The following is a 57,285-nucleotide window of genomic DNA, read 5'->3' as shown; positions in this document are numbered from 1 at the left end:
TGGTGGGTGGTGAAACCGCCGAAATGCCGGGCATGTATGCAGACGGGCATTATGATCTGGCCGGGTTCTCGGTTGGGGCGGCTGAACGGAACGCCCTGCTGCCCGGCGCCATTGCCGAAGGGGATGCGCTGATCGCCCTGCCATCCTCCGGCGTGCATTCCAACGGTTTTTCTCTGGTGCGGCGCATTGTGGCCGATGCCCATCTGGCATGGACAGACCCCGCCGCCTTTGCACCGGGCCATAATTTGGGTGAAGCCCTGCTGGTGCCCACACGCCTTTATGTACAGCCGGTTCTGGCCCTGCATCGTGCGGGCCTGCTGCATGCAGCCGCCCACATTACTGGTGGCGGGCTGCCCGGCAACCTGCCCCGCATCCTGCCAGACGGGCTTGATGCCGTGATTGATGCCACATGGCCGGTTCCGCCCGTGTTCAACTGGCTGGCCCGCACCGGCAATGTTGCTAATGATGAAATGTTGCGCGTCTTCAACTGCGGCGTTGGCATGGTGCTGGTAACCCCCAAACCTGATGAGGTTCTGGCCAGCCTGAAAGACATGGGTGAAACCGCAACGCTGATCGGCCATATTGCCAAAGCAGCAGAGAGCACAGCCAAAGCTGGCCTGCGCATGAAGGCCTGTCCGGATTTTCACGCAGCATGAGTGTTGAAAAAACACCGGTCGCCCTGCTTTTAAGCGGCCGGGGCAGCAATGCCACCGCCCTGATCCACGCCTGTGAAGCACCAGATTTTCCAGCCCGCATCTGTCTTGTTCTCAGCAACAACCCGCAGGCTCCGGGGCTGGACATGGCGCGTAAGGCTGGCCTTCCTGCCAAAGCCATAGATCACCGTCCCTTCGGGAAAGACCGCGCAGCCCATGAGCAGGCCATTCATGCCTGCCTTGAAGAATCTGGCGCGCAAGCCGTGTGCCTTGCCGGTTACATGCGCCTGCTAACACCGTTTCTGACCACCGCATGGGCAGGCAGGATGCTGAACATTCACCCTAGCCTGCTCCCCTCCTTCCCCGGCCTGCACACGCATGAACGGGCTTTGGAAGCCGGAGTGCGCATTCATGGGTGCACCGTGCATCTGGTAACGGAAGGCATGGATGAAGGGCCCATTCTGGGGCAGGCCGCCGTTCCTGTGCTCCCCGGCGATACGCCGGATGATCTGGCGGCTCGTGTTCTGCACGAAGAACACCGGCTTTATCCGCTTGCCCTGCGCCGCTTTCTGGACAAAGGCGCGCCTTCCTGCCAAGCCCAGAGCGTGCTGCTGGTGGCCTGAGCCTCAGCGCGCTTCCTTTTACGTTTTTGCCAGACCCGATAGCCAGACCTGATAGTGAGTTGATGACAGCAGAATCCCGCCCCCGCAAACCCAGACAGCGCGGCGCTTCCCGCCCGGGAAACGCCCCTCAGCCTGCTGATCCGACGCGGGATGTGGCCTTTGATATCCTGTGCGGCGTGGTGGAACACCGCCGCATGCTGGAAAACAGCCTCTCACGCTCAGCCGCGGAGCATGATGCGCCACCACGTGACCGGGCTGCGGCACATCGTCTGGCTGCCGCCACGCTGCGCCATATGGGCACATTGCGTATGGTACTGGAGCCATTTCTGCGTAAGGAACCGCCGGAACCTGTCCGCGTGGCGCTGATGATGGGCTGCGCCCAACTGCTGTTTCTTGAAACACCGCCCCATGCCGCAGTAGGCACCACCGTCTCTCTGTTGCGCCGCCGCAAGCTGGCTCCCTTTGCAGGCTTGGCTAACGCCGTATTGCGCAAGGTGGCTGATCAGGGCCCGGCCCTGCTTGAGGGGCTTGATCAGGCACGGCTGGATATTCCCGCATGGCTGTGGAGTTCATGGAGCACCCTTGGCAAAGGTGTGCCGCGCGCCATTGCCCGTGGCATCAGTCAGGAAGCGCCGCTGGATATCACGCTACGCCCCGGCGCACCTGTGCCTGAAGGCGGAGAAGTTCTGCCCAACGGATCTGTGCGGTTCCCCGCCGGAACGCGCGTGACGGAACTGCCGGGGTATGAGGAAGGGGCATTCTGGGTGCAGGATGCCGCTGCAACGCTCCCTGCCCGCCTACTGAACGCCCAGCCGGGTGAAAGCGTGGCCGATCTATGCGCCGCACCGGGCGGCAAAACCGCCCAGCTTGCTGCAACAGGCGCCAGCGTGACTGCGGTTGAACAGAACGCCAACCGCATGACCCGCCTGCGTGAAAATCTGACGCGCCTGTCCTACCCCGTAGAGATTGTGCAGGCCGATGCCGCCACATGGAAACCGGACGCCCTGTTTGACGCCATTCTGCTGGATGCCCCCTGCTCCGCCACAGGCACGGCACGCCGCCACCCGGATGTGCTGTGGGTCAAACGCCCGCGCGACCTTACTGCCCTAACGGCCGGGCAGGATCGTCTTCTGGCGGCAGCAAAAGCCATGCTCAAACCGGGTGGTCGGCTGATCTATGCCGTATGCTCGCTGCAGGAGGAAGAAGGGCCCGCTCGCGCCCGTGCGGCAGCGGCCATGGGGCTGGAACCTTCACCCTTCACGCCAGAAGAACTGCCTTTTCTGACCGAAGCGCTGACACCGGAAGGCTGGCTGCGCACGCATCCCGGCCTGTGGGCTGACAAAGGCGGAATGGATGGCTTTTTTGCGGCCCGGTTTACGTTGCCCAAAGCGTGATACCATCACAACGCAGAAAAGACGTGAAAACCCCACTCAACGGAGTTGCGCGGCACGGCGGGATTGCGGATAACCAGTCTTATGACTTCCTTACCGCGCCCGCTCATTGCCCCCAGTATCCTTGCCGCTGACTTCGCCCGCCTGGGTGAAGAAGTTGACGCCGTTATCAAAGCCGGAGCGGACTGGATCCATCTGGATGTGATGGACGGGCATTTTGTGCCCAACATTTCCTTCGGCCCGCAAATTGTCAAAGCGCTGCGCCCCCGCACCGCTTTGCCCTTTGACGTGCACCTGATGATTGAACCGGCGGACCCGTATCTGGAAGCCTTTGCCAAGGCCGGGGCCGATCATATTCTCATCCATATTGAAGCCGGGCCGCACGCACACCGCTCCCTCCAGCAGATCCGTGCGTTGGGTGCCAAGCCGGGCATTGTACTCTGCCCTGCCACGCCGCCGGAAGCGATAAGCGAAATTCTGGATATGGTGGACGTTATTCTGGTCATGACCGTAAACCCCGGCTTTGGTGGCCAGAAATTCCTGTCCAGCCAGTTACCCAAAATCCGTCGCCTCCGCCAGATGATTGCGGAAAGTGGGCGGGATATCCGGCTGGCAGTGGATGGCGGGATCGATTCTCACACAGCGCCTCAGGCCATTGCGGCAGGGGCAGATGTGCTGATTGCAGGCAGCGCCATTTACGCCCAACCGGATTACAGCGCCGCCATTGCCGCATTACGGCCAGAAATTACCGTATCCTGAACCTTCTTTTTCGTCTTGTGGGGCGTTTAGTCTGAACCCCCGCAGTCAGATCACCTCTAGCCCCGGAGCACCCACCATCTGATGCCCCTGCGCCGCTGGACCCGAACCGCCCGCCTTGCCTACGCCATGCGTAATCCCTTGGGCGGCTTTGGCCGTGTGCCGGAAGGCCCGGCCCAGACCTTGCGGGACCCATGGCCCGGTGATGCAATTGTGGGCGAAAAACTGGTGCGTAACCAGACGCTTTTTCAAGGCGAGCTCCGCAACCTGCAACATCGGCAGTGGGATAATCCTGCATGGCCGGATGCCTACCGCAGATGGTTGCAAAGCTTTGTCTGGCTGCGGGATCTGCGAGAACTGGGGGCAGAATCCGCCCGCATCAAAGCACGCAGTCTGGTGGCAACATGGATTGCCATGCCTGCGGCTGACCGCCCCATTTCCGACCCATCCATTACCGGCGCACGTCTGGCCGCGTGGCTGTCCTATTACGAGTTTTTTGCCGCCGCCGCTGATGACGGATTTCGGAAATCCCTGATGGCAGCTCTCATGATGGAAGCCCGCTCCATCATGGCTCTCATGCCCGAAGAGGTACAAGGCTGGCAGGCGCTGACCGCCCTGAAAGGCCTGCTTGCGGTTGCTGTCGCCATTCCAGATCAGCCGGAATTTCTCTCCCGCTATCTCCGGTTGATTGATAACGCTATCAGCGAGCAGTTTCTGCCGGATGGTGGCCCTGTAACCCGCTGCCCGGAAGACCAGTTTCAGGCTGTGCGTGAACTGGCTGAAATGCTCAGCATCCTTCAACTGGCACGCCTGCCCCTCCCGACAACCCTGATGGAAGCGGCAAACCGCGCTGCGCCCGCCCTGCGCGCGATGCGCCATGGGGATGGCGGGCTGATGCTGTTTAACGGCAGTGCGGAACAAAACCCCCTGCTGGTAGAGCATGTGCTCAACCGGGCCTCCCGCAGCCGCGTTCTGGCCGCAAGCCTGCCGGAGACTGGCTTCCTGCGGTTGGCCAGTGGGCGTGCTCTGCTGCTTGTGGATGCAGGCGCCCCTGCCGCGCCGGGGCATGACAAAACCGCCCACGCGGGCATGTTGTCGTTTGAATTCTCGTCTGGCAGGCAACGCCTGATTGTTAATTGTGGTGCCAGCACCCAACGCGGATGGGCTCAGGCGTTGCGGCAGGCGGCTGCGCATTCCGTGCTGGAATTTGCAGATATCTCCCCCATGGTGGTTGACACCACGGGGGCCGTTATCAAACAGCCAAAAATCACCCGCACCCATGTGACGCAGGATGGCGCGCACTGGCTGCAAATGACGCATGATGGCTATCAGCCACAAGGCGGTGGCCTCTATTCCCGCCAGCTTTATCTGGGCAAGGATGGCCAGACCCTCCGAGGTGAGGAAACGCTGCACGGCGGCACACGGGCGGATTTCTGTGTCAGGTTCCATCTGCACCCCGAAGTTATGGTTGAGCAGGTAGAAAATGGTTTTCTGCTTTATACGCATGAAGAAAGCTGGCTCTTCCAGTCAGATGCTCACGCAAGCGTAGAAGAGAGCGTGTATCTGGGTGGCCCGGAACGGGTGGCAACGCTCCAGATTGTTCTGTTCCCCACGCTGCCCCCTGAGCCAGAAGACCCACCGGCCCCAGAGGAGCACACAACACCTTCCCCAGAAAACGGCGAGGATACCGAAGCAGATCTGTCAACAGCTTCCGCCGTCTCTGATGAAGCGCCCCTCTTTCAGGAAACAGAGCAGCCACACAACAGCGCGCTCCCGTCCGTGCCTGATGCACCGGCTACCCAGCCGGAAGAAATATCCCATCCACCGGAAACCGCGACACAGTTAGAGGAAACAGACTCGCTCGCTCCCGAACAGGAAGCCTCTTCTGCTGACGCTTCTCAGCCGCCGGATGAAGAGGATGAATACGCTCCCATCATGCGTGATCCGCCACCGGCAGACAGTGTGCCGTCTCTGCTGGCCGGGGTTGCCCACCTGCATTACACCCCTCAGCGGACCACAGTCACCATGGCGGAAAGCCTGTTTGCGGAGCAGAACCGCACTCCCGCAGCAGAAGCGGCAGCAGCCCGGCAGGCCAGAAAAGCCGAAGCCGCACGGGCCTCCGGCGCGGAACCCGTTTCCGCTCCCTCTGCCCTTACGCAACAGCCTGCCCTGCAACCACCGCTGTGCCCCCCCATCCGCTGGGCGCTGTCTCTGGTGAGTGAATAAGTCGCCTCCATCGTGAAAATTCTGGAAATCACGAACGTCGATTTTTCGCTCACCCACTTCCTGCTGCCGCTGATGCGCACGTTACGGGAAGATGGACACGAGGTTGTAGGAGTCTGTGCGGAAGGGCCGCTTCTGGCCCAACCGCGCGCAGAAGGGTTTCGGGTGGAAGCCCTTCCTTTTGCGCGGTCTTTTTCTCCCGTTGCTCAGGCACGGGCTTTCTGGGCGCTTCTCCAGCTTATACACCGTGAAAAACCTGATCTGGTGCATGCCCACATGCCCATTAGCGGGGTTCTGGCACGGCTGGCAGCCAAGCTGTGCCGGGTGCCGCGCATTGCCTATACGTGCCACGGGTTTCTGTTCAATCAGCCCGGCTCACACGCACGCCGTATTCTGGCATTGGTACTGGAAAAACTCTGCGGGCATGTAACGGATATTTTCCTGACCGTTTCTCAGGAAGAAGCAGAAGATGCGCGTCGGCTCCGTATTCATCCGCATCCTGTTGCCGTTGGCAATGGGCGGGACAGCACCCGCTTCCGGCCAGATGAGGCTGCACGCAGCCGCATTCGGCAGGAAATCGGCGCCTCCGAGCATACTCCCGTTATTATTGTTGTCTCACGGCTGGTACGCCACAAAGGATATCCGGAACTGCTGGACGCCATGCGCTCCGTCCCGCAGGCCGAACTCTGGGTGGTGGGAGACCGCCTGCCATCAGACCATGGCAGCGTGCTGGATACGTGTTTTGAGCAGGCCCGGACTACCCTTGGCTCCCGTCTGAAATGCCTTGGCTACCGTGAAGATATTCCTGCCCTACTGGCCGCTGCGGATATTTTCACGTTACCGAGCCACTTTGAGGGACTGCCGATGTCGATTATCGAAGCCATGCTCACAGGCTTGCCGGTAGTCAGCACGGATATCCGCGGTCCGCGCGAACAGGTGATCCCCAACGTAACAGGTCTTCTTGTGCCGCCTGCTAACCCAGCCTTGCTGGCTGGGGCGCTCCGCACCCTCAGCCAGAATGCCGCACTTCGGGCACAAATGGGCAGTGCGGCGCGCACCCGTGCCCTCGCGCTGTTTGATGAACACACCGTCCTGGCCAAAACTGTGCGCCTTCTGACAGAAGCCCCACCCGTCCGCTGAGCCCTGAGAACTGCTGCACCTCGCCCTACTTTTCCCTCATAATCTGCTTGTTTCGCTGGCAGTGTCATAAAAATGTCGTACCCAAAGCGTAATATGTCTCACGCCTGACGTGAGAGCACGGTTACACTCACGGCCATGAAAAAACTTATCCCAAGCCTGATAAGTGCGGCCCTGCTGGCGCTGACCAGCGGCTGCGCCACCTCTCCTCCTTCCACCGCATGGCAGGGGCCTCCGGCTGTTATTCTGGTCTCGCTGGATGGGTTCCGCACCGAGTATCTGTCACGCGGGCTAACCCCGCATATTCAGGCTCTGGCGCAGAATGGCGTGAGCACAGAAGCCATGCATCCGTCTTTTCCATCCATCACGTTCCCTAATCATTATACGCTCGTTACAGGGCTGCGGCCGGATCACCACGGAATTGTGGGTAACACCTTTTATGACCCCGACCATCCTGGCCAGAAATTTACCATGCGCAGCACCGACTCCTTCTGGTGGAGTGAGGCTGACCCAATCTGGGTAACGGCCAAAAAGCATGGCCTGAATGTCGGCACCCTGTTCTGGCCCGGCTCGGAAAGCGCCGTCCATGATACCCGGCCGGACGAATGGCTGCCGTTTGACTATAAAATGTCAGACACAGACCGCGTGGATAAGCTGCTGGCCTGGTATGATGCCCCGGCGGAAAAGCGCCCCCGCTTTTCGACCTTGTATTTTAATGTGGTTGATACGGCTGGCCACCATTTCGGGCCGGACTCTCCTGAGGTCAACGCCGCCCTTCAGGATGTGGATGCAGGCATTGGCCGTCTGGTTGAAGGGCTACACAAACGCCATATTCCAGCCGACATTATTGTTGTGGCAGACCATGGCATGGCCAGCGTGGGCAAGGACCAGTTTATTGAAATGGACAAGGTGGCTCCCGCCTCAACCTATCGCTGGGTGACGGGCGGTGCCTATGCAGGGGTTGATGCAGTTCCCGGCAAGCAGGCAAAGCTGGAAAAAGCCCTTCTGCGCCCGCATGACCATATGGAATGCTGGAAGAAAGAGGCCATTCCTGCCCGTTTCCATTACGGCACCAATCCCCGTGTTCCGGCCTATATCTGCCTTGCGCAGCAAGGGTGGGTTATCCTGAATACCGCGCCTGATCCGTCAAAAGGCGTCATTCATGGTGAACACGGGTATGATCCTACCCTGCCTGATATGAACGCCCTTTTTGTTGCCAACGGGCCGGACTTCAAGCCGCATGAGGTTCTGCCCGCCTTTGACAACGTGAATGTCTATTTCCTTGTCATGGCGCTGCTCCATATTCCCGCGCACCCGGGTGATGGTAGCCTCACGCCGTTTGAACCGGCCCTTGCTGCCCCATTAGGAACACCAAGAAGCGGCTCATCCACTCCCTAAATTTGCACAAAAAAGCCCGGACACCGTATGGTGGCCGGGCGTTGAAGGGCTGCCGGAAAGATCAGCCGAAAAGAGTTTTCTGGCTATTACTAATGTGCCGCCGGAGCAGAATGCGTTGCGTCCGTTAAGGTCTTGGCAGACTTGAGCAAACGGACGGTCAAACGGGAAGGAGACGCGGCAAAACGGGCACCGCTACGGGTATAATCCAGCCGGATGCGCACGCCGTTATCATTTTCCATCAAAACGCCGCTCACACCACGGCCCACCGTGGCCTCACCGGAAAGCGCCCAGAAGGTGCCCTGAAAATCTTCAATCCGCTGAAGGTTGTACACCTTGCCGACACTGTCACCCGAGGAATACCCAACGGCTGCGGCGGATGCTCCCTTGACGGAGAAAGGGTAGGTGCGGCCACCGTAGGTCAGCACCCCGTTGCCCCACGTATAACCAAGGCCCAGATCAGCGGAGCGGGTGTGGAAAGAAACCTCGCCGGTTACAGGTCCCAGCGGAGACTGGGCACACGCGGTAAGGGACCACGAGCCGCACAGGGCCAAGGCAGCAACAACGCGAACAGATGCAGAGCGCATCAAGAGGCTCCTTACTTCAAACAGACGGGCCGCAAAAATTCCGGGGGTCCAGAGGCAGCATCTGTCCGTTGTGCCATGTTTTCCAGAAAGAAGAAACATGGCGACCTCAACAAATGGCCACAGTTTTTTAAAAACTGATGCAGGAAACCGTTACGTGTTCCACACGGGTTCTTTGATCTTGGCGACAAATGCTGCATGGGTCGCCAGCTCCTCTGCCGTGGGTGTAACACGCACCACACGACGCTGAGCCGGCCCCTGATAGATAATGGTAGGGGCCTGCTCCCCATCCTCCACCAGCCCCAAACCATGCTGGCGGCCTCCCATCAGTTCCAGATAGACTTCGGCCAGAAGCTTGCAGTCCAACAGCGCGTTATGGGTAGTTCGGGCTGACAGATCCCCACCAAAGCGACGGCACAACGCATCCAGACTATTGGGCATGCCAGGAAAACGTTCCCGCGCCATGTCCAGCGTATCCACCATCCGCGCCATGTCCAGCGGCTTGTAGCCTGCGCGCTTCAGTTCCGCATTCAGAAAGCCAAAGTCAAAACGTGCGTTGTGGGCAATCAGCGGATCATCACCAATAAAGGCCAGAAACTCATCCGCAATTTCGGCAAATTTGGGCTGGCCCTCCAGATCCGCCGCCGTGAACCCATGCACGCGAGAGGCTTCTTCCGGCACGTCACGCTCGGGGTCTATCAGCACGCGAAAATTTTTGCCGGTAGGCAGGTCTCCCACCAGTTCTACAGCTGCAATTTCAATCACCCTGTCCCCGGTGGCCGGATCAAGGCCTGTAGTTTCCGTATCAAACAGGATGGAACGTTTCATTGCTTCAAAGCCCTGAGTAAGGAGCGTACCTGCCGCCGGGTTTCCGGCAGCGCCACGCCTGTTTCTATCACTGTGTCAGCCAGCCGCCGTTTTCTGGCGTCCGGCATCTGGCGTGCAATCAGCTTTCGGGCTTCGGCCATAGGCACCCCACGCCGCCGCGCCACACGCGCCGCCTGCACCCGGGCAGGAGCAGAGACCACCAGAACATGATCACACATTTTCTGGCCGCCTGTCTCAAACAGCAGGGGCACATCCAGCACCACCCATGGCGTGCCTATACGCCGGTTATGCGCCAGAAAGCTGTTACGCGCTGCCCATACCATGGGGTGAATCACGCGCTCAAGCTGCTTCAGCAATCCCGGATTGCGCGTCACCGCACGCCGCAGCACGGCGCGATCCAACCGCCCGTTCTGCACCGCAGATGGCACCAGACGGGCTATGGCAGGCAACGCCGGGCCATGATCGGCCTGCAAGTGGCGCACTGTCGCATCCGAATCAAAAACAGGCAGACCCGCTTTTTTCAGCATGGCGGCCACGGTGCTTTTGCCCATGCCCATACCACCTGTAAGCCCCAGAATATGCATGCCCCGATGCGTACGCACGTTATGCCTCGCCCCTTTTAGAAGCTGGCGCGCACGTAGGCTTCCAGATCAGCGTCCACATCCGGATCATGCCCGAACCATTCCCGAAAGCCCAGCCGCGCCTGATGCAACAGCATACCCAACCCTCCCAGTGTTTTGAGGCGGTGTTGTTCCGCCTCCGCCAGCAAAGGTGTCAGGCGCGGCACATAAACAATGTCCGCCACCACCAGATGCCGAGCAGCATGATGCAGGTTTGGCCGGAACATCGGGTCTGGCCCTCCTTCCATGCCCAGAGACGTTGTGTTGATGAGCAGGGTATACGCGCCAAGCTGCTCCTCCCATACGGACCACGGCACCACACCCAGCCCCGGCAGAGCCTCGGCCAGTTTTTCCGCGCGCTCCGCCGTGCGGTTGGTCACAGCCACCTCCATGCCATGATCCTGCAAGGCTGCGGCGACCGAGCGGGCCGCACCACCCGCCCCGAGCAGAAGGGCACGCCCTTTGGGGGCCAGTCCTTCCGCTTCCATGCTGGCTACAAAACCATCCCCATCCGTGGAGACCCCACGAATACGCCCGTCGGCCTGAAACAGCAGCGTATTCACGGCCCCCGCACGTCGGGCCGAATGGTCCAGATCATCGGCTATGGCGTAGGCGGCTTCCTTGTGAGGAAGGGTTACATTGGCCCCGCGAAACCCTGCCGCCTGTAAGCCCCGCACCGCCTGCACAAAATGGGCAGGCTCCACGGGCAGAGGCACATAGGCTCCATCAATCCGGTAACGGGAGAGCCAGTAATTATGCAACGTTGGTGAACGGGAGTGAGAAACAGGCCAGCCAAGCACACCTGCCAGCCGGGCCTTGCCCGTTACAATCTGGCGGGGCAACGGTAGCATTTTCGGGTGTGAGTTCATGCTATCACCCCTTTAGCATCGGTCTGCTCATCCGTTGTGGTCCCGTATATCTGGCAGAAACCGGCCCATGCTTCAGGCAAAAGCCGTGCGAGCCGGGTCGCCCATTCTTCCTGCCCCGCCACATGAGCGATCAGATCCTGCCGGATCTCAATTTCCACATGGGGAAGGCACCGTTTTTCTCCATGCGTGGGAATAGTGTAATCAGACGTATCGGTCAGCGCATAAGGCTCATTATCGCCTACGGTCAGGCCTTCCTTCCGTAGAAGATCCATCAGAAGAACGGCCAGCCGTTTATCATGATTATGAAGCAACCCGACCTGCCACGGACGCTTCAAGCCGCCCATTTCCGGTGTAAAGCTATGCAGCGCTACCACCACGGTCGGTCGCCCTGCCTTCAGGCGGGCATCCAGTTCCTGTGCGATACGGGCATGATACGGGTGCAGAATGGTATTTTCCCGATACGCTCTTTGCTCCGCTGTCAGATCCTGATTGGCCGGAACAGATGTGCCATCGCTGATTTTGACGATAGAGGTTGGGTGGCCGGGTGCGCGATTACAATCAATCACCAACCGCGAATAAACCTGCTCTATCAGCACGGCCTGAAGCTTTTGCGCCAAGGCGCGCCCCACACCATCAATCCCGATATCCCACCCGATATGGCGGGCACGCTCTGCAGCGCTCACGCCCAGATCACCCAGATAAGACGGCACGGCACGCCCGGCATGATCGCTGACCAACACAAACGGGCCTCCGCCATCCGTTCCGTAAACGGCCACGCATGGCGGTTCCTTCGCGTTTGTGCCCGTTACTACCTCGCCCGTCATGCCGTCTCTCAACCCTACTTTATTCCTATAATTCTCTCACCTTGCTGGAGCCCAAGCCCTCGCCCCATCAAGAAAGGTCTTCTCCGCGAAACAAAGGGCTGAAACGGTTAGCTGTGAACACCCTTCCGCCATAACTACCCCTTTGCGGCCTGCGTCTTGCCTGCGGTTTAGCCGCCAGCCTGCTCCGGCTAACGGCTTAAGTGTACGTCTCAGCTTGTCACTTTGGGAGAAGAGACAAACACACCCACTTCATCGGCGCTTTCACGCACCAGACCGGCATCATCACGGGTCAGGCCTTCGGCGTCCAGGCCGGAGTCGTCAAGCGTATAGACCCAATAAACGGGGTCCGTGCCGTTGAGCGATTCTTCCCCGCCCTGCGCATAGGTGCGAGATGCCACATACTCCGCGCCCCGCATTTTTTCTTCCAGCCGCTTTACGGCTTCAATAGCGCTGGGGGAGCGAATCACTTCAAGCAGGATGTTGGTGCCCGGATCAATCACACCAAAGGTTTCAAGGTTTTTTGTGGCAGTCATTATAAGATACTCCTGAAATTCAAGTCCTTGTTCCTGCGCAGAATACGGCCTCTCCTGCCGGGCAGAAACCATTCCGCGCAACAGGGCAGCCCCGCCCCCACAACAGGCTTGGAATGCATCATGCCCTGCGTCTAGCGTTTGCGCCACAGGGCACGCATCAGTAGGGTGCGTGCTTTCGTATCAGGTTTAAGGACACGGGTTGGGGCATGACATGTCTCTGAGCAGCGCAAGCAAGACAGAAACCGCATCACAGAAAGATGCCAACATGCAATGGGGCGGCCGCTTTGCCGGTGGCCCTTCAGAGATCATGCAGGCCATCAACGCCTCCATCAGCTTTGATAAAGCCCTGTGGAAACAGGATATTGCGGGATCACTCGCCCATGCAGCCATGCTGGCGCATGTGGGCATCATCTCCAAGGATGATGAAACCGCCATCCGCAATGGGCTGACCGCCATCGGGCAGGATATTGAAGCGGGCCGGTTTGAATTTTCAGAAGCGCTGGAAGATATTCACATGAATATCGAAGCGCGCCTGTCCGACCGGATTGGCGAGGCTGGCAAACGCCTGCATACCGCCCGCTCCCGTAACGATCAGGTGGCGACAGATTTCCGCCTGTGGGTGCGTGACGCCATTGACGGGGTGGACCAGCAGGTGGCCTCCCTGATGCGGGCCCTTGCCCGCCGTGCAGAAGAACACGCCGCAGACCCCATGCCCGGCTTCACGCATCTGCAAACCGCGCAGCCTGTCACGTTTGGCCATCACCTTATGGCGTATGTGGAAATGCTGGCGCGTGACCGGGGCCGTCTGGCTGACACCCGCAAACGCCTAAACGAATGCCCACTGGGGTCCGCCGCGCTGGCGGGAACGTCCTTCCCCATTGACCGCAGCATGACCGCTGGCCTGCTGGGCTTTGACCGCCCGACCGCCAATTCGCTCGATTCCGTGTCTGATCGAGATTTTGCGCTGGAATATCTGTCTGCGCTGTCCATCATGGCCATGCATCTCTCCCGGCTGGCGGAAGAGATTGTTATCTGGTGTTCTTCCCCCTTCTCCTTCATCCGCCTATCCGATGCGTTCACCACCGGCTCCTCCATCATGCCGCAGAAGCGCAACCCGGATGCTGCCGAACTGGTACGCGCCAAAACGGGCCGCATTACCGGCAGCCTTGTCAGCCTGCTGACGGTGATGAAAGGCCTGCCGCTGGCCTACGCGAAGGACATGCAGGAAGACAAAGAACCCGTTTTTGCTGCGACCGATGCCGCCACCCTGTCTCTTGCCGCCTGTGACGGCATGATCAGGGACATGACGGCCAACACAAAGCAGATGCGGGCTCTGGCAGGCTCGGGTTACTCCACGGCAACAGACATTGCGGACTGGCTGGTACGGGTGCTCAAGGTGCCTTTCCGCACCGCACACCATGTAACAGGTCGGCTGGTCGCCAAGGCTGAAGAAAAGGGCGTTGATCTGGCGGATCTTTCTCTGGCTGAAATGCAGGCGGAAGAACCGGGCATTACGGATGACATCTATTCCGTTCTGACTGTTGAAGCCTCCATTGCCTCCCGCACCAGCGAGGGCGGCACCGCCTCCACCAATGTTCTGCGGGAAGCCCGGAAATGGCAGGAAGCCCTTGCGGCGGATGCACCTTCCACCTCCGCAAATAGCGCGGCCAAATAGCCCGGAAAGGACGCCACAGGCATGACACGTTTCACCTTGGGCTTTCTGGCGCTTGTTCTCCTTGCTCTGCCTTTGAGCGGATGCGGCAAGAAGGGCTCGCCCCATGCGCCCGGCCCATCGGACAGGATTACCTACCCGCGGACTTATCCGCCGAACGATTAAGCCTGAAAAAACACTGCCTGCCATTGCCTTCACCCCACTGCACCATGGGCAAAGGCAGGTGAGTCTGGCATGATCCGGGGTGATACTTCCGGCATACATATCAAAAACGGTATGTGTGGCGGGAATATCGCTGTGCTGTTCCGTTCTCCCACGCTGCGGCATTCTGACAGAAGCCGCAGTTTCTTATTCGACTTCAAGGCTTCCCTCATCCAATGGCCGACGTTCTTCCCTATACTGATGCAGACCCTTCCGTTGCAGAGCTTCTGGCCACGCATCCGCACCTGAAAATGGATGTTCATAGCGGCCTGATGCTGGAAGGCGTGCCCCTGAACGCCATAGCCGATGCCGTGGGCACGCCCTGTTGGGTGATTGGCGGGAACACGCTCCGCAGCCGTATGCACCGTATGCAGTCTGCCATGCAGCAGGCCGGGCTGGATGTCGCCATCCATTACGCCGTCAAAGCCAATGATCATCTGGCCATTCTGTCTCTTCTCCGCGCCGAGGGGTTTGGTGCGGATATTGTCAGCGGCGGAGAACTGGCCCGTGCCATAAAGGCTGGCATGCCAGCCGAACGGATTGTGTTCTCTGGCGTGGGAAAAACAGACGCAGAACTGGAACAGGCCATTGGGCTGGGCGTCGGCCAGATCAATGTGGAAAGTGCGGAAGAACTGGATGTTATTTCCGCCATTGCCCAAAAGCTGGGCCGCACTGCCACCATAACCCTGCGCGTCAACCCAGACGTGGATGCCAAAACCCATGCCAAGATCACCACGGGGCTGGCGGCGAACAAATTTGGCATTCCGTTTCATGATGCGGCCTCTCTCTACGCGCACGCAGCCAGCCTGCCCGGCATCCGGGCCGTGGGGTTTTCCACCCATATTGGCAGTCAGATTCTCTCCACAGCCCCTTATCGCGCCGCCTATGCACGCATAGCGGAGTTGGTGCAGACCGTCCGCGCTGCGGGCCAGACGGTGGAAGTCATTGATTGCGGCGGCGGCCTTGGCATTTCCTACCGCAATGAGCCTGAGGGCCAGCCGGAAGCATTGGCCGGAGCCATAAAGGCGGAGCTTGGGCATCTGAACGTGCGTCTGGCCATTGAGCCGGGCCGCTGGCCCATCGGCCCGGCGGGTGTGCTGTTGGGAAGCGTCATCCTGCACAAGGCACGCGGAAACGAAGCGCCATTTCTGGTGTTGGATACCGCCATGAATGATCTGTTGCGCCCCAGCATGTATGATGCATGGCATGGCATTGTGCCGCTCAGCGCGCATGAGGCCGCTTTGCCCGCGGCCCACGCGCATGTTGTTGGCCCGGTGTGTGAAAGTGGTGATACCTTTGCACGGGATCGTCTATTGCCCCCCATGCAGCGCGGTTCCCGCATAGCTATTCTGGACACGGGCGCTTATGGTGCTGTTATGAGTTCCACCTACAACAGCCGCCCACTGGCGGCGGAAGTGCTGGTGGACAATGCGACATGGCAGGTTATCCGCAGCAGGCAGACCGTTGAAGAACTATGGCAGGATGAAATTGTGCCCTCCCATCTCGCCGGGACCGTATGAAGACAGGTGATCTGAAACACGATCTGGCCTCCACCACGGCGCAGGACGGCGCGCTGGCCGCGCGGCTTGCCTCTGCCCGCAAACACGCGGCCCTTGTGCTGCGGGTGGAACGTCTATGGCCTGCTCTTCAGCCCACAGCCGGGCTTTTGGGCCTTTATTGTCTGGCGGGGCTGCTTCGCCTGCCCCAACACCTACCCGATGGCCTGCGGCTGGTGGCGGTGGCTGGCTGGCTCAGCCTCTGCGGCTGGCGGCTACAGCGTGACCTGTCAGCCCTGCGCCCCCCTTCCCGTTACGCCATAGACCGGCGTATTGAACGCGCCTCCGGCTTACATAACCAGCCTCTCGCCACCCTGACAGATAAACCTGCCGGGGCTGTGGATGCTGGCACGCTCTCCCTATGGGAGGCGCATCAGCAGCGGATTCTGGCCTCTCTTGGCAGCCTGCGTGCGGGGTGGCCTAATCTTATTCCGGCAACACCTGTCCGCCGTATCGCCACTGGTGCCCTTGTACTGGCGCTGGTTTCCGCAGGCATTGTGGCGGGCCCTACGGCACCGGGCCGTGTGCTGGCTGCCTTCATCCCCGGCCGGGATGATCCGAACGTACCCATGCCCCATGTGGAAGCATGGATTACCCCGCCCTCTTACGCGCCGGATGCCCCTATTTTTCTGGGCAATGGACGCACTGCTCCCTCGGTACCGGAAGGCGCACGGCTGACAGCCATAGTCACAGGCCTTTCCACCCATCCGGTTGTGCGCAGCGCACATGGTATGGTGTTGAAAGAGGAGCAACACCAGAAACTGGATGCCAGAAGCTGGAAGCTGGAAGTCACGCTGGACCATACCGGCGTAATCCGTCTGGCTGGGCGTGGCCGTACACTCGCGCAATGGCCCGTTACGGTGCTGCCGGATGCAGCCCCCACGGCCAAATGGGGCCCCAACCCCGGTGCTGGCAAAGGGGACTGGCGTACACGTCTGCCGTATGAGGCGGCGCATGCTTACGGTCTTTCATCCCTTACCGTGCAGTTGCATCTGGTGCATCCGGGACGCGGTCCATCCCGCACCCTCACCGTTCCCCTTCCGCTTTCCGGCCACCCAAAATCTGTCAAAGGCGTTGTCTCTCCTGATCTGTCGGAAGACCCATGGGCGGGAGAAGACGTTACGGGCCGGGTGGTTGCCCAGTCCATCAGCGGACATGAAGGGAAAAGCCAGAGCGTCACATTCCGGCTTGGGGCGCGCGTCTTCCATTCGCCGGTGGCGCGCGCGGTGCTGGATCTGCGCAAACGCTATGCGCTGGAGCGTGAAAGCCGCAGCGGTACGGCAACGGACCTCGCCGCCCTAGGTGAAACACCCGGCCCGATCAATGATCATACGGGCATGTTCCTGAACCTCACCAGCATTGTCGCCATGCTGGACAATGCTGATATCAGCGATGAAACTGCCCGGACCGGGGCCGTTGGCCTGATGTGGGACCTGGCGCTGGATATTGAGGATCGGCGCAACGGGGATGATGCGTCCGCACAGGCCTCGATTGATGCTCGCGCCGCACAAGCTGCCGTGGCACAGCAACTCCGCCATATGCGCGAAGACGGCAAACAGGATCAGCAGGCGCGTGAGGAACTGGAAGACCGACTGAAAGCCCTGAAGAACGCCATTGCCCGCAAGATGCAGGCCCTAGCCGCGCAGGCTCTGCGGGACCACACCGCCATTCCTGATCTGCCCGGCCTCTCCCGCGCGGGGGACAAGGCGTTTTCCAAGCTGATGAAGCAGTTGCAGAATGATGCCGCCAATGGCCGTTCTGGCGATGCGCTGGAGCGCCTGCAACAGATGGAAGACGCCACGGAGCGGATGCGCAACGCCACCCCGCAGGACATGGCCGCCCTTGCCCGCCAGATGGTGGCGCAGCAGAAGGCGCGCGAACAGGCCGCCGCGCTCAGAGACCTCACCAGCAAGCAAACCTCCCTGCTGGATCACGCGCAATCCCGACTGGATGAGGTGCTGCGCGCGCAGGCCCGGCAGCAGAACGCGCTGGAAGATGATGGCGGTGATGGGGATCAGGATTACGGCAGCATGTCTACCTCCGAGCTTCTCCGTAAGCTCGGCCTGCCTGTCCCTCCCGGCACGGACCAGCAGGACGGGCCTCCGGGTGGTGCCCCCCCTCACCCCGGCCAGCCTTCGCCGACACAACAGGAACCTTCCGCGCAGACGATGATCGACCCGGCAAAAGCGGAAGAGCAGGCTGCCGCCCGCCGGACGGACCGCGCCACCCAGCACGCGCTGGAACGGGCGCTGGATGAACTAAAAGATGAATTCAAGGAACTGACAGGCAAAACGCCACCCGCTTTTGATGATGCCCGAAAAAGCATGAAGGACGCCCGCACGGCATTGAGCGATGGAGAAGATTCAGCAGCCGCCACGGCGCAGGAAAAAGCGCTGGAGGCTCTGCGCAAAGGCCGCCAGCAGATGCAGGACGCCATGAAAGGCGATGGCAAAAGCAGAGCCCCCAGCTTTATTCCCGCTTTTGGCGGCAATGGAGAGGGGAGCGGCCAGCAGGGCCAAGGTAGCACCAGCAGCGGGGACGATGGCTCAACCCCATCCGACGATGCGGACGAAAATGACGAACAGGACCAGCAGAAAGGCAAGCGTGACCCACTGGGGCGGCGCTTGGGAGAAGGGGGAGATCAGGCCCCGGATGATGGCACGCACGTGCCTGACAACGTCGCCCGCCAGCGTGCGCGTGACATTGAGCAGGAACTCCGCCGCCGTGATTCAGACCGCACGCGCCCGCAACAGGAACTGGACTATCTGGATCGGCTGTTGAAACCTTTCTGATCGCACGCCGCCGCTTGCGCCTTGGTGATGAAATACCTTAAGGTTCCGTCATCTTTTTCATAAGTGTGAGTAGCATTCTACATGGCCCGTTTTCTTGTGACCGGTGGCGCCGGATATGTTGGCAGCCACGTTGTTCTTGCCTTGCTGGATGACGGGCATGACGTGGTGGTGTTTGACAGCCTGCGCACCGGCCACCGGGCTGCTGTGCCCGAACAGGCCAGTTTTGTTCATGGAGATCTGGCGGATCTGGAGTGCCTGAACAAGGTTCTGGCAGACGGCCCTTGGGATGGTGTGCTGCATTTTGCCGCCCTTTCTCTGGTGGGCGAAAGCATGCAGGACCCCATGCTGTATATGTCCGCCAATGCGGGCATCGGGTTCGGATTGATTGACGCCTGCGTGCGTCACGGCATCAAACGGTTTGTATTCTCATCCACCGCCGCCCTGTTCGGTTCCGCGGGAGATGCGCCCATCAGTGAAGATACACCCGTTGACCCCGGCTCCCCTTATGGTGAGAGCAAATACATGGTTGAACGCGCTTTGTACTGGGCCGACCGTATCCATGGGTTGAAGAGCGCGTGCCTGCGTTACTTCAACGCTGCTGGGGCAGACCCGGCAGGCCGTGCGGGCGAAGATCACCGGCCCGAAACACATCTGATTCCCTTGGTCATTGACGCGGCTCTCCAGCGCCGCCCGGCCCTGACCCTGTTTGGGCAGGATTACCCCACACCAGACGGCACCTGTATTCGTGACTACGTGCATGTGACCGATCTTGCACGCGCTCATCTGGCCGTTCTGCCGCTGCTGAACGAGAAAAGTGTGACCTTCAACGTGGGAACCGGACGCGGCAACTCCAACCGTGAAATTATTGAAAGTGTGGCGCGTGTCACCGGCCTGGAAGTGCCTTGGAAGGCGGGCGATCGTCGTCCGGGTGATCCGCCCTGTCTGGTTGCCAGCCCTGCCCGCCTGATTGAAGCAACTGGCTGGGCTCCGGAATTTACGGATATTGATCGGATTGTGGAAACTGCCTATGCGTGGCGTAAAGTTCACCCGCAGGGCTATGGCGCATAAAATCCGCCATTTGTTTTCCCTTTTGCCACGCGGCAGGCGACACCATTTTTCTGCCTGCCGTTTAGAAAAAACTTTCTTCCCTCGTCAGCTTTTCATTCGCACCAACGCTTTTGGGCTTCACGGCAAACACGTTCCCAAGGGCATTCCACTGGCGGGCGTGCTCTTTCTGGGACTGGCGTTTCCCTCGGCACATGCAGAGGGGCCAGCCTATCGCACTCATTTGCCCGGCGTGGGGACAGAAGACCCTCGCCAGCGGGTGGATACGGGCCAGATGCCATGGTCCGCCATTGGCCGGGTGCAGACCGAACTGGGGAGCCGCTGCACGGGCTTTCTGATCAGCCCCGTTCTGGTAGAAACAGCCGCCCATTGTCTGTGGTTTTCCCCTACGAAGCGGTTTATCCGCCCCTCAAGCGTGCATTTTCTTCTCGCTTACAGTGGAGACCATTACACCGCCCACGCCCGCGTGGTGCGCGTGATGATTCCCCCCGGTTATACTACTGCTGAGGAAGCCCGCACCGCTGGGCAGGATCATGCCACACTGGTGCTTGATCATCCCATCGCCAGACCCGAGAACGTCTTTCATGTAACGGCAGGACCGGCGGACATAACGCCCGGCACCCCCGTCCTGTTGGGCGGCTATGAACAGAACCAGCCCAACATCATCACTGCTGATCTGAATTGCCACATTACCGGCCTTTCGCAGGATCTGAGCGGCCATACACTGTTCACACATGATTGCGCGGGCACACACGGCAGCAGCGGTGCGCCGGTGCTTACAAAAACGCAGGATGACTGGCAGGTGCTGGGTGTGCAGGTGCAGGCCAGCACCCAACAGGCCGGAGGCCGCGCCGTTCCATTGCTGAACAGTCCACTCGCACAGCAATGAGCAGGATCAAGGACACAATGTCCTTGGTGTAAGACCATTGTGTTCTCTTTTGCATGAAGAAGGCATTTTGTCTCATGTTCGCCATGCGTCTGCACAAGCCCCGCACCCCTTTGCTGTGGGAAGAACTGCCAGACCTTACCCCCGGCCCCGGTGAGATCAGGGTCAAGGTGCTGGCCTGTGGTGTCTGCCGCACAGATCTGCACGTTGTGGACGGAGACCTGACCCACCCTACCCTCCCCATAACGCCAGGACATGAAATTATCGGGCGTGTGGACGCGCTAGGAATAGGCGTTTCCTCTCTGGCTATAGGGCAACGGGTGGGTATTCCGTGGCTGGGCCACACCTGCGGCCACTGCCCCTATTGTGACAGTCACCATGAAAACCTGTGCGATCATCCAGTCTTTACCGGTTACACGCGTGATGGCGGTTACGCCACGCAAGCCGTGGCCGATGCCCGTTTTGCCTTTCCGTTAGGAGAAGAGGGATCAGACGTGGAACTGGCTCCCCTTCTCTGTGCCGGATTGATCGGCTGGCGCTCTCTGGCCAAAACGGGCAATGCACAGAAAGTCGGTCTGTATGGCTTTGGGGCTGCGGCTCATATTATTGCGCAGGTTCTGGTCTGGCAGAAAAAGAAGGTTTTCGCCTTCACACGCCCCGGCGATACCAAAACGCAGGATTTTGCCCGCGCACTCGGCGCAAGCTGGGCTGGAGGGTCTGATGAGCGTCCGCCAGAACAACTGGATGCCACCATTATTTTCGCACCCGTTGGCAGTCTGGTGCCAGCCGCTCTGAAAACCCTCCGCAAAGGCGGCAAGGTTGTGTGTGCGGGCATTCATATGAGCGAGATTCCGGCATTTTCTTATGATAGCCTGTGGGAAGAACGGGAGATTGTTTCCGTGGCCAACCTCACCCGGCAGGATGGGCTGGAATTCCTCTCACTCGCCCCCAAAATCGGGATTCACACAACCACCACGCTCTATGCTCTGAAAGACGCCAACACGGCACTGGATGATCTACGCCACGGGCGGTTTGATGGCGCAGCCGTACTGGTGCCCTAACACGGCTCACGGCTCACGGCTCACGGCTCACGGCTCACGGCTCACGGCTCACGGCTCACGGCTCACGGCTCACGCATGTCAGGAAGCAGCGGGAACACAAGCCTCCAATGGTGTCATTGCAGCAGCTTTCAGCACGGTGGCCAGCAGGCCGGGAAAGCGGGCTTCAAGTTCTGCATCACGCAGGCTGTTCATGTGGGTGGTGCCCACAACCTCCGTCCGCACAATTCCTGCCTTCCGCAGTACCATGAAGTGATGAGAGGTGGAGGATTTAGGCCGTCCCGCCTGTAGCGGCGCACAAGGCTGGGGTTGAGCCTGCGCCAGCCTCCGCACCACGGAAAGACGATACGGATCTGCCAGCGCGTGCAGGATTGCCGTCAGTTCAAACGCATCAGCCGGAGGGTGCTCATACTGCTTCATATCCTCTCCTTACTGTCAGCCCCTTGCGGACTTCAATAGTTCGATTATAGTCGAACTATACACTTACCAGACTGACTCCAACAAAAGGTGCTTTTCATGGCTGGTCTTTTCGACTCCTATACCCTCAAGGACATCACCCTGCGCAACCGCATCATGGTAGCCCCCATGTGCCAGTATATGGCGCAGAACGGGGTACCGAATGATTGGCATAGCGTGCATTATGCCTCTCTGGCGCGTGGTGGTTCCGGCCTTGTGGTGGTGGAAGCCACTGCGGTTTCTCCAGAAGGGCGCATCACGCCGGGCTGCCTTGGCTTGTGGAATGATGAACAGGCTGCCGCCTTTGCTCCCATTGTGGAAAGCATCCGCAAGGCAGGCGCCGTGCCCGGAATCCAGATTGCGCACGCAGGCCGCAAGGCCAGCGCCAATGTGCCGTGGGAAGGTGATGACCATCTTCCGGAAAATGATCCCCGCAGTTGGCAGCCTATTGCCCCCTCATCCGTTGCTTTCGGGGCAAACCTGCCGCGCGAGCCCCACGAGATGACGCTGGATGATATTGCACGCGTGAAAGCCGATTTTGTCAAAGCCGCAGAACGCGCACGGGATGCCGGTTTCCAGTGGCTCATGCTGCATTTTGCCCATGGCTATCTGGCGCAAAGTTTCTTCTCCGCTCACTCCAACCAGCGGACGGACCAGTATGGTGGCTCTGCTGACAATCGGGCACGCTTCCTTATTGAAACACTGGAAGCTGTCAGAAAAGTCTGGCCGGACAATCTGCCGCTTTCCGCCCGCTTTGGCGTGATTGAATTTGATGGCCGGGATGAAGAAACATTCCGGGATTCCATCAGCCTTCTTCAGAAACTGCGTGCAGCAGGGCTGGATTTTCTGGATGTCAGTATCGGCTTTTCCACACCGGAAGCCAAAATTCCGTGGGGTCCGGCGTTCATGGGGCCATGGGCCCGGCGCGTGGGTGAGGAAACCGGCCTTCCTGTTTCCACCTCCTGGTACATCAGTGAGGGCAGACAGGCCGATGCGCTAATCCGCACCGGCGGCCTTGAGATGGTTTCCATCGGGCGGCCCCTGCTGGCCAACCCGCACTGGCCTTATGCCGCAGCGCGCGCCGTGCACAACAAGGAAGCCCCAGCTCTCTTACCAAAATCTTACGGCTGGTGGCTTGCCCGTTACCAGTAAGGCGGGTTGTCCTTCCGCCTGACTGAAAGAACGGTAACAGCACGTTAAAAACTGGCGGGGACTATAAATTTCTCACCAGTTTTTATGGTTTCCTCCTACTCCTTGGGCATACCAACACACTGTTCCGGCCCCGGGAATGCTCGGCTGCGCACCGCTTTTGCATAGGCCGCAGCAGCCTTGTCCACTTCTGCACCCAGATTGCCAAATCGCTTCACAAAGCGGGGGGTGAAATCAGAAAACAGGCCGAGCATATCCTCGCCAACCAGCACCTGCCCGCCACACGCAGGGGATGCCCCAATGCCAATGGTCAGGGCGGGCACGCTCTCCGTGATGGCCCGCGCCAAGGGTTCCATGGTGCTTTCAATCACCATGGCAAACGCTCCCGCGTCTGCCACAGCCTGCGCATCCTTCATGATCTGCTCGGCTTCATTCCCCCGCCCTACGGTACGAAAGCCGCCATGAGTATGCACGGCCTGCGGCTTGAGTCCGATATGACCGATAACCGGAATGCCGCGTTGGGTCAGAAAATGGATGGTTTCGGCCATCTCCACGCCGCCTTCCAGCTTGACGCATCCGGCTCCTGTGCGCGCCATAATCTCGGCGGAGGTCTGGAATGCCTGCTGCGGGCTCTGCTGATAGCTGCCAAAAGGCAGATCTATGGCCACGCAGGCGTGCTGGCTGCCCCTTACCACGGCCTGGCCGTGGGCAATCATCATGTCTGTCGTCACGCCCAAGGTTGACTCCATGCCGTACACCACCATTCCAAGCGAATCTCCCACCAGCAAGAGATCACAATGCGGGTCCAGCAGTTTGGCCATGGGGGTAGTGTAGGCGGTCAGAGCCACCACAGGGGTGTCCAACGCGGCCAAAGAGCGCGGAGTATGCCGCTTGGTCGCACTATGTTTGCTCAAAAAAGTCTCTCCCGCTCAAAAAATCAGCATCGCCGCACCATCACCGACAAGCCGATACCGTGTCCAGCCGCTCAAGAGAAAGTTTTTTGGAGAAAGAGGAAAGAGAATGAAAACAGGCCATTGACAACGCTCCCCCCTGCCTTTAGTTCACTCCTCAACAAGCCGGAAGGGTGCCCGAGTGGCTAAAGGGGGCGGACTGTAAATCCGCTGGCGTACGCCTACGTTGGTTCGAATCCAACTCCTTCCACCATTTTCCTAAAATTCAATAAAATCACTCAGTTAGAAATAACTGTCGGGTCTTCACGTCTTCCGTGTCGAGCTTAGTCTGTCTGCTGTTCTTGCAGAGCAGAGAAGAGACGCTGGACGGGCGTTCCCCTGTAAAAGGCGTACGGGGGTGGAACTGCGGCGAATACGGACCTACACTTCACCTCCAGATAAGCGCCATTTGAAGCAGGACCGTGTTGTGATTTCTAACCAGATAAATCCGATCCAGAAAGCAAAAGGATGAGGTGGTTCAGATCACGTGCCCTTTGCCGCCTTCTGGGGCACAAATGGTCCCCATGGCAGCGCCAGCGGTCCTGGGATGGAAGCCATGAGTTTCTTTTTCGGCACTGTACGCGGGAGGGCTGTCTGGCCACTGAGAAAAAAGCCGCTGAGTGACGCACTGGCGTGAAGGAAATAGAACAGATACCCAACCAGACGCCCTTTTCCTTTCTGCCCTGCGATGTGCCCGTGATCAGACGCCTCCGCCTTTTGCCCAGAACTGCTGCCTCTGCCGCTCTCCTGCTTCTGCTTGCCGGATGCGCGTCTCCCGTTTCCGTCCGTGAAGTCTCCCTTCAACATGCCTATACGGACCGCGCCCGCAGCGCCCTCAGCGGCAGGCAATTGAGCAATACCACTCACACCATCCTACAACGCCAGAACCTGCTGAAACTGTGGGAATCTCACCCCACGCGGACAATCGACACCCTGCGCGTCATGACGCAGCGGCATTTTTATGCCCACAAGCTGGAAGATCAATTGTTCGCGTTGGCCGAACTCAGTTACCAGCGCGCCCGTAAAACCCAGGACCGTGCACAGTTCATGGCTGCGGCTCTTTATGCCTATGCGTACCTGAACCCCACAGCACCAGAGGCAGACCGCCCCAGCGGGTATGACCCGCATCTGCGGCAGGCGTGCGATATCTACATGTTTGGCCTGACGGAAGCTCTGGGCACCCCCATTACCCTCTCGGCCCAGCAATGGAGCCTTCCGTCTGGCACGCTCGATGTGGAGGCCTCCACAACACCGTTCCAGTGGCACGGACACGAGCTGACGGATTTGCGCCCGCTGGCGCGGCTTTCCATCAGTGGGGTGCAAAACATCTATCGCCATATGGGGTTGGGGGAACCCGTTGCTGGCCTTCCCCTTCTGACGAAACAAGAAAGCCAGTCTTTCCAGATTACGGATAAGCTGCGCGTTCCCCTCAATCTACAGCTTGTAATGAACAACCCGCGCCAGCAGGTGCTGGCCGATCACCAAACAGCGGTGTTGCACCTCACCGCTATTGATGATCCGCACTCCTCATCTTCCCTGCCAGACGATGCACCTTTACAGTATGACCAGACCGCCGCACGTGCCGTCAGCCTGAACGAGGCCATGGACTGGTCTACCGAATACAAGGGGTTTCTGGACGGAAGGCTGTTTGACCAAGGGAGCATTCCGCAGCTCATCGCCATTGAACCCCACCAGCATGGGCACCGTCCAGTTATTCTGGTGCATGGCACAGCCTCCAGCGCCGCCCGCTGGGCCGATATGATCAATGATCTGCTGGAAGACCCGGAAATTCGTCAGAATTACGAATTCTGGCTGTTTTCCTACGCCACAGGCAACCCCATTCCCTATTCCGCCCTGCAACTCCGCAAGGCACTTGAACAGGCCGTTCACCAGTTGGGCGGCGTGCAGGCTGATCCTGCCTTGGGAGAAATGACTCTGATTGGCCACAGCCAGGGCGGCCTGCTGATCAAGCTGCTGGCCATTGATGCGGGAGACAAATTATGGAACGGCATGATCTCGCGCCCTCTGAACAGCCTTAACCTGAACACCCCCAGCAAAACCCTGTTGCAGGAAGCACTCTTTCCGGCCCCTCCTCCTGAAGTCAAAAGCGTTGTGTTTATCTCCACCCCTCAACATGGCAGTTATATTGCAGGGTTTTCACTGGCACATCTGGTAGGGCGCATGGTCACCTTCCCGCTTACAGTGACGGAAGTAACCAAAGCTGTCATGTCGAGCGATCCAAACATCCGCCGCCTGAACATGCGCCCATGGCGGGTGGGAAGTGTGTATGGCATGTCCCCCCGCAGTTCCTTCATCCGCTCGCTAGCCACCATTCCGGTCGCCAACCAGATCTCGGCGCACTCCATTATTCCGGTGCTGGGAGATGGTCCGCTTGAAAAACAGAATGATGGCGTGGTGTCTTACAAAAGTGCGCATATGGAAAATGTTGATTCAGAACTGGTGGTCCGCCGGTCTGGCCATTCCACGCAATCCAACCCCATCACCATTGCGGAAGTGCGCCGTATTCTGCTTGAGCAATTGCACACCGGCCCCCACCCGCCCCCACCCGCAGAATTCCTGACTAGAAGGGATATCATGACGCTCGGCGGTCAGTATGTGCCTACAACCCGCACCGCACCACCCATAAATGACAACCAGCCTGCTGCACCCGTTTTTCCCGCCCCCACTGGTATGGCTACGGGACCAAACCCGTGACGCTATCCCGCCAGACATGGAGAGGTAGGCTTGTCACTGCCTGTATGCTGGTTGGTGCCGCGTTTGGGGCTGCTGCTTTTTACTATTCCACCCTGGAGCCCGACAGACTGCGCGTAACACTGGCGCTCCTGTTTCCTGCTCTGGTGGCTGGCACCTTTCCTGTTCCTTCACGCAGGCTCAAAACGGCAGCCCGCCTCCTCCTGTTTGGGGCGTTTTCTGTCTGGTATGTAACAGACCCACCGCGAAACAACCGGGACTGGGCCGGAGAATACGCCATTCCTGCCGATGTCTCCATGCAGGGGCGCATTGCCCACGTCCATCATGTGCGTAACTTTATTTACCGCACTCCCGAAGACTATACGCCACGCTATTATGATGCCGATTATGATCTGGACAAGCTGACCTCGCTTGACCTCATTACCTCTTACTGGGCGGGAGACAGCATTGCCCATGTGTTTCTCAGCTTCGGGTTCAATGATGGCAAGCATCTGGCCATTTCCATTGAAACCCGAAGGCAGAAGAAGTTTCCCTATTCCACCATCGCAGGTTTCTTCCATCACTACGAGCTGTTCTACGTAACAGCCGATGAACGGGATCTTATTGGAGTGCGAACAGATATCCGCAAAGAACGTGTCTATCTCTACAGAGTCTCTCTTTCTCCTCAGGCCAGAGAGCGGTTGTTTGTCAGTTATTTGACGGAGATAGACCAACTGGCGCACCAGCCCGCATGGTACAACACCCTGACGGACAACTGCACCACCGGCATTCTGGCACGCGCTCAGGCCAAGCTGCGTTACCGGCTGGACTGGCGCGTGCTGATGAGCGGTTATACAGCATCGCTCGCCTATGATCTGGGCCTCTTGCAGACAGATGGAATGGATTTTCCTACCCTACGGCAGCATAGCCGTATCTCTCGCCCGGCCAACGCCACGACAGAAGAAACTTATTCTGAAGATATCAGGAAAAACCTGACGACAGACACACGCTGATACCTTTTCTTTTCCTCTTCATAACAAACAGTTGAGGTTTTTTTCTGTATTTGTCTTATTTTAATTGAGGATTATACGCCTATCTGTGCTTATACTGTTTCTTTCGCCCTGTGAGGCGGGCTCAATAACAAAAAACATCAAGATATGAGTCATGACAGAAAGCAGCACGACCCTGGGTAGCTTTGCCGACACGGAAGCCTCTCCTCATGCCGAATCCAGTGCTATGGCCGTAAAACCTATGACCACACGGGAACGCATGAAAGCCGCGGCACAGGTTGCCAGCGGCAACATGCTGGAGATGTACGACTTCATGGTGTTTGGCTATTACGCCGCCGCCATTGGCCGTACGTTTTTCCCCTCCTCAGATCCCTATGCGGAACTCATGATGTCCTTCGCCACCTTTGGGGCGGGGTTTCTCATGCGGCCGCTGGGCGCTTTGCTGCTTGGCGCCTATGTGGACCGGATCGGGCGGCGCAAGGGTCTTATTCTTACGCTTACCCTCATGTCCATCGGCACGCTTACCCTCACCCTTACACCAGGCTACGCGGCCATTGGCGTTCTGGCCCCTCTTCTAGTGCTATGCGGGCGGTTGTTACAGGGTTTTTCCGCCGGGGTGGAACTGGGGTCTACGTCCGTTTATCTGGCGGAAATTGCCCAGCCCCATAACCGCGGCTTTATTGTTGCGTTTCAGTCCGCCTCCCAGCAGGTCGCGGTTATGGCCGCCGCCGCCATTGGCGTGGCCCTGGCCACCCTTATCGCCCCGCCGGATATGGCCGCATGGGGCTGGCGTGTGCCGCTTCTGATCGGGTGCCTGATTGTACCTGTTCTGTTTTTCCTGCGCCGTAACCTGCAGGAAACGGAAGCCTTCGCCACCACGCACAAACCGCCCCATTTTTCAGAAATTGTGCAGACCATTGCACGTGAATGGCGCGTTGTGTCCACCGGGCTGTTGATGGTGCTCATGACCACCACGTCCTTTTACGTCATTACTGCCTACACGCCCTCTTTTGGCAGTGCTGTTCTGCATCTTTCCACAACAGACAGTCTTGTTGTCACGCTTTGCGTTGGCATGACCAACTTTCTGCTTCTGCCCGTGTTTGGCGCTTTATCAGACCGCATTGGCCGCAAAAAACTGCTGATTACCTCCACCGTTCTGGCTATTCTGACAGCCTATCCGGCCATGAGCTGGCTGGTAGCGGCGCCTTCCTTCCTGCGCCTGCTGACCGTGGAGCTATGGCTGGCCATCATCTACAGCATCTATAATGGGGCCGCCGTTGTGTATCTGACGGAAATTGTGCCGCCGCGCATCCGTACAACCGGCTTTTCCATGGCGTATAGTCTGGCAACCTGCGTGGGTGGCTTTACGCCTACGGTGTGCACATGGCTCATTCATGCCACAGGCAACCGGGCTATTCCGGGCGCATGGTTGGCGTTGGCCGCCCTGTGCGGACTTGCCGCCAGCCTGATGGCTCGTCCCTATGAGAACAAGCCTCTCACATGACCTCCACCCGTTACGCCTTCACTCTTCTCCTGACAGATACCGCCATGCGCACTCGTATTACTACTCTCGGCCTAGGCATGCTCGGCCTCGTTACGCATCCTTCCTACGCTTCCGCCGCGTCAACTGACCCGGAGGTGCAGGAGCTAACGCGCCTCGTCAAAATGCAGTCCCAGCAGATCCATGAACTCCAGTCCCGCTTGGCCAAGGTGGAGAAAAATGCCGTTCATGTCACAGCCGCCACTCATGGCATGGCGGCAACACACACCACCGCACAGACCGCACAAAAGCCCTTTATCCGCAGCCCCGCCCTCTATCCACCACCATCGGTTGCGCGCGCCACGCCTGTGTTGAAATCCGGCCCGGAGGAAGCCGTCACCTTCGCGGGAGACGAACCCGCCCCAGGAAGCCCGATATACCTCACCCGCCATGCTGCCTATCCGCTTTCCCCGGCGGCTCCGGGGTCATTTGGCGCAATTTCCAACATGCCGTCCGGCTCCGCGCCAGTCATGGGTGTGGCGTCTCAGATTCCAACCTCCAACCGTAGCACCACCATTGGGGGCCTCGTTCTGAAATGGGGTAAGGGCCTGCCGGAAATCACTACGCCAGACAACGCATATTCCTTCCGCATGCGTGGCCGTATTCTGGCGGATTATGGTGGGGCTTTTGGCTCCCGCTTCCCGGCGCAGAATGTCTCCCGCACCACATTGCGCGCTGCGCGCCTTGGGGTGGAAGGCAATGCCCATCAACTCTCCTGGGTTCTGGAAGGCGATTACTCCAACAACGAACTTTCCGTTATGAGCGCCTTCATGACATGGAGCGACAAAATGGCGAAGCACCTTGTTGAATACACGCTGGGCAACAAGTTTAACGAACGCTCCTTTGATGGCTCAACCGGATCGGATCAGACTGTCTTTCTTGACCGCGATATTGTTGCCAATGCGCTCCTTCCCGTTAAGGGCTGGTACGGTCTTGGCGGCGCATTCAAGATTTTTGGGGACAACTGGCATGTGGCCACCCAGATCAGCGGAAATGACGTCAACACCGCCAACGTAACCAACAATGTGCGGGATGACCTCACTTACATGCTGCGCACCCACTATATTCCGTGGCGCAGCAAAAAGGCTCTTATCCATCTGGGCGCGTGGGGCTTTTATGAAGATGTCAAACCCGCTGCGTCCTTTTCACAACGTGTGCGGCTGCTGGCCCGCACGGATGATGCTTTTGGCCTCCAGTTCGGGCCAATGGTTCCCCTTGCCAACTCCATGGCCGGGGGCGTGGAGCTATTCGGCATCTGGGGGCCTGCATGGGGGTTGGTGGAATATGGCGCACGCCACATGAAACTGCGTGATACCGCACCGGGACTATCTCTCAGCCCGCGTAATCTGGGGGCCCAAGGCACGGAACAGGCCTTCAGTTTCCAGACAGGCGCGTTCTTGACAGGCGAGACACCCAACTACTTCGCCCACACCGGGCAGTGGGCAACGCCCCGCGTGCTTCATCCTGTTACAGAAGGTGGGGTTGGCGGCTGGGAAGTTGCCGCCCGATGGGACTGGATTGATGCAACCTCCATCCCCACTGGTGGGCGCGCCTGGACTGCAACCATCGGCGTAAACTGGTATCTGCTCAGCTTTGCACGCCTGATGCTGAACTATACCCACGCCGATGTCACGAACAAAACCGGCAATTATATTGGCCCCAACAGCGGCAATATTGTCGGCGTACGCTCTGCTGTAACGTTTTAGAACTGTCTTTAATCATTTTTCCGACCGACCTAGATTACTGATTAGCGTAATACCCGACCGTTTTGCCGCAGGCCCTGTTCAGATGAGCAGGGCCTGCTTTGTAAATAGGCTTATTTTCACAATAACTCTTCCCTACACGGTAAGGGTCTTATGCGCACTCAATAATCTTCTTGATCTTTCTCTTCATGAGAAAAGAGTATTGTTAAAATTTTTCCTTCCAGTGTTTCCAATACTTCATCTGCCTATGGATCATTGTTTGCTGATGATCGAAGTATTCCCTGCGGCATACTCTTTAAAGCACAAAGCTGATTTTTCATGTAAAAATATGGACTTTGAAGGCTAATCTTCAGGCAGAAAGTCCGATCATCGTAAAACATCGTATTTTCAAAAGAGAGATTGTGAGCATGAATGCAGAGATAAAAGATAAAGCAAAAAAGCCCGCACGCATACGGGCAGATTCCATAAAGGCCTTCCGGTGCCAGAATCTGATTGCGGTTCTTGAAGACCCCAGCAACATAAAAAATATTGGCACTGTCATCCGCAATGTTAATGCGCTTGGGGTGGAGAAAGTCTATATTGTTGATCCGCAGAAAGCGCTCTCCGATGACTGGCAGGAATTGCGGGAACAGAAAACACTTTCAAAAACATCCGTCTCAGCCATCAAATGGACGTTTGTAAAACGATTTGACAGCACGGCAGACTGTTTTGATCATCTTGAAAAAATGGGATTCACATCCCTTGTCACGTCCCCTCATGTAAAAGGGAAAAAGAGCATTTTTCTTGATGAAGGGGATTACACCATCTACCCCAAGCTTGCTGTCTGGTTTGGAAATGAAACGCGTGGGATCAGTGATCTGGCTGTGGCACGCAGCGAAATGTGCGTGAGCATTCCCATGTTCGGCATGATTGAAAGCCTGAACCTTGGAACAAGTTCAGGAATTATGCTGTATGAAGTCACCAAGCAGAGGCGGGCTTATCAGAGCGAATACAAGCGGCGTAACAAAAGAGGCACACGGGAAGAACCGCTGCCAACTGTCCTCACACCTGATCATGTAGCCCCGTAAAGCGTTCTATTTTGCCCCGTTATCCACCATCCGCCAGTTTGAAAAGAGAGCCGGGAACCGGCTTTCCCGACCAAAAAATCAGACCGGGGGTTTCTGTTGCGCTGCCAGATATTTCTTCTGGCCTTTGCGGCCTTTTTTCAAAAGCACAGGCAGGATTAGCCGCCATACGCGCGGCATCATCAGCATGAGTTGCGCCAGTATGCCGTCTGAACTGGGGCAGAACACTTCTGCCCGCGGGCGGCATAAAAGCTTCTGCACAATAGCGGCTATTTCATCCGGTGTTGCAGGAGCCGTTACAAAATTCAGGGGAGAGCCGCCATTATCAATTTCCCGCCGCAGCATAGGGGTATCCACCGCGCCGGGAAAGACGGACGAAACATGAATACCGCATTTTTGCACGTCCTGCGCCAGAGATAACGCAAAACCACGCAAACCGAATTTACTGGCTGTATAGATGCTGCTGCCTTCCAAAGGCACCAGGGCCGCCATGGAATTAACAAACACAATATGGCCGCCTGCTGGCAACAGCGGCAGCACGCCCATGGTCAACAGAATTGGGGCTTCCAGATTAACCATCAACTGGGCGGAAACGCAGGCTGTATCCGTGGTGCCCATACGCTGTGGCGTGATAACCCCGGCGCAATGCACAATAGCCTGCAACGGCACGTTCTGGCGGGCCAGATCAGCCACGGCCGCTTCAATCTGCGCTGGCTGAGTAAGATCACAGGCAACAGGCGTTACAAAAGGCTGGCCGGTGGGTTCGCCTTTACGGCTGAACGCCAGCACATGATAGCCCTCCGCCACCAAGCGGCTGACAAGCCTGCCCCCAATACCCCCTGCCGCCCCGGTAACCAGGGCTACAGGTCGGGAGGAAAACTGAGAAGAACGAACTGAAGACATAAGAGATGCTAGGCCAATCTTTAATTTGGCCCAACATTCACTGCTTTGCGCCAACGCGCAAGGGAGACTGACGGATCAGTTACCCAGAACACGCCCTGCTACCACTTTCAGCTTGCTGATCAGTTCCGGATCGCGTGCTTCAGGTGCGGTAATAAGAGCATGTTCAAGCGCGCGGTCACACCCGGCGGAGCACAGGCGGCGCGGTTTGCCGAGAGCCGGGATAACCGCCTTCACCAATGCCTTGGCCTTTGCGGAATTGCCCTGCATGATTTTCACCACGCTTTCCACCGTCACGTTGTCATGCTCGGTGTGCCAGCAGTCATAGTCCGTCACCATCGCAACGGTTGCATAGCAGATCTCTGCTTCACGGGCCAAAGTGGCTTCGGGCATGTTGGTCATGCCGATAACGGAGCACCCCCATGTGCGGTACAGTTCACTTTCGGCTCGAGTGGAAAACTGTGGGCCTTCCATCACCAGATAGGTGCCGCCGCGTGTGGCCTCAATGCCAAGCGCTTTGGTCTGGGCTTCCAGCACATCGCCAATACGCGGGCACAGCGGATCAGCCATGGAGATATGGGCCACGCAGCCAGTGTCAAAGAAGCTCTTTTCCCGCCAGATGGTGCGATCAATAAACTGATCGACAATCACAAAATGGCCGGGCGGCAGTTCTTCCTTCAAGGACCCCACGGCGGAGAGCGAGACAATATCCGTCACGCCAGACATCTTCATGGCCGCAATATTGGCGCGGTAGTTCAGCCGAGAAGGCGGAATGGGGTGGCCACGGCCATGACGGGGCAGAAACACACACTGAACACCATCCAGCCGACCGAACAGGAGCTGGTCAGACGGTTTGCCCCACGGGGTTTCAACCGTGCGCCATTCCTTGTCTTCCAGCCCATCAATATCATACAGGCCAGACCCGCCGATAAGGCCGATCACGGGTTCCACAACATTACTTTCGGACATGAGACCAGATTCTCCGTTTCAGGATCACAAGTAGAGTGGCGAGAAAACACAGATACAGCGCCACGCCAACACCCAGCCTGCGCTTGCTATCCGCATGCGGGTTGGAAACCCATGCCAGAAAGGTGGTGACATCGCGCGCTTCCTGCTCTGCAGTGGCCTGTGTGCCATCGGCATACACCACCGCGCCATCTCGCAAAGGCGGCGGCATGGCAGTGCGGTGCCCAATAGCATACGGGTTGGCAAAGCCCCCCGCGCCGCCCGTTGCAGTTGAGAAAGCCCCTCCCACCAAACCTTCGCCAGCAGCGCTCCCCTTCTCATTCTGATGGGACGGCGGGGCGCCATATCCCGTCAACAACGCAAACACGCGGTCTGGCCCACCGGGATAAACCTGCGTGATACGAGACAGATCAGGCGGCACCGCGCCACGGTTGGCAGCACGGGCCGCCTGGGCGTTGGGATAAGGCTCCGGCAACGCATCATCAGGCTGCGCCTTGCGGTGCTTCAGTCGCCCTTCCGCGTCCAGACCGTAAGGCACCTGCCATGCCTCGGCCAGGGCCGCTATCTGTTCCGATGTCAGGCCCATTCCTGCCAGATCAGAAAAATGCACCTGTGTCAGCCCGTGGCAGGACGCGCAGACGCCCGCAAAAACGGCATAGCCACGCTGAACGGCGGCAAGATCAAAATGACCAAGCGGCCCTTTGAAAGACCAGTTCTGAACAGGAGCCTGTGCCGGTGCCAAAGACTGTGCCCACCCCGCCGGACCATGACCCAGCCCTACGCCCAGCAAAAGCGCCACGCCCCCCCATTTACGGGCCTGCGCAATGGAGGAGGACAATACCTGCGTTCCGGTCACGCACGTTCTCCCCAGTTAGCGAGCTTTGCATAAAACGGCAGGAAACCAAGAAAGTAAGCGTAATATCCCACCGTTGCCAGGCGGCCAACCAGTAGCCAAATGCCCTGCACATGATGGCTGCCTGCAAGCCCCGCCATAACAAAGGAGACCACCAGCGCGCTCACCGCCAGACGTGCCAGCCAGCGCTGGCCTGTCTGCTCTCCTATCCACCCAGCCCCCCGATCCAGCCATGGCACACAGAACAGAACCGCCACCGCCCCGGCAGACACCAGCAGACCGGCAAATTTGGAGGGTACAGCCTGCAACATGCCGTAAAAGGGCAGAAAGTACCATTCCGGTTCAATATCCGCAGGCGTATGCAACGGGTTGGCGGGGCGATAGTTGGCAGGCTCCGTAATCAGACCCGGCCAGAAACACAGTACCAGGGTGAACAAAAGCGCCATCACCACCACGCCCAGCGTGTCCTTGATGGTGAAGTAAGGATAAAAAGGCAGCATCCGAGCCGGATTTTGTCCGCGCAAGCCGGAGGGGCTGCTGCTCCCTCTGGTATGCAGCACGGCTACATGCAGCAGCACCGCCCCCACAATGCTGAAGGCCAGCGTAAAATGCAGCACGAACATGCGGTGCAATGTGGCTGTTCCCGGTGCATCTCCGCCCAGAAAAATGCGTTCCAACACAGGTCCGATCAACGGCACAGCGCCTACCGCTTTGCCCGCAACATCCGCGCCCCAGTAGGACATCTGCCCCCATGGCAGCACATACCCTGCAAAGGCCGTGATCATCACCATCACCAACAGGGCTGAACCTATAAGCCACAGCCCACGGCGCGGCGCACGATAGGAACCATAATACAGCCCCCGAAACACATGCAGATAAAGCGCCGCCATGAAAAAGCTGGCTCCGGTCATATGCAGGCTGCGTAACAGCCAACCGGAGGGCATGCGGCGCTCCAGCGCTTCAACCGATCCAAACGCCAATGAGGCATCCGGGGTGTAAGACAACGCCAGCGTCAGACCACTCAGCAGCATCAGGACCAACACGGCCACCAGCATGGCCCCTATGGTCCACAGCAGGTTCAGATCAGCAGGCAGCAGCAAGCTCATATAGTCTTTTACAAAGGTCGCTACACCAGCAGCCTCCTGCCCCTGCTCCTTGTGGTCCTTGCAAGATGGTGTGCCCGCCATCTGTTCTCTCCTGCTGCATGGCCAGAGAGATCATGCCTCTCCGCAACGCCCTGATTTCTGGCTGGCAACACCCCGCCACCCGCTCCTCCGTACAGGAAGGCCGAGACCTGTAAAAGCAATGATCTGCGGTACCAGCCTTTACAGAGCCACCGTGTTTAGCGATGAACAAGCTGATCTTGCAATGATCGCCAAGAAAGCGCACCCCTAGGGAAACCACCAGAAAACCCTGCGTGTGAGAGGATACAAGACCCAGCATGATTCCGACCAAAGCTGATTCCGTTCCAGCCCATAATGCCCTGAAGGGTGAAGCCCGCACCTGGTTTGAAACCCTGCGGGACAGGATCTGCGCTGCGTTTGAGCAGATTGAGGACGAGGCCGTGCAGAAGGGCAGCCCCGTTCTGGCCGGACATGAAAAGGCAGGCCGCTTTGAACGTAAAAGCTGGGATCGGCTGAATCAGGATGGCACACCCGGCGGTGGCGGCGTGATGGGCCTGATGTATGGGCGTGTGTTTGAAAAGGTGGGTGTGAACGTTTCCACTGTAGAAGGCACATTCAGCCCGGAGTTTGCCGCCACCATTCCCGGTGCTTCAGAAGATCCGCGCTTTTTTGCCACAGGCATCAGCCTTGTGGCCCATATGTGCAGCCCGCTAGTGCCTGCGGCCCATTTCAACACCCGCATGATCATCACGACACAGGGCTGGTTTGGCGGCGGCGGAGATATCACCCCCATGTTTCCGGCGTCCGAGGACGCCATTGATGACGCTGCCCGGTTTCATGCCGGTTTTGAGCAGGCCTGCGCCAAACATGATCCGGAATATTATCCGCGCTTCAAGGCCTGGTGTGACAAGTATTTCTACCTGCCCCACCGCAATGAACCCCGTGGTCTGGGCGGCATTTTCTATGACCGGCTGGATAGTGGCAACATTACCGAGGACTTCGCGTTCACCAAAGATGTGGGCCTTGCCTTTCTGGAAACTTATCCGGAAATCATCCGTGGCCGCATGATGGAACCCTGGACGCCTGAACAGCGTGATGCCCAGCTTGTCCGCCGTGGCCGGTATGTGGAATTCAACCTGCTGCATGACCGCGGCACCTTGTTTGGCCTGAAGACTGGCGGCCATACGGAAGCCATTCTGATGAGCATGCCGCCTGAAGTAAAATGGCCCTGAGGGTCAGCCCTGATTTTGCCGTGTTGCATTTTTAAAAGAAGCTGGCGTGCAGCGGGCCTTTTCCCTGACCGCACCGCGCCTGCAAACAATGGTCCAGTGTCTTAAGGCTAAGGGGGATTTTACAACGTGCCAGGTCGAAAGCAGAAAGAGCAGCCCGAACAAAACACCACCCTCTCCCGCAGGATGATGATGGCGGGGCTGCTCTCGGGCTTTTACTCTTTTGCTCGTCTGCCAACTGCCCGCGCCGCCGCCGAACCCCCAACTCCGCTGATCGTTGCCGGAGTGGCGGATAGCCAATGTGGGCAATGGGCCTCCCTGCTTGCGCCTATTCTGGCAGATGAACTCCAGTATGCCTCTCCCTTTCCCTTAACCACCACCACGGGATGGGACGGCGTGACCGGGGCGAACCTGTTTGAAACCCAGCAGGAGCAGGCCTTACCCCCCGCAGGCGTGATTGCACCGGGCACGGCCATTCTGGCGGCGTTGGCGGGAGATAGCCGTGTTCATTATGATTATCAGCGCTGGGTTCCCACCTTTTTAAGCCACCAGTCTACTGTTGTCGTGGGCAAGGCCGCGCTGCATCGGTCTGTTGCCAGTATTCTCAAGGGGCAACCGCTACGGGTTGGGGTTTCCCGCTATACCGGGCCAGAACTTCCCACACTGCTGGCTCTTGATCTTCTGGGCCTGCGGCCTCTTCCTCTCCCCGGTTTTGGCACGGCGGAAGCCGCCTTACAGGCTTTGAGAGCAGGCACGGTCGATGTGATCCAGCTTCCCTTTGATGTCGATTTTTCAGGCCGTATGGCTGCCCTTCAGGAAGAAGGGTTTCTGCCCCTGTTTTCCAATGCGCTCCCTAATAGCCCCTTTCTGAGGCAAGGTCTGCCGCTGGATTTCACTACGGTTTTTGCACAGGAACGCCACCGCGCGCCAAACGCGCTGCTGTATCAGGCATGGGCCGCTACCGCTACCGCCACGGCTATAAAGGCCGGATTGATGCTGCCTATCCTCTCTCTACCGGCCACGGTGGCGCAATGGCGACATGCCTGCCAGAAAGCCGCCGCCACGCATGATCTGCGGGTACATGCACGGGAAGAAAATCAGATCATGCTCACGGGCACGGTCTGCGCCAGCACCTACGCAACCATGATGCCCGATCTGAGCGTTATGCTTGCCCTGCGGCGCTGGCTGGCTTTCAATATGCCGCGCTGGCGAGATACCGCCGCCCGGCCCCTAAGCCCTGCGGCGGCGCAGCAACACGCGGACTGAGCCCTTGTTCCCCGCATGGGGGTAGGACAGGCCAAGCACCCGGCCGCGAATTTCCGGGCGAGCCAGCCAGTGGGGCAGTTCACGCCGCAAAATGCCGCCCTCCTGCCCGGAGCCAAGGCCAGTGATAATTTCCACACATCGCAGGCCCCGCACCTGCGCAACATCCATGAATTCCATCAGCCGCCGGAACGCTTCCTGCACAACCAGCCCATGCAGGTCCAGCCGCCGCTCTACCCGCATGTCTCCCTGTGAAAACGTACGCCAACTGTAATTATCCACGCCGGGATAGCGCTTCCCAATCTCTTCCGTAGGGTGAGGCGCATGCTGCACCCGCACGGCGGGTTGGGCGGGTGGCACAAACAGGGGCACATCAACGGTACGCATCCGGCGCTTGCGCGGCAGAGGCCGAACAGACGCAAGCGGAGGCACTTCACTCGCCGCTTCAGCCGTAGCGGGTGTTTCCCCTTCGGCTTCCGCACTGGCACCGCTTCCATGCAACGGCACAACATCCCGCATGACGTGGTACCACAGCGTCTTTTCCTCTTCCTGTAACCGACGCCGCTTCACCACACCCTTGTCTCCCGTTATCCGCGTGCGACCCCATAAAAAAAGCCCGCCTGCAAGTCTATCACCTGCGGGCGGGCCTGTTTCAAGCAAAGAACCGGATATTACTTGGCCATATCAGCCAGAGAACGACCTTCATATTTACCGGTCAGTGTTTTCAGGAACGCCACGATATCCGAAACATCCTGATCTGTAATGTCATGATCAGGCGTCTGATAACGGGCCATCTTGCGCACAGCCTCATCAAGCGTCTTGGCGCTACCATCATGGAAGTATGGTGCGGTCTGATCAATGTTGCGCAGGGTGGGCACCACAAAACGGAAGCGGTCATCATTATTGTGGGTTACCGCGTAACGCCCCTCATCTGCGTCCGTCACCTTGCCGCCACGGTCTTTGAAGTAATCTCCTTCAAGCCCCATTGCCTCATACGCACCACCACCAAGAGCAATGCCGCTATGGCAGCCGGAGCAGCCAATGCGTTTGAAAGTTTCATACCCACGTTTGGCCTGATCGTTAATGGCTGTGGCATTGCCTTTCAGATACTCGTCAAACGGGCTATCCGGCGTGACCAGCGTTTTTTCAAACTCGGCAATGGCAGTGGTGATCGTGTTCTGATCAATGCTGGCATTTGGCCCAAAAGCAGACTGGAACAGTCCCGCATAGTCCGGATTCGCCTGCAATTTGGCAGCCACACCCGGCCAGTCGTGTGAGCCCATTTCAACCGGGTTCATAACAGGTCCAGCCGCCTGTGCGGCCAGATCCGGTGCTCGGCCATTCCAGAACTGCGCCATTTTGAAGTAGGCATCATAGACCGTCGGCACATTGATGGGGCCTTTCTGGCCGCCAATGCCCGTGGCCGTTGTCAGATGATCCACACCGCCATGGTTCAGATCATGGCAGCTTGCGCAGTTCAGCGTGCCATCGCCAGAGAGGGTTTTGTCAAAAAACAACTGGCGGCCCAAGGCTACCTTGGCCGCATCCACCGGCACGCTTTCCGGAACCGGTCGCACAGGTTCGCCTGCAAATTTCTCGGCAGCCCCGGTGTCCGCATAATATTTGCGGCGGGTTTCTTCCACCCAGTGTAGAATGGACTGGCGTTCAGCATCAGACAGATGCGCATGCCAGTGCATCAGCAGGTACATGCTGGGAGGCATGCGGTTCTGGGTAATAACTTCCTCAATACGGGAAAGCTGTTCTTCCGTTGGTGGTTTGCCCTGATCAAAAGCTGCCAGCACCGGCTCTATCCGGAAATGGCGCAGACCTTCATGCAGGTCTTTTTCCATCAACTGGTTGGCAACGGGCAGTTTGAAGTAAAAAGGCAGATCCCGGCCCGTAGCGTGGCAGTAGTCACACCGCGCCTCACGCAAGGCATTGAACGCGGCCAGAGCAACAGGGTCCTGCTTTGTTGGAGACGTGGCGGGCAGTTCAGGCGCTGTCACATGGTCGAAATGCGTCAAAAACGCAATTGTCCCGCCATAAGCAAGAACACCCGCCCCGACCAGAGAAGCTATCAATCTACGCAACACCAAAACTCCTGATGATTTTTCAAATAATGCTGGAAAAGCTTTTATTCGTTCTCATCAGGGTTGTGTTTGATACATATCAAACAGTCAAATGGATTATTTTTATCAGAATGATGAAAGTTTTCGATCATCCTTCTTCAGTGCAGAGTTGATCCTCTTCCAGCCGCCTGCGGGCGATGGCCACATAATCCGCATCAATCTCAATTCCCACGCCCCGGCATGCCATCCGTTGGGCTGCCAGAAGTGTGGTGCCGGTGCCCATGAACGGATCAAGCACACGGGCCTCTTTCCGGCCATGCAACAGAATGCACTGTTCTGGCAGTGCTACGGGAAACGTGCCGGGATGATCAAATTTTTCAGCCCGGTCCCGCACGGTTTCATACGGGATGAACCACGCATCCCCCCGGCATCGGCGGTCCTGTTTGTGGCCACGCCGCGCAATGTTGGATTTATCCTTATACGGCACACCCGCCGTCAGGCGGTCCAGCATCACATCCCCGTTCAGAGTAAAGTGAAACAGGTGCTCATGCCCGCGGTGCAGATACCGTTTGCTGTTCATGGGCTTGAAGTGGCCGAAGCTGTCTTCCCCCACCGAAATGGATTTGACCCACGCAATATGGTTTTGCAGCACAAACAGCGAGCGCAGCCGTACCGCCAGTTCAAACGGCAGCCACGGCTGAGCGGATGATCCTGAAATATTGAGGAAAAACGAGCCATCAGGACGCAGTACGCGCTGCAACCCTGCGGCTACCTCCATCATCCAGTCCAGATAATGGGCTTCTTCCTTGCGGTCCGGATAACTGCGGTAAGACAGGCCAATGTTATAGGGTGGAGAGGTTACCACCACATCCACTGAATCCGCCTGCATGCGCCGCAGAACGCGCAGACAATCCCCACGCACAATTTCCTGCTGCCCAACCTTGTAACGCCGTGACCGAATCGGCGCGTCAGGCTCAGGCCGTCCTGATGCCTTCACGCACTACGCGCCGACGCCAGACGCCAGCTGCTACCAGCCGTTCCCAGCAGACGCTCGAAGGTCCACAGGTCTGAAAATTCTGTCACGGCATCCATGCCGCTGATTGGCTGACCATCTGCCCCCAGAACAAGGCTAATCTGGTCAGACACAATGCGCACATCCACAGAAGCACCCACCCCAACAGCCAGTGGGGTCAGGCGGACATCTTCAATGCCCAAAGACCGAATCGTCTTGATCTCGGTCCGCTGCTTTTCCCCGGCAGCCTCACGGGAGGCAATGGCGGCTTCAAAAGAGGCATAGACAGCAGGGGTCAGTCGGTTTTTCAGCGTTGTGCGATCACCTTCCGCAAATGCTGTCACCACCTGCCGGAAGGCTGTCTGCACACCGGCCAGAAACTGCTGCGGCGTGAAGGACGCATCCTGCGCCCGAATATCGGCCAGCAACTGCCCTACGCGGGTTCCGGCAGCCGGAATATCATACTCCACCGCCTGTTCCTGCGGCACGGCTTTGCCGTCAATCACCACACCAGCCGGATCAGGCCGGGGTGCTACAGGCATGGGTGCAGGCTGAATGCCAACCCGCCGCCCCAGAACACTGCGCAGCCGCAGAGCCAGAAAGGCCGCCACAAGGGCAAAAAGAATCAGATCGACCGGGAAGTGGCCGAAGGAAAAATCCATCTTTCACATGTCCATTTTCTACGTGGCCGCCCCTTTGGCGCGGTGCACTCAGGAACTGGGCTTTCTTTACACATAGACAAGCCCCCTGCCTGTTACAATGAGCAGCCCGTATCACGCAGCCTTAATAAACGCTGCGCCCTTGCGAAAACCCCTGTTTTCTCACTATCTGCTAGAACATGATCATTCTGCGGCATTGCGAAAGCGAATTCAACCGGCTCTACACCCTGACAGGGCGAGACCCCGGTGTGGCGGACCCCTGCCTGTCTGCTCAGGGGCGCGAGCACGCGCGCCAACTGGTGCACGAACTTGCGGGAGAACACATTACCCGCATTCTGGTCTCCCCTTTCACTCGCGCGCTGGAAACGGCGGCTCCCATTGCCAAAGCGCTGGGCATTACGCCGGAGATCACACCGCTGGTACGCGAACGCGGCATGTATTCCTGCGATGAAGGCTCTCCCGCCTCTGCCCTCTGTTCTGCATGGCCCCGGCTTGATTTTGCGGGTCTGGACGAAATCTGGTGGTCTGACCTGCCGGAAAGTGACCGCCATCTGCAAAGCCGGGTGCAGCGTTTCCGCTCCTTCATGGCGGCACAACCGGCCAGCGGAGAAACACTTGTTGTCTCGCACTGGTGGTTTCTGTTGGGCCTGTGCGGGGACAGTCTGGAAAATGGGGACTGGCGGCACGAGCACCTTTGATCAGGCCAGCAAGGCCGCTTTAGAGCGTGCCCTCAGTTAACCCGTGACGATACTGACAAGAGAGCAGTTGAAAAGTCTGCTCCATAACCCGGCAGAGGATTTTCACGTTAAAAAATAGTTTTTAATGCCCCCTGCAGAGCGAAGACATTAAGCCCCGGAAGTCACCCGTTCCGGCATAAAAAGGCCTGCGAGATTGATCAGGCAGACTTTGAAACAGCCACTTAGTCGCCGCTCCGCGCTCTTTTCCCCTTGCGAAGAACGGCAGGAAGTGCCCTCTTTGTCTGGCCCATGGCCATTCGGACGGTTGGCGAAGGAACCCCATCATGCTACCGCCGAACATCTGAGTATGACCTGACAAGAAAGCTGTTTTTTTCCATGTCTGAATCTGACCAGTCCACCCCGCCTGCTCTCCCGCTGGCCATTAACCTGCAATACACGCGGGATCTGTCCTTTGAGGTGCCGGTAGGGGCAGAAATTTTTGCCACCCTGCGCTCTCAGCCCAACATTGCCGTGAACATTGATGTGCAGGCCAACCGCCTGCAGGATGATCAGGCCGTGTATGAAGTGACACTCGCCATCAAGGCAGAAGCCAAGGAAGCGCCGGAACAGGAAGGTGGCACGCCTGGCCGTACCGTCTTTATTGCTGAACTGGCCTACGCTGCCGTTGTGACCCTGACCAACCCGCCGCAGGAACTCATTGAGCCCATGCTGCTGGTTGAAGTGCCGCGCCTTATCTTCCCGTATGCCCGTAACATCATCAGCGATGTCACGCGTGATGGCGGCTTCCCGCCCATCGTGCTGCAACCGATTGATTTTGTGGCTCTGTGGCAGGCCAAGCGCGCTGAATTCCCGCAGACTGCTGGCAACGCCTGATTACACAGTGGAAACGGGGAGCACACGCTTCCCCTCCACACACAAAAGGCTTTCAGGCATCTGCTTGAAAGCCTTTTTTTAATGGGACCAGTGCCCCTAGCCGCGCTTCCCCAACAAATGCAGTAGCGCCGCAGCATTAGGATGATGTGCCACACGCACATCCTGCCATCCTGCGTGACGCAGAATATCTTCCGCTGCTTCAGACATCACAATCCCGGTTGTGGCTGCCGCATATTTCCGTAGGGCCACGGGTAACGCTCTCAGCCACCCGCGCGCGCTCTCGGCAGAAAAGAAGAGAATGTGGCTTATTACCTTCTTCCTCAGCGCTGACTGCACTTCTACGCAAACTTCACGCACGGACTGCGCCTTATAGGCCACGCGGCGGACGACACGGAACCCGGCGTGCCTGAGATCAGCAGCCAAAGCCATTCCCTGCCCCGCGCCTGAAAGGAGCAGCAGCAATCCGGCCTGAGGAGGCAGCGCTTTACGAAGCAAGGCGGCCAAGGCTTCAGCATCACCCTGTGCACTGAACACGCATGTAAACCCGGCGGCTTGCGCGCGCTGGGCGGTGCGATCTCCTACCGCATAAACAGGGATGTCTGGCGAAACGGCCTCGCGCGCTGCGGGCACCGCCTGCCCACTGGTAAGCACCACAGCCGCGAACTGTCCGCGCAAAGGCCGTACTGTTCGCGCCTCAATATCCAGAGAGGGAGAAGCATACGCCTTCCAGCCTGCCGCCTCGACCGCATGCATGGTCTCGGACAAGCCGGGTTCGGGCCGTGTCACAATCACACCATGGGCCACGTGAGGAGAGACATTGCCTACCTCCCCACGGTTTAAAACAGAAACGTGTTTTTCGTGCGCTGCCGTCTGAAACCGCATGCCCTCCGGCTTACGATTACGAGAACTCCTAATTTTACCAGCCTTTTTCCGTGAAGAAGAGGCTGTCAAAACACAGCCTCCTCATTCCGCAAAAATATCAGCCGGACTATCCGCCCGCAGGCTTTTGCCAAGTTCATACCCCAAACGGGCAGCATCTTCCGGCGCGCCGCTAATAGCCCGCTTGAGCAGGAAGGACCCATCCTCCCGCGCCACAAGGCCTGTCAGGTGCAGTTTGGGTTCTTCCCCCGCCACAACGGGAATAAGCTGCGCATAGCCGCCGATGGGGGTGCGGCAGGACCCATCCAGTTCGGCCAGCAACGCGCGTTCGGCTGTGGCCACGGCGCGAGCTTCATAATCCTCAATGGCTGCCAGCAGCTCGCGCAGCTCAATATCGTCTTCACGCACCGTAACGCCCACAATCCCCTGCCCCGCAGCAGGAACCATTACGGTGGGATCCAGCACAATATCTGCGCGCTCCGCCATGCCCAGACGGCGCAGCCCGGCCAATGCCAGCAACGTGGCCTCGCACTGATGGGCGGCAAGTTTATCGATTCGCGTCTGCACGTTGCCGCGCAGCAGCCCAAATTGCAGGTCTGGCCGCACATGCAGCATCTGCGCCTGCCGCCGCACGGAGGCGCAGCCAATCAGCGCGCCCTGCGGCAGAGCGGAATACGGATCATCCGGATCTGTCTGCACAAGATCAGGACCCAAGATCAGCGCATCACGTGCGTCTTCGCGCTTCAATGTGCAGGCCAGCACCAGACCGGGCGGGAGATCGGTTTCAAGGTCTTTCAGGCTATGGACGGCAAAATCAATCCGCCCATCGGAAAGGGCTTCATGAATTTCCTTGGCAAACAGACCCTTACCGCCAATTTCAGCCAGCCGCCTGTTCTGCACCTGATCGCCCGTGGTGTTGATCTGGTGCTCCTGAAACGCACCCATATCACGCAACACCGGGCAGAAGCGCGTAAGCATGGTCAGGAACGCGCGCGTCTGAACCAGCGCAAGGGGAGACCCGCGGGTTCCAACACGGAGGGGCAGATGACGGCGGGCAGCGTGCCCTGCTGTCTTTTTCTGGCGGGCCGCCGCTTCAGCCGCAACTTTCTGCAGCGCGGACGAGGGGGCGGATACGGAGGGGTAGGCTGAGTCCATGAGTTGTGTCTATTACCGGGAACGATGAAAGGACAAGCAGCCATGATGCCCGGCAGGTCTGAAAACTTTGCGCCCCCGGTGGCTACACCGCCACGCCACGCGACATTCCGGCCACGCAACGCTTTGCCAGCCCTTTATACGGCACATCTGAAAAATACGGGAGAGACCTCGCCACAAAGGCTTCTGGCATCCCGCCGAACAGCGCGACCATACCATAATCCTCACATGTCTCTTCCCCGGCATATCCTGAAAAAACCATGAACCTTTCAAATTCAGCCTCTGAGCACAGCATGCCTGACCCTACTTCCAGCACACACGCCGCACCCATGCCGGGGCCAGTGCTCGCCATAGAATCTTCCTGTGATGAAACCGCCTGCGCGATTCTCTCCACCAGCGGAGAGTGCCTCGCCCAACGGGTTGTGTCTCAGGACGGTCATGCAGATTTCGGGGGGGTGGTGCCAGAAATTGCCGCACGCGCCCATCTGGCTCTGCTGCCGGGACTCGTGCAGGCCACCTTGCAGGATGCGGGCCTCACACCCCAGCAGGTCGGGCTGATTGCCGCCAGCACGGGGCCGGGGCTGATTGGGGGGCTGATTGTTGGCAGCGGTTTTGCCAAGGGCATGGCGCTGGCGCTGGGCAAGCCTTTTGTGGCGGTCAACCATGTGGAAGCGCATGCCCTGACAGCCCGCCTGCCTGGCCTTGTGCCCGGTGGCGCGGCCTTCCCCTATCTGCTGCTGCTTGTTTCCGGCGGCCATTGTCAGTGCATTGCCGTGGAAGGGGTAGGCCGTTACCGCAAATTGGGCGGCACGATTGACGATGCTGCGGGCGAGGCGTTTGACAAGGTTGCCAAAATGCTCGGCCTTGGCTGGCCTGGTGGCCCGGCGCTGGAAAAACTGGCACGGGAGGGAGACCCCACGGCCATTCCGCTCCCGCGTCCCCTCATGGGCCGCGAAGGCTGTGATTTCTCGTTCTCCGGCCTGAAAACAGCCATTGCGCAGAAACTGGCCCCATATGGGCAAGCTCCCCTCCCCCGCCAGTTTGCGGCGGATCTGGCTGCCTCCTTCCAGCAGGCCGTCGCCGATGTGGTCGCCAACCGGATGGAACATGCCCTGCGCATGATGCCTGAAGCCAGACTGCTGGTTGCCGCTGGCGGTGTTGCCGCCAATACGGTGCTCCGTGCCCGGCTGGAAGATGTAGCCGCCCGGCACGGTTTGCAGTTTGCCGCCCCACCCCTGCGCCTGTGCACGGATAACGCCGTGATGGTGGGCTGGGCGGCACTGGAAACCTGCCGTGAAGCCGCCGAACGCGGCCTGCCACAGCCCGACGACGCAGCCCTTCGCCCTCGCCCCCGCTGGCCGCTGGAAGACATGGCCGCCCGCTTTGCCCCGCAGGATATCCCAGCATGAATTATCGCCACGCCTACCACGCCGGAAACTTTGCCGACTGCATGAAGCATGCGCTTCTGGTGTCACTGATTGGCAGTTTTCTGCGCAAACCCACGCCCTTCATGGTGCTGGATACGCATGCGGGTATCGGCCGGTATGATCTGCGCTGCGAGGAAGCCGAAAAAACACAGGAATGGCGGACCGGCATCGGGCTTTTGACGGAGGAAGGACCTGACAGTCCGCTCGCGCCGTGGCTGGATCTGGTCAGGAAAGCAGGCGGCCCGGAGATGTATCCCGGTTCACCCCTGCTGGTCTCCATGATGCTGCGGGAGCACGATCACCTGATCTGCTGCGAAAAACATCCCGAAGACAAACGTAAACTCTATAGCATCTTTACCCGCACCCCGAATGTCACCGTGCATGAGCGCGATGGGTATGAAGCCTTGCGGGCTCTCCTCCCGCCGCAAACAGCCAAACGGGGCCTTGTGCTGATTGACCCGCCATTTGAAGAGCCCAACGAGTTCGCACGGCTGGAAAACGCCGTGCAGACCATTCAGGCCCGCTTCTCCAATGGGATGATCGCCATCTGGTATCCCATCAAACATCGGACACCCGTACGGGCGTTTCATATGGCGTTGCAGGATGCTGGGGTGCGAGACATTCTGGCGGCAGAACTGCTGATGCGCCCTCCGGTTGATCCGGACCGCCTGAACGGCTCCGGGCTGCTGGTTATCAAGCCGCCCTTTGGCTTTGCCGAACAGGCGAAAGCGCAGCTTGAACGGTTAAAAACCCGGCTTAACGCGCATGAATGGTCTGTTACGCAGATTGTGCCCGAATAGGACCGAAAGCCTCAGAGGCCGCCTGCTCTCCCCCGTTGAAGGCAGGCGGGAGTTTCCAAAGCAGAAGGGCCTCGGCAGAAGTCAGATACACTGTAACCAACGCAGCCTTCTGCCGTCCGGGGCCTCACAGCACTTTTGAGAAGACGACGGTGGAAATCAGGCCGTCTTCATATGCTGCCAGATTTCCACAGCAAAACCCTGCACACCGGCAGCAAGAATCTGCACACCAATGCACAGCAGGACCAGTGCGGCCAGACGGCTGACAATGCGGGTACCTGTCACGCCCAGCATGGACACCAGCTTTTCAGAGCCGGAATAGGCGGCCCACACAATCAGCACCACGCAGACAGCAGCAATGGTAATGCCCATTTCATAGGCCAGAAACGATTCGCCTGCCGGGCAGCCTGATCCCAGCGCAATAGCGACGGCAATGGTGCCCGGCCCCACGGTGAACGGCATGGCCAGCGGAAAAAATGCTGCATCTGACCAGTTGGGGGACATAACAGTCTTGCCGCCTTGCAGTGCCTGTTTTTCCTTCTGGGCTTCCATACTTTCCGGGCTTTGCAACAGGTTCCACGCCCGCACAGCCACAACCAGCCCCCCAGCCACCCGCAAGGCACTGACGGTAATGCCAAAGAACACCAGCACCTTGCCGCCCAGCCAGATGGAAGCCAGCATCAGGATAAAAGAATAGAACGCCACCAGCTTGGCCAATGCCAGAATTTCACGCCGGGAGCGGCCTGCCGTGGCCTGCGCGAAAATAAGCGAGGCCCCAAGCGGATTGACGATGGAAAACAGCGCAGGAAACGCCAGCAGGAAGGATGTTGTTGCGGTGGTAGCAACCGGCATAACGCCTCCTCCTGACAGGAAAGAGGCGGTAAAATGAGCGGACATCCCTTAACCCAGATTATGCGGCACCTGAAGGAGCCGGTCGAAAAACGGTTATGACGCCGGAACAGGAGGCTCGGCATCGCCGCCCTTATAGGAGGCGATAACGCGGGAAGCGAGTGCAATATCATCTGCCGGGCAACAGAAATTCAAGCCGTTGCTGCCTTCCAGCGGCCAGACATTCAGCCCGATATCATCATAGATGCGCACAAAGGTATTACCCACCTGCCAGAAAGCTGGCTTCAGCCCTTCCTGCAAGGCCACATCCCGCAGCCGCCAGATGGCGGAAACGCTATCATCTTCAGAACCAGCAGGATCACCCAGCCCCACCAGAAACGCACCACGGCGGCACAAGGGAATCACGGCTTCACCAGCTTCACCCGTCACATAGCCTTCCGGATGCATGTCCTGCACAGTGGGGAGCGCATGATCAAGCGTGTGGTAACGCTCATAGGCTTCGGCATCCCATTCCTGGATGGCAATGCGCCCCGGCAGCATAAGCCGCCCGATGACCACCAGAGCCAGCAGCACAGCAAGGGCCACCGTCCACCGTGCGGCACCGGATGCGGGGAAGACAAACACCATCTGCCACCAGCTTCCCGCCCCATGCCGTGTGGCAAGTGCAATCACACACCCGAACAGCAACAGCAAAGACAGCAGCGTGGACGCTGAAAGAGGTTCGCTCAACAGGCGCGCGTGGCGATAGTAACAGGACCGGAAGGGCGCGATGAGAAACGCGGACAACCCAAGCATGACCGGCACAAAAACCGTATTCCCCCGCAGGAAGGTCATGATGGCGGCCATAACAAGCAGCAGCAACGTGCCACGCCATGCTAGTGTCACTCGTTGAGAAAGACCAATACCCAGCCCGATCAACCCAACCCCCATAAGGGAAAGCAGATAGGTGCTGATTGCTCCGACCCAGCCGAACAAAGGCCCTTCCACCACCGCGTATTTGGCAACGGGGTCCAGCAGCACAAGGCAGACCAGCATGATCCCGCACAGAGAGACCGTGCCAGTCGCCACGGCTACGGAGAATCCGGCCTCGCTTTCGCGCACCAACTGGCTGGGGCGCACGCGGCGCGGCTGATCCGGCTGGGCCTGTTTCTTGCGCTTCTTGGCGGCCAGCGCATCATCCCCGCGCAGAAACAACTCATGCGCGGCAAACATGATACCGGCCAGAAAGAGCGGAATGATGTAGTAAAACAGCCGGAAAATAAGCACGACGCCAAGAATTTGTGGCGCGGGCATGTAAGGCCCCAGCGCCAGCAGCATCGCGCCATCAAATACGCCCAGCCCACCCGGCACACTCGCTACCAGACCTGCAGTATAAGAGGCGATATAGATGGCCAGAAAAGACCCGTAATCAATCCCGGCTTCAGGGGGCAGCAGCACAAAGGCAATGGCGGCCGTGGCGGCAACGTCCGCTGCGGCAACCACCGTCTGCAATACCGCCATGGTGGGAGATGGTAGAGAAATGGTCCATTTGCGGAATGTGAATTCCCGCACCCGGAAGGCCAGCCCGATATAAGCCAGCACCACCAGCCACAGCAGCACACCCACAAGCGTGAGCACCACCCCAGGCACATGGTTGCCCGCCATGGGAATAACTGAGGGCTCCCAGATCAGCACGCCACCAATCAGCACCGCCGCCCCAAGCAGATAGGTGGCGGAACAGAAGGCGATAATCTGCGCAATGGCGAAGGAGCCTACCCCCCAGTTACGGTACAGCCTGTAGCGTACCGCCGCCCCGGAAACCGCAGAAAATCCGAGATTGTGGGAGAGCACGTAAGAACAGAAAGCCGCAAACGCCGTGCGGCGGTAGGACAACTGTCCATACCCCACCTGCACCACGGCCAACCGATCATAAAACGAGAGCACAAAATAGGACAGAAAGGTGCACGCCACGCCCAGCCACACCCGCTTGCCGGGAATGGCCTCCATGGCGTGACGGATATCGGCAATGCGCAGATGCCGCAGTTCATGCTGTACCACGGCAATGGCGGCCACCATAAGCAGTAGCCCCACAAGATGCGGCAGGTGCTTCAGCCACCGCCGCCATCCCTGAGGTTTGGGCTTGTGTTCCGGCTCCTGTCCTTGCGGTGATGAGGATACAGTCTTCACCATGGAGACAAAAACCCGCGCTTAGGCCTGCTGCTCTCGCAGCAATGCGGCCTCAATCAGCGCTACGGTTTCATGCACGCCATAAAGGGCGACAAACCCCCCAAAGCGTGGGCCTTCCTTCTGGCCCAGCAGAACTTCATACAGGCAGCCGAACCAGCTCCGCAGCGGTTCAAATGTGTGCCGCTTGCCAATCTCGAACACCAGATTCTGCAAGGTTGCGGCATCCGCCGCTTCACCTTCATACCCACGCAGGCTGTTCGCCAGATCAACCAGCGCTGTGCGTTCCTTGTCCGTTGGGGCACGGAAGGTTTTGGCCGGACGCACAAAGTCAGCGTAATAGGCAATGGCGTGCTGCACCAGACACGCCAGCATGGGGTGTGTTTCGGGCGAAACCGTTGTGTCATACCGGCGGATAAAGCCCCACAGCACTTCAGGGGTTTCCGCATTGGCCACACTGGCCAGATTCAGCAACATGCCGAAGGAAACCGGAGAGCCTGCGTTTTCGGCAATTTCACCCTTGTTGATGAACCACGCCGGATTGGCACGCAGGTCATTCCCTTTGGGGTCTGCGGCCTGAAGCGCCTTGGCCTTTTCAACATGGGTCAGATAATCATCCGCCGTTTTGGGGATGACATCAAAATACAGCCGCTTGGCGCGTTGCGGCTGATTGAACATGAACTGCCCAAGGCTTTCCTGCGGCGCATAACGCAGCCACTCTTCCACAGACAGCCCGTTCCCCTTGGACTTGGATATCTTCTGGCCGTTCTCGTCCAGAAAAAGCTCATAGGTCAGACCAGCAGGGGGCTCGCCTCCCAGAATACGGCAGATGCGGCCAGACAGACGCACGCTATCAATCAGATCCTTGCCGGACATTTCATAATCCACGCCAAGCGCGTACCAGCGCATGGCCCAGTCCGCCTTCCACTGCATCTTGGCATGGCCACCGGTTACGGGCGTTTCAAACTGTTCGCCCGTGGCGGGGTCTGTCCAACGCACCGTTCCGGCTTCCGGGTTCACGGCGTCCATTTTCACCTGCATCACCTCACCCGTGCGCGGGTGGAGGGGCAGCACGGGTGAGTACGTGGCGCGGCGGTCTGGCCCGAGAGTGGGAGCAATCACGCCCACCACTTCTTCATGCACTTCAAGAACGCGCTTCAGCGCCGCATCAAACCGGCCGCTGGTATAATACTGGGTGGAGGACGCAAATTCGTAATCAAAGCCGAAGCTGTCCAGAAAACTGCACAGGCGCGCGTTATTATGGGCCGCAAACGACTCGTGCGTACCAAACGGATCGGGCACGCGGGAGAGCGGCTGGCCAATAAACTTTTCCAGCATCTCGCGGTTGGGCACGTTGTCGGGCACCTTCCGCAACGCATCCATGTCATCAGAAAACGCCAACAGCCGGGACGGGCGGCCGGTCAGCGCCGTATAGGCCTGCCGCACCCAGGATGTGCGCGCAACCTCGCCAAACGTGCCGATATGCGGCAGGCCAGAAGGGCCATAGCCGGTTTCAAGCAGGGCGGGCCGTGCATCATCATCCGCCCCGGCTTTAGCCGTACGGGCCTCAACATGCGTGGCAAGTTTCTGCGCCTCTTCAAAGGGCCAGGCGCGCGGAAGGGTGGGTTCGGTTTTTGTACGGCTATCTGACATGGCGCGAAAGCTATGAACTGGGCAGCGGCTGGTCAATCCATAAACACACACAGCCTGCGGTGTGTTTGCGCTTTTCTGAAGCATTGACCCCGCAGAAAGCGCGTTCCATCCTGCCACACATCTTCTGCTCCCAACCATCAGACCTTGCTGAAAGGACCGATTTTCATGGGTCGTATCGCTGCCCTTATTCTGATCGGGAACGAAATCCTGTCTGGCCGCACCCGGGACGACAACATCCAGTTTCTGGCCACAAACCTGGGGGAACTGGGCATTCCCCTACGGGAAATCCGCGTCATTCCAGACGTGCGGGAAACGATTGTAAACACGGTTGTGGAGTTCCGCGCCCGATTTGACGAGGTGTTCACCACCGGCGGCATCGGCCCAACGCACGATGATATTACCTCCCCCTGTGTGGCAGAGGCATTTGGGGTGCCATGGGAATTCCACCCGGCAACCTATGACATGCTGAAAGAACAGTTTGGCGAGGACTTCAACGCGGCCCGCCAGCGCATGGCCAAACTACCCCGCGGCGCCGTGCCCATCCCCAACCCTGTCTCCCGCGCGCCGGGGTTCAGCATTGGCAACGTGCATGTGATGGCCGGGGTGCCCCGCATCATGCGGGCCATGTTCCATGAACTTGCCCCAACCCTTAAACGCGGTAACCCCGTGTTTTCCCGCACCTGGCACACCACCTCCCTGTTTGAAGGCACGATTGCGGACGGGCTGGAAGCCATCCAGAACCGGTTTCCGGCGCTTGATCTGGGGTCCTACCCCTTCCATCGGGATGATGGGCGCCGGGGTGTGGCGCTGGTTGCCAAAGGCCAGAATACGGATGATGTGAATGAGGCTGCTCGGGCCATTTACACGCTGATCAAAGAAAAGGGCGGTGACCCCATTGAAGGAGAACCACCGCCCTGATCCGGTCAGTTAGGGGAAAGCCTGATCAGCTCAGGCTTTCACGCCCCATTGCCAGAAATTTCTCACGCCGCAGTTCTTTCAGGCGTGCAGGAGCCAGAGGCACAAGCTCCTTCAGTTCATCGCCCAGAGCCTGCTTGACTGCATCAAGCGCTTCCTGCGGGGCACGCTGGGCACCACCAATCGGCTCTGGAATAATCCGGTCGATCAGACCCAGACGATAAAGATCCTGCGCCGTCAGTTTCAGGGTTTCAGCCGCCGTGCTGGCCTGTTTTGGATCACGCCACAAAATGGAGGCGCAGGCTTCAGGCGAGATCACGGAATAGATGGCGTGTTCCAGCATCATGACGCGGTCTCCCGCGCCGAGAGCCACGGCCCCGCCTGATCCGCCTTCCCCAATCACGGTCGCAATCAGCGGCACAGGCGCTTCAAGACAGACTTCAATGGAACGGGCGATCGCTTCCGCCTGCCCACGTTCTTCCGCGTCAATACCGGGCCATGCGCCAGCGGTATCAATAAAGGTGAGAATCGGCAGGTTGAACCGTCCGGCCAGCTTCATCAGGCGCTGCGCCTTACGGTAGCCCTCCGGCCGCGCCATGCCAAAATTATGGGCAAGGCGTGTTTCAAGATCAGAACCGCGTTCCGTCCCGATCACCACCACGGGCATACCATCAAAGCGGCCAATACCGCCGATAATGGCTTTATCATCCGCATACAGCCGATCCCCTGCCAAAGGCGTGAATTCGGTCAGCAGGGCATTGATATAGTCCTGCGTGTGCGGACGCTGCGCATGACGGGCCACCTGCACCTTCTGCCATGGCGTAAGCTTGGCATAGATGGAACGCAGATGCTTTTCCGCCTTTTCCTGAAGGCGGGCCGTCTCTTCTGCAATATTGACCCCGTTCGGGTCGGTCATTTGCCGCAGTTCGTCGATCTTGTTCTCAAGTTCGGCGACGGGCTTTTCGAAATCCAGGAACTGACGCATGGGCAAAGCGGATAGCACAGTCACGCGTAAAACCAAGCCACTTCGTGCATCATGCTTGGCATGAAGATGGCTCAGCCTGCTTTTTCGCGCGTTTTTTCGCTCTGTGTGGCAAGCGGGTGATAGGTTTCCACCACCTTTTTCAGCCGTTCGGTCTGCACATGTGTGTAAATCTGGGTGGTGGCGATATCCGCATGCCCCAGCAGCATCTGCAACGCCCGCAGGTCCGCCCCATGCGCCAGCAGATGCGTTGCAAAGGAATGGCGCAGCACATGCGGAGAAAGCCGGGCAGGATCAATCCCGGCCTGACAGCCCACTTCATGCAGGATTTTATCAAAGGCCTGCCGGGTAAGGGGGCGGCGCGTATCCCGGCCCGGAAACAACCAGGGGCTTTCCAACGCCTGATCCCATGCCCGCAATGCCAGAGCAGCCTCCCGCGCACTAGCCGAGATGGGCACCAGACGTTCCCGCCCGCCTTTCCCGCGAATCACCAGCATAGGCTTTTCGTTTTTCAGGGCATCGGCAGGAAGGGTTAGCAGTTCGGAAATCCGCAGGCCGGAGGCGTAGAGCAATTCCAGCGCCGCCCGCGCCACCAACGCCCGGCGCTGTTTGGCCGGAGAAGCCTCGGCGGGGGCTACACAAGCCTCGATCAGCGCCACGACCTCCGATTCGGAGAGGAAATGCGGCAGTGTCGATTCCGGCTGAGGCGATTCCAGATGGGCGGCGGGATTATCGGCCCGCATCCCTTCGCGCAGCAGAAACAGATAAAACTGCCTGATGCAGGAAAGCCGACGCGCCACAGTGCGCCGTGCCTGCCCTTCCGCCCCCAGGTCAGCCATCCATGCAGCCAGACTACTGGTATCGGCCTCGATGAGAGACATACCCTGCGCCACCAGAAAAGCAGAGCAGGACTCCAGATCAGCCGCGTAGGCAGAAAGCGTGTTCGGCGCGGCGGCCCGTTCTGCCGCCAGCATTTCCAGAAACAGCTCCGTCTCGCGGCTGCCAGACATAATTACAGCAGCACCCTTATTTTTGGGCAGGAGCGGCTACCGGTGCAGCAGGAGCAGCGCCTGCTGGCACAGGTGCAGACGCGGCCGGAGCGGCCACAGGCTGCTGCACCGGGGCCACAGGCGTTACAACGGGCGCAGACGGCGGAGCCGGAACAGGGGCCAGCGGGGCCGGGGCTGCCGCAGGCGGTGCGGCCAGAGCCACATCACGATGCACGGCCTGAGGCACAGGAGGATGGGCGGTCAGGCCAAGTGCTGCAAACCCGCCTACCAGGGCAACGCAGACCACGGCTGCAACAATGAGAACCATACGGTTCATGAGGCTTTGCTCCATAACAACAGAGATAGGTGTGTTCTCCCTGCTCTATGGTAAGCTGCGTTTCATGTCATCACGTATCTCGTATCCCCCACACGATACGGCGGACCCACCGCCGATTCCGCTTGATCTGGAAAGGGTTGGCAACCGGCACAGCACCGGGCTTATCCCTTCCGGGCGCAGCATTGTGCTTGTTGGCCTGATGGGCGCGGGCAAAACCACCGTTGGCCGCAGGCTGGCCACACGGCTGGGCCTGCCCTTTGTTGATGCCGATATTGAAATAGAACGCGCCGCCGGGTGCTCCATTGCCGATGTTTTCCGCCTGTATGGAGAAGCCGCCTTCCGTGATGGAGAACGCCGCGTCATCCGCCGCCTTCTGGAAGGGCCGCCCATGGTGCTGGCCACCGGCGGAGGGGCGTATATGGATGCAAGTACTCGCAACCTGGTGCGCGAACGTGCCATTTCCATCTGGCTGCGTTGCCCCCTACCTGTTCTTTTACGCCGGGTGCAGGGCCGCAGCCATCGCCCCCTCCTGAATGATGCCCCCCCGCGTGATGTGCTGGCGCGGCTGATGACCATCCGCCACCCTATTTATGCGGAGGCGGACATTATTGTTGATTGCGGAGACCACAACGTGGACCACAGCACTTCCCGCGTGATTGAAGCCATGGCGCTTTCCCGCCGGCCCATACGCCTGCCTGTCAGCCTGAGCCATACGACTTATGATGTGGTGATCGGCACGGATCTGATCAGCCGGGCGGGTGCGCTTCTGGCCCCCGTGCTGCCGCAGAAACGTGTCATCATTATCACGGATGAAAACGTCGCTGACCTGCATCTGCCCCGACTGGAAGCCTCCATGCAGGATACAGGCATCCGGTTCCGCACTCTTATCGTGCAGCCAGGAGAGCAGTCCAAAAGCTTTGCCACCTATGAACGGCTGGTAGATGAGATTCTACAAGAAGGGGTGGAGCGTAAAACCACCATCGTTGCTCTGGGCGGCGGCGTGGTAGGGGATCTTGCCGGATTTATAGCAGCCACCACGTTGCGCGGCCTTCCCTTTGTGCAGATTCCCACAACTCTACTTTCTCAGGTTGATTCGTCCGTTGGGGGAAAAACCGGCATCAACACACGCTGGGGCAAGAATCTCCTCGGCGCGTTCCATCAACCGTTAAGTGTGCTGGCAGATGCATCGGCACTGACAACTCTGCCCAAAAGGGAACTGATCGCGGGTTATGCCGAAATTGTGAAGTCCGGCCTGATCGGAGACCCG

General features: G+C 58.8%; 53 protein-coding genes and 1 tRNA gene (2 of these 54 only partly in view). 29 read left to right on the top strand and 25 right to left on the bottom strand.

Annotation, left to right across the window (positions count from 1 at the left end; translation table 11 throughout):
* From purM to AD944_RS14785, 7 genes are all read left to right on the top strand, one after another.
* Positions 1 to 656, top strand: partial view of a phosphoribosylformylglycinamidine cyclo-ligase gene (purM, locus tag AD944_RS14815; protein ID WP_035377587.1) — the 3' portion only. It extends 430 nt beyond the left edge of the window; only the last 656 of its 1,086 coding nucleotides appear in the window; its start codon lies off the left edge, out of view; its stop codon occupies positions 654 to 656.
* Entirely contained in the window at positions 653 to 1,276 is a 624-nt protein-coding gene (purN, locus tag AD944_RS14810) for a phosphoribosylglycinamide formyltransferase (protein WP_035377585.1), read from the top strand. Before purM ends, purN begins: the two co-directional genes overlap by 4 nt.
* A gap of 62 nt (positions 1,277 to 1,338) precedes the next feature.
* Entirely contained in the window at positions 1,339 to 2,670 is a 1,332-nt protein-coding gene (locus AD944_RS14805) for an RsmB/NOP family class I SAM-dependent RNA methyltransferase (protein WP_006557242.1), read from the top strand.
* Between the two features lie 81 nt (positions 2,671 to 2,751).
* A complete protein-coding gene (gene rpe, locus AD944_RS14800; protein ID WP_045542335.1) occupies positions 2,752 to 3,426 on the top strand; it encodes a ribulose-phosphate 3-epimerase in 675 nt (224 codons plus the stop codon).
* Positions 3,427 to 3,507: 81 nt separating this feature from the next.
* On the top strand, positions 3,508 to 5,649 hold the full coding sequence (locus tag AD944_RS14795; protein WP_045542336.1) for a heparinase II/III domain-containing protein: 2,142 nt from the start codon (positions 3,508 to 3,510) through the stop codon (positions 5,647 to 5,649).
* A 12-nt stretch (positions 5,650 to 5,661) separates the two neighbouring features.
* Entirely contained in the window at positions 5,662 to 6,786 is a 1,125-nt protein-coding gene (locus AD944_RS14790) for a glycosyltransferase family 4 protein (RefSeq protein ID WP_045542337.1), read from the top strand.
* A gap of 135 nt (positions 6,787 to 6,921) precedes the next feature.
* Complete coding sequence (locus AD944_RS14785; RefSeq protein ID WP_145912826.1) at positions 6,922 to 8,181, top strand: alkaline phosphatase family protein; 1,260 nt, start codon at positions 6,922 to 6,924, stop codon at positions 8,179 to 8,181.
* Between the two features lie 89 nt (positions 8,182 to 8,270).
* Here the strand turns inward: AD944_RS14785 and AD944_RS14780 are convergent, their stop codons facing one another.
* The 6 genes from AD944_RS14780 to AD944_RS14755 all read right to left on the bottom strand — a co-directional run bounded on the left by AD944_RS14780 (position 8,271) and on the right by AD944_RS14755 (position 12,436).
* Positions 8,271 to 8,765, bottom strand: a complete 495-nt coding sequence (locus tag AD944_RS14780; RefSeq protein ID WP_045542350.1) for a hypothetical protein — start codon at positions 8,763 to 8,765, stop codon at positions 8,271 to 8,273.
* Between the two features lie 150 nt (positions 8,766 to 8,915).
* On the bottom strand, positions 8,916 to 9,590 hold the full coding sequence (gene dnaQ, locus AD944_RS14775; protein WP_045542338.1) for a DNA polymerase III subunit epsilon: 675 nt from the start codon (positions 9,588 to 9,590) through the stop codon (positions 8,916 to 8,918).
* Entirely contained in the window at positions 9,587 to 10,174 is a 588-nt protein-coding gene (coaE, locus tag AD944_RS14770; RefSeq protein ID WP_045542339.1) for a dephospho-CoA kinase, read from the bottom strand. Before coaE ends, dnaQ begins: the two co-directional genes overlap by 4 nt.
* 35 nt (positions 10,175 to 10,209) lie before the next feature.
* The gene (locus tag AD944_RS14765) at positions 10,210 to 11,079 is read right to left on the bottom strand and encodes a shikimate dehydrogenase (protein ID WP_179946478.1); all 870 of its coding nucleotides are present in this window, start codon (positions 11,077 to 11,079) and stop codon (positions 10,210 to 10,212) included.
* Positions 11,076 to 11,903 carry an N-formylglutamate amidohydrolase gene (locus tag AD944_RS14760; RefSeq protein WP_045542340.1) on the bottom strand — a complete coding sequence of 276 codons (828 nt, stop codon included), beginning with the start codon at positions 11,901 to 11,903 and terminating at the stop codon, positions 11,076 to 11,078. Before AD944_RS14760 ends, AD944_RS14765 begins: the two co-directional genes overlap by 4 nt.
* Positions 11,904 to 12,112: 209 nt before the next feature.
* Complete coding sequence (locus AD944_RS14755; protein ID WP_035377564.1) at positions 12,113 to 12,436, bottom strand: hypothetical protein; 324 nt, start codon at positions 12,434 to 12,436, stop codon at positions 12,113 to 12,115.
* Between the two features lie 211 nt (positions 12,437 to 12,647).
* Here AD944_RS14755 and argH point away from each other — a divergent pair, with 211 nt between their 5' ends.
* The 7 genes from argH (at position 12,648) to AD944_RS14725 (ending at position 21,669) form a co-directional block, all read left to right on the top strand.
* Complete coding sequence (gene argH / locus AD944_RS14750; protein ID WP_039903223.1) at positions 12,648 to 14,111, top strand: argininosuccinate lyase; 1,464 nt, start codon at positions 12,648 to 12,650, stop codon at positions 14,109 to 14,111.
* A gap of 21 nt (positions 14,112 to 14,132) precedes the next feature.
* Complete coding sequence (locus AD944_RS17120; RefSeq protein ID WP_166443778.1) at positions 14,133 to 14,273, top strand: hypothetical protein; 141 nt, start codon at positions 14,133 to 14,135, stop codon at positions 14,271 to 14,273.
* Positions 14,274 to 14,485: 212 nt separating this feature from the next.
* Positions 14,486 to 15,829, top strand: a complete 1,344-nt coding sequence (gene lysA / locus AD944_RS14745; protein ID WP_045542341.1) for a diaminopimelate decarboxylase — start codon at positions 14,486 to 14,488, stop codon at positions 15,827 to 15,829.
* Positions 15,826 to 18,657, top strand: coding sequence for a DUF4175 domain-containing protein (locus tag AD944_RS14740; protein ID WP_045542342.1), 2,832 nt, complete (start codon positions 15,826 to 15,828; stop codon positions 18,655 to 18,657). Before lysA ends, AD944_RS14740 begins: the two co-directional genes overlap by 4 nt.
* A gap of 81 nt (positions 18,658 to 18,738) precedes the next feature.
* Positions 18,739 to 19,725, top strand: a complete 987-nt coding sequence (galE, locus tag AD944_RS14735; protein WP_035377557.1) for a UDP-glucose 4-epimerase GalE — start codon at positions 18,739 to 18,741, stop codon at positions 19,723 to 19,725.
* The gene (locus AD944_RS14730) at positions 19,685 to 20,611 is read left to right on the top strand and encodes a trypsin-like serine peptidase (protein WP_236709208.1); all 927 of its coding nucleotides are present in this window, start codon (positions 19,685 to 19,687) and stop codon (positions 20,609 to 20,611) included. The genes galE and AD944_RS14730 overlap by 41 nt, the downstream gene beginning before the upstream one ends.
* 74 nt (positions 20,612 to 20,685) lie before the next feature.
* Positions 20,686 to 21,669 (top strand): zinc-dependent alcohol dehydrogenase family protein, encoded by a 984-nt coding sequence (locus AD944_RS14725; protein WP_045542343.1) that lies wholly within the window; start codon positions 20,686 to 20,688, stop codon positions 21,667 to 21,669.
* Between the two features lie 78 nt (positions 21,670 to 21,747).
* Here the strand turns inward: AD944_RS14725 and AD944_RS14720 are convergent, their stop codons facing one another.
* Entirely contained in the window at positions 21,748 to 22,086 is a 339-nt protein-coding gene (locus tag AD944_RS14720; RefSeq protein WP_045542353.1) for an ArsR/SmtB family transcription factor, read from the bottom strand.
* Between the two features lie 96 nt (positions 22,087 to 22,182).
* Between AD944_RS14720 and AD944_RS14715 the strand changes: the two genes are divergently transcribed.
* Positions 22,183 to 23,274, top strand: coding sequence for an NADH:flavin oxidoreductase/NADH oxidase (locus AD944_RS14715; RefSeq protein WP_045542354.1), 1,092 nt, complete (start codon positions 22,183 to 22,185; stop codon positions 23,272 to 23,274).
* 95 nt (positions 23,275 to 23,369) lie between these two features.
* Here the strand turns inward: AD944_RS14715 and panB are convergent, their stop codons facing one another.
* On the bottom strand, positions 23,370 to 24,185 hold the full coding sequence (gene panB, locus AD944_RS14710; RefSeq protein WP_045542355.1) for a 3-methyl-2-oxobutanoate hydroxymethyltransferase: 816 nt from the start codon (positions 24,183 to 24,185) through the stop codon (positions 23,370 to 23,372).
* Positions 24,186 to 24,349: 164 nt separating this feature from the next.
* Here panB and AD944_RS14705 point away from each other — a divergent pair.
* The 6 genes from AD944_RS14705 to AD944_RS14680 all read left to right on the top strand — a co-directional run bounded on the left by AD944_RS14705 (position 24,350) and on the right by AD944_RS14680 (position 32,232).
* A tRNA-Tyr gene (locus tag AD944_RS14705) sits at positions 24,350 to 24,435 on the top strand.
* Positions 24,436 to 24,917: 482 nt separating this feature from the next.
* On the top strand, positions 24,918 to 26,936 hold the full coding sequence (locus tag AD944_RS14700; RefSeq protein ID WP_052427170.1) for an esterase/lipase family protein: 2,019 nt from the start codon (positions 24,918 to 24,920) through the stop codon (positions 26,934 to 26,936).
* Between the two features lie 44 nt (positions 26,937 to 26,980).
* Positions 26,981 to 27,925, top strand: coding sequence for an Lnb N-terminal periplasmic domain-containing protein (locus tag AD944_RS14695; protein ID WP_045542356.1), 945 nt, complete (start codon positions 26,981 to 26,983; stop codon positions 27,923 to 27,925).
* A 151-nt stretch (positions 27,926 to 28,076) separates the two neighbouring features.
* A complete protein-coding gene (tcuC, locus tag AD944_RS14690) occupies positions 28,077 to 29,426 on the top strand; it encodes an MFS transporter (protein ID WP_269448333.1) in 1,350 nt (449 codons plus the stop codon).
* Complete coding sequence (locus tag AD944_RS14685; protein ID WP_045542357.1) at positions 29,423 to 31,168, top strand: OprO/OprP family phosphate-selective porin; 1,746 nt, start codon at positions 29,423 to 29,425, stop codon at positions 31,166 to 31,168. Before tcuC ends, AD944_RS14685 begins: the two co-directional genes overlap by 4 nt.
* Positions 31,169 to 31,572: 404 nt before the next feature.
* A complete protein-coding gene (locus AD944_RS14680) occupies positions 31,573 to 32,232 on the top strand; it encodes a TrmH family RNA methyltransferase (RefSeq protein ID WP_045542414.1) in 660 nt (219 codons plus the stop codon).
* 78 nt (positions 32,233 to 32,310) lie between these two features.
* Here the strand turns inward: AD944_RS14680 and AD944_RS14675 are convergent, their stop codons facing one another.
* From AD944_RS14675 to AD944_RS14660, 4 genes are all read right to left on the bottom strand, one after another.
* The gene (locus AD944_RS14675) at positions 32,311 to 33,132 is read right to left on the bottom strand and encodes an SDR family NAD(P)-dependent oxidoreductase (protein ID WP_035379281.1); all 822 of its coding nucleotides are present in this window, start codon (positions 33,130 to 33,132) and stop codon (positions 32,311 to 32,313) included.
* Positions 33,133 to 33,207: 75 nt separating this feature from the next.
* Positions 33,208 to 34,098 carry an S-methyl-5'-thioadenosine phosphorylase gene (locus tag AD944_RS14670; protein ID WP_045542358.1) on the bottom strand — a complete coding sequence of 297 codons (891 nt, stop codon included), beginning with the start codon at positions 34,096 to 34,098 and terminating at the stop codon, positions 33,208 to 33,210.
* Positions 34,085 to 34,951, bottom strand: coding sequence for a cytochrome c1 (locus AD944_RS14665; RefSeq protein ID WP_052427168.1), 867 nt, complete (start codon positions 34,949 to 34,951; stop codon positions 34,085 to 34,087). Before AD944_RS14665 ends, AD944_RS14670 begins: the two co-directional genes overlap by 14 nt.
* Positions 34,948 to 36,135, bottom strand: coding sequence for a cytochrome b (locus AD944_RS14660; protein WP_045542359.1), 1,188 nt, complete (start codon positions 36,133 to 36,135; stop codon positions 34,948 to 34,950). The genes AD944_RS14665 and AD944_RS14660 overlap by 4 nt, the downstream gene beginning before the upstream one ends.
* 254 nt (positions 36,136 to 36,389) lie before the next feature.
* On the opposite strand from AD944_RS14660, the gene hemF reads away from it, so the two are divergent.
* Complete coding sequence (hemF, locus tag AD944_RS14655) at positions 36,390 to 37,304, top strand: oxygen-dependent coproporphyrinogen oxidase (protein WP_035379288.1); 915 nt, start codon at positions 36,390 to 36,392, stop codon at positions 37,302 to 37,304.
* A 126-nt stretch (positions 37,305 to 37,430) separates the two neighbouring features.
* A complete protein-coding gene (locus AD944_RS14650) occupies positions 37,431 to 38,567 on the top strand; it encodes a hypothetical protein (protein WP_145912827.1) in 1,137 nt (378 codons plus the stop codon).
* Here AD944_RS14650 and AD944_RS14645 read toward each other — a convergent pair.
* The 4 genes from AD944_RS14645 to AD944_RS14630 form a co-directional block, all read right to left on the bottom strand.
* The gene (locus AD944_RS14645; protein ID WP_373317188.1) at positions 38,532 to 39,224 is read right to left on the bottom strand and encodes a Smr/MutS family protein; all 693 of its coding nucleotides are present in this window, start codon (positions 39,222 to 39,224) and stop codon (positions 38,532 to 38,534) included. The two genes, AD944_RS14650 and AD944_RS14645, sit on opposite strands and share 36 nt — an antisense overlap.
* A gap of 11 nt (positions 39,225 to 39,235) precedes the next feature.
* Positions 39,236 to 40,654 carry a cytochrome-c peroxidase gene (locus tag AD944_RS14640; RefSeq protein WP_035379459.1) on the bottom strand — a complete coding sequence of 473 codons (1,419 nt, stop codon included), beginning with the start codon at positions 40,652 to 40,654 and terminating at the stop codon, positions 39,236 to 39,238.
* A 127-nt stretch (positions 40,655 to 40,781) separates the two neighbouring features.
* Positions 40,782 to 41,630, bottom strand: coding sequence for a DNA-methyltransferase (locus AD944_RS14635; protein WP_006560133.1), 849 nt, complete (start codon positions 41,628 to 41,630; stop codon positions 40,782 to 40,784).
* Positions 41,627 to 42,307 (bottom strand): Tim44/TimA family putative adaptor protein, encoded by a 681-nt coding sequence (locus AD944_RS14630; protein WP_006560134.1) that lies wholly within the window; start codon positions 42,305 to 42,307, stop codon positions 41,627 to 41,629. The genes AD944_RS14635 and AD944_RS14630 overlap by 4 nt, the downstream gene beginning before the upstream one ends.
* A gap of 176 nt (positions 42,308 to 42,483) precedes the next feature.
* Here AD944_RS14630 and AD944_RS14625 point away from each other — a divergent pair, with 176 nt between their 5' ends.
* Both AD944_RS14625 and secB read left to right on the top strand, forming a co-directional pair.
* Complete coding sequence (locus AD944_RS14625) at positions 42,484 to 43,002, top strand: histidine phosphatase family protein (RefSeq protein ID WP_045542361.1); 519 nt, start codon at positions 42,484 to 42,486, stop codon at positions 43,000 to 43,002.
* Between the two features lie 375 nt (positions 43,003 to 43,377).
* Entirely contained in the window at positions 43,378 to 43,875 is a 498-nt protein-coding gene (gene secB / locus AD944_RS14620; RefSeq protein WP_035379461.1) for a protein-export chaperone SecB, read from the top strand.
* A gap of 96 nt (positions 43,876 to 43,971) precedes the next feature.
* Here the strand turns inward: secB and AD944_RS14615 are convergent, their stop codons facing one another.
* The 3 genes from AD944_RS14615 to AD944_RS17115 form a co-directional block, all read right to left on the bottom strand.
* Positions 43,972 to 44,757, bottom strand: coding sequence for a uroporphyrinogen-III synthase (locus AD944_RS14615; protein ID WP_082741220.1), 786 nt, complete (start codon positions 44,755 to 44,757; stop codon positions 43,972 to 43,974).
* Between the two features lie 81 nt (positions 44,758 to 44,838).
* The gene (hemC, locus tag AD944_RS14610; RefSeq protein WP_045542362.1) at positions 44,839 to 45,909 is read right to left on the bottom strand and encodes a hydroxymethylbilane synthase; all 1,071 of its coding nucleotides are present in this window, start codon (positions 45,907 to 45,909) and stop codon (positions 44,839 to 44,841) included.
* A gap of 82 nt (positions 45,910 to 45,991) precedes the next feature.
* Complete coding sequence (locus AD944_RS17115) at positions 45,992 to 46,258, bottom strand: hypothetical protein (RefSeq protein ID WP_162096765.1); 267 nt, start codon at positions 46,256 to 46,258, stop codon at positions 45,992 to 45,994.
* Between AD944_RS17115 and tsaD the strand changes: the two genes are divergently transcribed.
* The gene (gene tsaD, locus AD944_RS14600) at positions 46,236 to 47,315 is read left to right on the top strand and encodes a tRNA (adenosine(37)-N6)-threonylcarbamoyltransferase complex transferase subunit TsaD (protein ID WP_248845823.1); all 1,080 of its coding nucleotides are present in this window, start codon (positions 46,236 to 46,238) and stop codon (positions 47,313 to 47,315) included. The genes AD944_RS17115 and tsaD overlap by 23 nt on opposite strands.
* On the top strand, positions 47,312 to 48,133 hold the full coding sequence (locus AD944_RS14595) for a 23S rRNA (adenine(2030)-N(6))-methyltransferase RlmJ (protein ID WP_045542363.1): 822 nt from the start codon (positions 47,312 to 47,314) through the stop codon (positions 48,131 to 48,133). The genes tsaD and AD944_RS14595 overlap by 4 nt, the downstream gene beginning before the upstream one ends.
* A 156-nt stretch (positions 48,134 to 48,289) precedes the next feature.
* On the opposite strand, the gene AD944_RS14590 is transcribed toward AD944_RS14595, so the two are convergent.
* Genes AD944_RS14590 through AD944_RS14580 form a run of 3 tightly spaced genes read right to left on the bottom strand, consistent with a single transcriptional unit; the run spans position 48,290 to position 52,795 of the window.
* Positions 48,290 to 49,027 carry a MarC family protein gene (locus AD944_RS14590; RefSeq protein WP_035379300.1) on the bottom strand — a complete coding sequence of 246 codons (738 nt, stop codon included), beginning with the start codon at positions 49,025 to 49,027 and terminating at the stop codon, positions 48,290 to 48,292.
* Between the two features lie 48 nt (positions 49,028 to 49,075).
* Positions 49,076 to 51,148, bottom strand: coding sequence for a lysylphosphatidylglycerol synthase domain-containing protein (locus AD944_RS14585; RefSeq protein WP_045542364.1), 2,073 nt, complete (start codon positions 51,146 to 51,148; stop codon positions 49,076 to 49,078).
* Between the two features lie 18 nt (positions 51,149 to 51,166).
* Positions 51,167 to 52,795, bottom strand: coding sequence for a lysine--tRNA ligase (locus tag AD944_RS14580; RefSeq protein WP_045542419.1), 1,629 nt, complete (start codon positions 52,793 to 52,795; stop codon positions 51,167 to 51,169).
* Positions 52,796 to 52,960: 165 nt separating this feature from the next.
* Here AD944_RS14580 and AD944_RS14575 point away from each other — a divergent pair, with 165 nt between their 5' ends.
* Positions 52,961 to 53,713 (top strand): competence/damage-inducible protein A, encoded by a 753-nt coding sequence (locus AD944_RS14575; RefSeq protein WP_045542365.1) that lies wholly within the window; start codon positions 52,961 to 52,963, stop codon positions 53,711 to 53,713.
* 25 nt (positions 53,714 to 53,738) lie between these two features.
* On the opposite strand, the gene AD944_RS14570 is transcribed toward AD944_RS14575, so the two are convergent.
* From AD944_RS14570 to AD944_RS14560, 3 genes are all read right to left on the bottom strand, one after another.
* Positions 53,739 to 54,695, bottom strand: a complete 957-nt coding sequence (locus AD944_RS14570) for an acetyl-CoA carboxylase carboxyltransferase subunit alpha (RefSeq protein ID WP_039904497.1) — start codon at positions 54,693 to 54,695, stop codon at positions 53,739 to 53,741.
* Between the two features lie 71 nt (positions 54,696 to 54,766).
* Complete coding sequence (locus tag AD944_RS14565) at positions 54,767 to 55,705, bottom strand: site-specific tyrosine recombinase XerD (protein ID WP_082741221.1); 939 nt, start codon at positions 55,703 to 55,705, stop codon at positions 54,767 to 54,769.
* Between the two features lie 13 nt (positions 55,706 to 55,718).
* On the bottom strand, positions 55,719 to 56,018 hold the full coding sequence (locus AD944_RS14560; protein WP_045542367.1) for a hypothetical protein: 300 nt from the start codon (positions 56,016 to 56,018) through the stop codon (positions 55,719 to 55,721).
* A gap of 64 nt (positions 56,019 to 56,082) precedes the next feature.
* On the opposite strand from AD944_RS14560, the gene aroB reads away from it, so the two are divergent.
* A protein-coding gene (gene aroB / locus AD944_RS14555; RefSeq protein ID WP_082741237.1) for a 3-dehydroquinate synthase crosses the window boundary here: on the top strand, positions 56,083 to 57,285 show its 5' portion. It continues 531 nt past the right edge of the window; 1,203 of the gene's 1,734 nt are visible here — the first part of the coding sequence; it begins with the start codon at positions 56,083 to 56,085; its stop codon lies beyond the right edge, outside the window.

Origin of the sequence: Acetobacter tropicalis (assembly GCF_001580915.1) — a bacterium.
Lineage (GTDB): Bacteria > Pseudomonadota > Alphaproteobacteria > Acetobacterales > Acetobacteraceae > Acetobacter > Acetobacter tropicalis.
Note: the sequence above shows the minus strand (reverse complement) of the source record. Positions and strands in the feature narration are given on the sequence as shown.

Excerpts from the sequence above, each read along its gene's own strand:
- purN (WP_035377585.1), top strand. The coding sequence starts at position 653 with ATGAGTGTTGAAAAAACACCGGTCGCCCTGCTTTTAAGCGGCCGGGGC.
- AD944_RS14805 (WP_006557242.1), top strand. The coding sequence starts at position 1,339 with ATGACAGCAGAATCCCGCCCCCGCAAACCCAGACAGCGCGGCGCTTCC.
- rpe (WP_045542335.1), top strand. The coding sequence starts at position 2,752 with ATGACTTCCTTACCGCGCCCGCTCATTGCCCCCAGTATCCTTGCCGCT.
- AD944_RS14795 (WP_045542336.1), top strand. The coding sequence starts at position 3,508 with ATGCCCCTGCGCCGCTGGACCCGAACCGCCCGCCTTGCCTACGCCATG.
- AD944_RS14785 (WP_145912826.1), top strand. The coding sequence starts at position 6,922 with ATGAAAAAACTTATCCCAAGCCTGATAAGTGCGGCCCTGCTGGCGCTG.
- AD944_RS14780 (WP_045542350.1), bottom strand. The coding sequence starts at position 8,765 with ATGCGCTCTGCATCTGTTCGCGTTGTTGCTGCCTTGGCCCTGTGCGGC.
- dnaQ (WP_045542338.1), bottom strand. The coding sequence starts at position 9,590 with ATGAAACGTTCCATCCTGTTTGATACGGAAACTACAGGCCTTGATCCG.
- coaE (WP_045542339.1), bottom strand. The coding sequence starts at position 10,174 with ATGCATATTCTGGGGCTTACAGGTGGTATGGGCATGGGCAAAAGCACC.
- AD944_RS14765 (WP_179946478.1), bottom strand. The coding sequence starts at position 11,079 with ATGAACTCACACCCGAAAATGCTACCGTTGCCCCGCCAGATTGTAACG.
- AD944_RS14760 (WP_045542340.1), bottom strand. The coding sequence starts at position 11,903 with ATGACGGGCGAGGTAGTAACGGGCACAAACGCGAAGGAACCGCCATGC.
- AD944_RS14755 (WP_035377564.1), bottom strand. The coding sequence starts at position 12,436 with ATGACTGCCACAAAAAACCTTGAAACCTTTGGTGTGATTGATCCGGGC.
- argH (WP_039903223.1), top strand. The coding sequence starts at position 12,648 with ATGTCTCTGAGCAGCGCAAGCAAGACAGAAACCGCATCACAGAAAGAT.
- AD944_RS17120 (WP_166443778.1), top strand. The coding sequence starts at position 14,133 with ATGACACGTTTCACCTTGGGCTTTCTGGCGCTTGTTCTCCTTGCTCTG.
- lysA (WP_045542341.1), top strand. The coding sequence starts at position 14,486 with ATGGCCGACGTTCTTCCCTATACTGATGCAGACCCTTCCGTTGCAGAG.
- AD944_RS14740 (WP_045542342.1), top strand. The coding sequence starts at position 15,826 with ATGAAGACAGGTGATCTGAAACACGATCTGGCCTCCACCACGGCGCAG.
- galE (WP_035377557.1), top strand. The coding sequence starts at position 18,739 with ATGGCCCGTTTTCTTGTGACCGGTGGCGCCGGATATGTTGGCAGCCAC.
- AD944_RS14730 (WP_236709208.1), top strand. The coding sequence starts at position 19,685 with ATGCGTGGCGTAAAGTTCACCCGCAGGGCTATGGCGCATAAAATCCGC.
- AD944_RS14725 (WP_045542343.1), top strand. The coding sequence starts at position 20,686 with ATGTTCGCCATGCGTCTGCACAAGCCCCGCACCCCTTTGCTGTGGGAA.
- AD944_RS14720 (WP_045542353.1), bottom strand. The coding sequence starts at position 22,086 with ATGAAGCAGTATGAGCACCCTCCGGCTGATGCGTTTGAACTGACGGCA.
- AD944_RS14715 (WP_045542354.1), top strand. The coding sequence starts at position 22,183 with ATGGCTGGTCTTTTCGACTCCTATACCCTCAAGGACATCACCCTGCGC.
- AD944_RS14695 (WP_045542356.1), top strand. The coding sequence starts at position 26,981 with ATGCTGGTTGGTGCCGCGTTTGGGGCTGCTGCTTTTTACTATTCCACC.
- tcuC (WP_269448333.1), top strand. The coding sequence starts at position 28,077 with ATGACAGAAAGCAGCACGACCCTGGGTAGCTTTGCCGACACGGAAGCC.
- AD944_RS14685 (WP_045542357.1), top strand. The coding sequence starts at position 29,423 with ATGACCTCCACCCGTTACGCCTTCACTCTTCTCCTGACAGATACCGCC.
- AD944_RS14680 (WP_045542414.1), top strand. The coding sequence starts at position 31,573 with ATGAATGCAGAGATAAAAGATAAAGCAAAAAAGCCCGCACGCATACGG.
- AD944_RS14675 (WP_035379281.1), bottom strand. The coding sequence starts at position 33,132 with ATGTCTTCAGTTCGTTCTTCTCAGTTTTCCTCCCGACCTGTAGCCCTG.
- AD944_RS14670 (WP_045542358.1), bottom strand. The coding sequence starts at position 34,098 with ATGTCCGAAAGTAATGTTGTGGAACCCGTGATCGGCCTTATCGGCGGG.
- AD944_RS14660 (WP_045542359.1), bottom strand. The coding sequence starts at position 36,135 with ATGGCGGGCACACCATCTTGCAAGGACCACAAGGAGCAGGGGCAGGAG.
- hemF (WP_035379288.1), top strand. The coding sequence starts at position 36,390 with ATGATTCCGACCAAAGCTGATTCCGTTCCAGCCCATAATGCCCTGAAG.
- AD944_RS14630 (WP_006560134.1), bottom strand. The coding sequence starts at position 42,307 with ATGGATTTTTCCTTCGGCCACTTCCCGGTCGATCTGATTCTTTTTGCC.
- AD944_RS14625 (WP_045542361.1), top strand. The coding sequence starts at position 42,484 with ATGATCATTCTGCGGCATTGCGAAAGCGAATTCAACCGGCTCTACACC.
- secB (WP_035379461.1), top strand. The coding sequence starts at position 43,378 with ATGTCTGAATCTGACCAGTCCACCCCGCCTGCTCTCCCGCTGGCCATT.
- AD944_RS14615 (WP_082741220.1), bottom strand. The coding sequence starts at position 44,757 with ATGCGGTTTCAGACGGCAGCGCACGAAAAACACGTTTCTGTTTTAAAC.
- hemC (WP_045542362.1), bottom strand. The coding sequence starts at position 45,909 with ATGGACTCAGCCTACCCCTCCGTATCCGCCCCCTCGTCCGCGCTGCAG.
- tsaD (WP_248845823.1), top strand. The coding sequence starts at position 46,236 with ATGCCGGGGCCAGTGCTCGCCATAGAATCTTCCTGTGATGAAACCGCC.
- AD944_RS17115 (WP_162096765.1), bottom strand. The coding sequence starts at position 46,258 with ATGGCGAGCACTGGCCCCGGCATGGGTGCGGCGTGTGTGCTGGAAGTA.
- AD944_RS14595 (WP_045542363.1), top strand. The coding sequence starts at position 47,312 with ATGAATTATCGCCACGCCTACCACGCCGGAAACTTTGCCGACTGCATG.
- AD944_RS14590 (WP_035379300.1), bottom strand. The coding sequence starts at position 49,027 with ATGTCCGCTCATTTTACCGCCTCTTTCCTGTCAGGAGGAGGCGTTATG.
- AD944_RS14585 (WP_045542364.1), bottom strand. The coding sequence starts at position 51,148 with ATGGTGAAGACTGTATCCTCATCACCGCAAGGACAGGAGCCGGAACAC.
- AD944_RS14580 (WP_045542419.1), bottom strand. The coding sequence starts at position 52,795 with ATGTCAGATAGCCGTACAAAAACCGAACCCACCCTTCCGCGCGCCTGG.
- AD944_RS14575 (WP_045542365.1), top strand. The coding sequence starts at position 52,961 with ATGGGTCGTATCGCTGCCCTTATTCTGATCGGGAACGAAATCCTGTCT.
- AD944_RS14570 (WP_039904497.1), bottom strand. The coding sequence starts at position 54,695 with ATGCGTCAGTTCCTGGATTTCGAAAAGCCCGTCGCCGAACTTGAGAAC.
- AD944_RS14560 (WP_045542367.1), bottom strand. The coding sequence starts at position 56,018 with ATGAACCGTATGGTTCTCATTGTTGCAGCCGTGGTCTGCGTTGCCCTG.